Origin of the sequence: Hymenobacter monticola (assembly GCF_022811645.1) — a bacterium.
In the GTDB taxonomy this organism is placed as follows: Bacteria; Bacteroidota; Bacteroidia; order Cytophagales; family Hymenobacteraceae; genus Hymenobacter; species Hymenobacter monticola.
Genome location: NZ_CP094534.1, coordinates 112,086 through 169,756 on the forward strand (window position 1 = coordinate 112,086; position 57,671 = coordinate 169,756).

Here is a 57,671-nt window from a genome sequence, read left to right on the forward strand (position 1 = left end):
AAGTTGACCAATAGCCACTTCTGCCAGTTCAGCTTGTCGAAGCTGCTTGATTTGACCCCCAAGCGGAGCTTGATGAGCCGGGTGCGCAGGTTGTTGTGTAAGTCGACGATGTAGTCAAACCGTTCGGCTTTCAGGGCCTGCACCAGTTCGCTCAAGCTGCCGGTAAGGCAGTGCACTTTGTTGATGTAGGGGTTGGGTTCCAACAGGCCGCGGTAGGCGGGCTTGGTGGCAAAATGCACCTCCGCACCAGGCACCTGCTGGGCCAGGGCCCGCACCACCGGCGTAGTCAGCACGATGTCGCCGATGGAGGAAAAGCGGAGAACGAGAATTTTCATTTTTAGCTCGTCAAAACGTCATGCTGAGCTTGTCGAAGCATCTCTACCGCTGAAGTATTCATTTAATTTCTCGGTAGAGATGCTTCGACAAGCTCAGCATGACGTTCTAAAGTTATTCCCTACTCAAACAACGACTTTTTGTATTCCAGCGGGGGCGTGATGTTGGCTTTGCGCTGCTCGAAGTAGGCCGCTATTTCTTCCACCGTTTTGGCGTTGAGGGTCATTTCTTTGGTCAGCAGGCCTTTGCGGCCCATTAGCACGCCGTAGCGCATGTCTTCGTAGCCGTTGGTGTGGTGGGCGTCGGGGTTGATGCTGAGCATCACGCCCTGGTCGAGGGCGTAGCGCACCCAGCGCCAGTCTAGGTCGAGGCGCCAGGGGTTGGCGTTGATTTCGATGACGACCTGGTGCTGGGCGCAGGCGTCGATGACGGCTTCGTAGTCGATGGGGTACCCTTGGCGGCGCAGCAGCAGGCGGCCGGTGGGGTGGCCCAGCATGGTGGTGTAGGGGTTTTCGATGGCGCGCAGCAGGCGGTCGGTGGCCTTGCGCTCGTCCATTTTCAGGTTGGAGTGCACCGAGGCCACGATGAAGTCGAAGCTGGCCAGCACGTCGGCAGGATAGTCGAGCGAGCCGTCGCCGAGAATGTCGCTCTCGATGCCTTTGAAAATGCGAAACGGAGCAAGCTCGGTGTTCAGCTGGTCGATTTCCTGCTGCTGCTGGCGCACGCGCTCCACGCTGAGGCCATTGGCATAGTGGGCGGCCTGGCTGTGGTCGCAAAGGCCCAGGTACTGGTAGTTGTGGTCGCGCAGCCAGGTAGCCATCTCGCGGATGCTGTGGTTGCCGTCGGACCAGGTGCTATGGTTGTGCAGCGAGCCGCGCAAGTCGCCGTCTTCCAGTAGGCGGGGCAGCTTTTTGTCGGCGGCAAGGGCGATTTCACCCAGGCCTTCGCGCAGCTCGGGCACGATGAACTGCAGGCAGGCCGTCTCGTACAGCGCTTCTTCCTGCTCAAATCTTTCGCGCCGGGCCAACTGGCGCAGCGTGGCCGGTGCCCTGCCGCCGTGGCCCTGAACGCCGGGCAAGGCCTCGTCGAGATGCTCGCCGGCGGCGGAATTCAGAAATACCTCGGTGGCGAAAGCTTCGGGCGCCACCAGCAGCACCTCCACCTGCACGCCCGACTCCGTAGCCCGGCCGCGCCAGGCAAACGGACCCGAGCGGCGCGGGTCGGCCGTGAGGCCTTCCAGGCCGTTCAGCAGCGCGTGGGCGCCGGCGGGCTGCTCGGTAGCGGCCACGAGGCGCACGGTTTCCACAGTTTCGAGGCGGCGGCGGATTTCGCCGGCCACGGCCACCTGCGCGGTTTTCAGGGTTTCGCGCAGGCGTTGGGCCAGGTCGTCGGCCAGCTGCTCGGCCTGCGGGTAAAGCAATTTGCCCTGGCTTTGGCCGGCAAACTCCAGCGCTTCCAGAATGCCTTCCTGGGTTTTCTTGCCGAAGCCTTTGAGCTTGCTCACCTGGTCGGTTTCGGCGGCTTCGCGCAATTGCTCAATGGTTTCAATGCCCAGCTCGCGCCACAGGCTGCGAATTTTCTTGGGGCCAATGCCTTTGATTTTCAGCATTTCCACCACGCCGGGCGGCGTCACTTCCAACAGGCGCTGCAGGTCCGAAAACGTGCCGGTGTCGAGCAGCTCGGCTACTTTGGCGGCGGCGGTTTTGCTCAGCCCGGTGCGGTCGGGCAGGCCGGAGCGCTCCACCTCGGCCACGGGGAAGCCCAGGGCCTCCAGGGCGTTGGCCGTGCCTTCGATGGCGCGGATTTTAAACGGGTTTTCGTCGTGCAGCTCCATCAGCTGGGCAGCCAGCTTGAAGGCGCGGGTGAGGGCGCGGTTATCCACGGGAGAGTTGTTGTTGGAAAGGCGAAAGTAGCGTACCCAACTGCTTACGCGGAAAGCGGCCCGGGCGGCCAGCCGCGCCGTTTCCGCGTAGGTTGCTGAAACGCCCTCCTTTGGCTCGTTTGCCTTTGTTGAGCTGGCGAATAAAGACGCTAGTCTCCCCTACTTAAACTGACCTTCTTAGAGGCAACCGCCAAGCGGCTCATGAGTATTTAATCGAACCAGCCTGGCAAGCCCCGGAAGGCAGGTCTCTCAATGGTTTCCCAGCCTACCGGCCCTCGTTCAACTCCGTCATAATTTCGGCAAACAACTGCGCGGATTTTATCCGGTCTTCTGAAGCGTACATGGTAGAGGCCATGATGAGCTCATCGGCCTGGGTCTCGGCCAGAAACGCCTGCAGTTGCTGCTTCACGGTGGCTTTGCTGCCCACGAAGGAGTATTTCAGCATTTGCTGCACGGCGGGGTGGTGCCACATGTCGGCCAGTTCATCGGTCATGGGCGTGGGAGGCTGCAGGGGCTCCCGGGCGCCCCCGGTCAGCAGTGCGACAAACATGCGAATCAGGGAAGTGAATTGCTGCTGGGCTTCTGCGTCGGTGTCGGCCACGTAAGCGTTCAGGGCCACCAGGGTGTAAGGCTGCTGCAGCGTGGCCGATGGCTGAAACTCCTCGCGGTAGATGCGCAGTGCGTTGAGCAGGTGGATAGAGGCAAAGTGGCTGGCAAACGCGTACGGCAAGCCCAGCTTGGCCGCCAGATGCGCGCTATCGGTGCTGGAGCCCAGAATGTACAGGGGCACGTCGGTGCCCTCGGCCACCGGGGCCCGAACGGCGGCGTGCTTATTTTCCGGCGAAAAGTATTCTTGGATTTTGCTGATTTCGCGGGGGAAAGAGTGAGCTGCCTGCATGAAATCCGAGCGGATGGCCTGCGCGGTTTGCGAGTCGGTGCCGGCGGCTCGTCCCAGGCCCAAATCAATTCGGCCCGGGTACAAATGCGCCAGGGTGCCGAACTGCTCGGCCACAATCAAGGGCGAGTGATTGGGCAGCATGATGCCGCCCGAGCCCACGCGGATGGTGGCCGTGTTTTCTGCCACGTACCCGATAAGCAGCGAGGTGGCGCTGCTGCCAATGTTGTCGGAATTGTGGTGCTCGGCCAGCCAGTAGCGGGTGTAGCCGGCGGCTTCGGCGGCCTGGGCCAGCGCCAGCGAATTGCTCAGGGTCTGCTTGATGGTGTGGCCCTGCGACACGATGGCCAGGTCTAATATGGAGTAGGCGACCGGTGACTTTTCCGGGCGGCCGGACTCGTTAACAGGCGTAGGCATGGCTTCTTTAGATTAGCGGCCGTGGGTAGCACCAGGCCAGATGCTTGAATAGCAGGAAAGAGAAGGAAGGCGCGGATTAAATGGTTCGGAACGCGGGTTTTGGCAGGCCGAGATTTCCCCGCAGGGTTTCGGCCTCGTACTCCGTGTGAAAAAGGCCGCGTTCCTGCAGGATGGGCACCACCAGCTCGATAAAATCCCGTAGCCCGTGGGGGTGGTCTTGCCGAACCATGAACATGTCGATGGCCCCGGCTTCATACCAACGCTGTATTTCCGTGGCAACTCGTTCGGCCGAGCCCATAAACAAGGGAACGGGGGTGTGCGAGTACGGGCCCAGCGCGAGGATTTCCCGGTACTTCTGGTAGGCCTCGGCATCGGTGCGGCCCACGATGGGGTTTTGCGAAATGGCCCCCACAAAGTGTTCGGGCAGCCGGCCTTTCTCGAGCAGCTTCGTCTTCAGCGCATTCGCGAGCAATACCGTTTCCTCAAAGGTACTGCCTGCCATGAAGACCCCGTCGGTGTAGGACGTAGCCAAGTCCACGAAGGTGGGGGAGCTACCGGCCATGTACAAAACCGGCCGGCCCTGCACCGAGCGGCTAAGATTCAGCGGCCCATCCACGGAGAAGTACTGGCCCCGATAATTAACCGGGTGCATCTTACGCGGATTCAGAAACACACCGCTCGCTTTATCCCGGGGAAAGGCGTCGTCCTCGTACGTGTCCCACAAACCCAGCAGAATTTCCAGAAACTCCTCGTGCATGGGGTACTGGTCGGCCTTGCCGAGGTGGCCCCGGCTGAAGTTCACCATCCCGCCCGGATTGGAGGTGATGGCATTCAGCGACGCCCGGCCCTTGCTGAGTTTGTCCAACGACAAGACCTGTCGGGCTAGATTGTAGGGGTCGGTGTAGGAGGTCGAAGCCGTCATGGAGAGGCCGATGCGCTCCGTTTTCATGGCCAGGGCGGACATGAGCGCCCCCCCTTCGAACATGCTCAGGTAGTAGGGGATGTTGCCGGGGCCGACGTGGCTCACGTCGTACAAAAACAGGGTTTCGAATTTGGCCTGCTCCGCAAGCTGCGCCTGTTGAATGAAGAAATCAATGTTTTCGCCGGCGTCGGCGGGCATATCGGGGTGTCGCCAGGAGGAGAAATTCCACCCCGGCCCATCAATGACTGCGGCCAGTTTTAACGTTTTTCGGTTGGTCATTGCAAGAAGTATAAATGCGTGCTTTTGCCCCGGCAGAACCTGGCCGACTGGCGTAGACCTGGCCGATGATATCCAGCACCTGCCTGTTCTTTATATCGACCCAGCTGACGCCACAATCGCCGCTTTATGCTCTTCCAGAAATTCCCGGAGGGTCTTAGCAGGTCTGCCGAGAACGTACGGGATATCGTTTTGCACCATGGACATATAGGACATTCTGCCGTCGAGCATCTGCGTCACAAAGTCAAGGTTGGCCTTCGCGTACCAGCTCTCCGCTCCATTCGCCAGCAACGTTTCAATCAGCTCTTTAAAGCCTTCCAGCCCTTTGTTTTCGTGCTTGATTTCCAGGCCGGTAACTTCGCTCAACAGCGCCGCAATTTCCTGGCCGTTGAAGGTTTCCACGCTTAGCCAGTAATGCTGACCACCGTGCCGCTCGGGGCCGTCGACGAGGGCTTTGGCGGCTACTGCCGCAATATCACTAGAGGCAATGTAGCCGACTCGGCGGTCATCCCAGTAGCTGGTGTAGATTAGATTCTTGGGGATATACAGCCCGGTAAACACCTCCATAAACATGTTCGGATGGAGGTGGGTCCAGGCGATGCCGCTGGCCTCGATGTACTTTTCAATCAGCTGGTGCCAGGCAAAGTGCGCGTCGGTCGTATCCCACTCCGCGAACACGCCCACGTGCACGATATGGCGGACGCCAGCTTTCTTGGCCGCGTCCACCAGGGTTTTGCTTTGCGTGAGCATGGCCACCGTGTAGCCGGTTAGCAGAAACACCCGGTCCACCCCGGCCAGCGCCAGCGCGAAGGTTCTGGGGTCATCCAGGTCCAGGTAATGGCCGTCTTTTCCGTCGCGGCGAAGCTGTTCTACCGTCTCCTGGTTGCGCGACGTGATGCGTACGTTGACGGCTTGACCTTCCAGGTCTTTGACCACTTGACGGCCGATGGTGCCGCTGGCGCCCAAGACTAGGACGGTCGGGTGTTGCTGGTTTTCCATTTGCGTGTGCATTGAAGTTGTATTCGGTTGGTAGGGCCTGGACTGGCTACGCATTACCTAGCTGCCGGGCGCGGTTGCCGGCCACTACTTCTTCGCGGGTGGGCCAGGCTTCGCGTTGCAGCAGTTCCGAGATTATCTGGTCGCGTATCTGCGGGGCCTTGCCGGGCACGGCGTTGGCCAGGGCGTGGGTTAGCTCCGGGGCCGTGAGCTCGGTGCAGTAGGCCGGCGTGCCGGGCTGCTGCCGCCACGAGTCGGCCAGGCTACCCCCGTCCACCACGTCGAAGCCGAAGTCGTTGCAGAGGTCGGACAGAACTTGTTTGGCGCGCTCATCATCTCCCGCAATGGAGAGGGCAATGCGGCCGGGCGTGCCGGGCGCGGTGCCGCCGCTGGCAATCGTCTCGGCCAACAAGTTGTTGAAGGCTTTCAGCAAGGGGCGGCCCAGCTGCTCGGCCGCCAGCACGCTCTCCGGCTGGCCCTGCTCCAGCGCGTCGATTTTCTCGTCCCGGAAGGGGTAGTAGTTGCCGGTATCAACCACAATTACCTCGGGGGGCAACGACCGGAACAGGTCTTTGGGAAACTCGTCAAGTACCTTGAATGGCACGGCGATAAAAACGAGGTCCACGTCCTGCACCACCTCTTGCAGGGTGGCGGGGCTAGCCCCCAATTCCTGGGCTTTGCGGGCCAGTTCGGCCGGCTGGCGGGTGTTGGTCACTTTCACCTGATGGCCAAGGGCGGCCAGGTTTTTGGCGAGGGAGCCCCCGACGGGGCCGGTGCCAATGATTCCGATTTTCATGGGATGGGAGTTAAGTGGTTTATCGTTTCCACCAGGAGGCCCTCCTTAGGCCCTTTCTGGAAACACATTGTTACGCAGCGGCTTGCAGCAAAAGAGCTAGCTCATCTTCAGCAGCTGCAGGAAACTTTCCAGCTCCTGCAGCTTTTCCGTATTGATAGTCAAGTACATGTTGCGGCCCTCCTTGCACGAATTGACCAGCCCTGCATCGACTAAGGCCTTCACGTGCTGCGACATGGAGGGCTGGCTGATGGGTACAAACTCATACAGATTGGCGCATCCCAGCCGCTGCGCCCGCGCTATCTCCTGCAGCATGCGCAGGCGGGTGGGGTCGCTCAGCGACTTGGCTAGCTTGACGAGGGACTTGGTATCCATAGCAGTAGGGTGGGAATAGGAGGATATCGCCGGGCATTCGCTGGTCGAAGTAGGGAGGGTGAGAAGACGGGCGCTTCTTACTGCCAGCCGCCGCCCACGGCCCGATACAGTTCCACATTGGCTTCCAGCTGGCTGCGCTTCAGAGAAGCCAGCTCCAACTCGCTTTGCAGGGCGTTGCTTTGGGCTGTAATGACTTCCAGGTAGCTGGCCAGGCCGCTGCGGAAAAGCTGACCGGCGCTGTTGGTGGCCAGTCGCAGGGCCCGCACCCGGTCGGTGGCGATGGTTTGCTGGGTCTGAGTGCGCGCTACCTGCCCCAGGGCGTCGGAAACCTCGCCGACGGCCACCAGTACTTGCTGCCGGAACTGAATAACGGTGCGTTCCCGGTCTAGCTGGGCCAGCTCGTACTGCGTGCGCAGGGCGCGCCGCTGTAGCAGTGGCTGCGTGAGACCCCCGGTGGCTAGGCCAAACAACGAGGCGGGCACACTAAACCAGTTGCTGGCCTGGAAGGCATTGAGGCCGCCTTGGGCGGTGATGGAAAGCGTGGGGTAGAGCGCGGCTTTGGTGTAGCCCACCGCGGCGTTGGCCCGGTCGAGGGCCAGCTCGGCGGTGCGCACGTCGGGCCGCCGGGCCAGCAGGGCCGCTGGCACGCCGGCCGCGGCCACCACCGGCACCTGCAGCGCCAGTAAGTTGCCGCTGCGGCGGATGCCGCCCGGCAGGCGCCCGGCCAGGATGCTCAGGGCGTTTTCCTGCACCGTGATGCCTTGCTCGAACTGCGGGATGAGGCCGGCCGCCAGCAGGCGCTGCGCCTCCACCTGCTGCACGGCCAGCGCCGTGACCTGGCCGGCCGTGAACTGCAGGCGGGTAAAGCGCAAGGTGCTGTCGGTGAGCGCCACGTTGCGCCGGGCCACGGCCAGCTGGGTGTCCAGCAGCAAGAGGTTGTAGTAGCCCTGGGCTACCTGGGCCACCACCTGGGTTTGCACTGCCTTGCGGGCTTCCTGGCTTTGCAGGTAGGCGGCCCGGGCCTCGGCCGTGCGGTTGCGGATTTTGCCCCAGATGTCGGCCTCCCAGCTTACGGCCGCCGCCAGGTTGTAGTCTTCGATGTGCTTGGTGCCCAGGAACTGGCTAAGGGAAATGCCGTTCAGGCTGTTGCCCGAAGGCCGGTTGGTGGTCACGCCGGCCTGCAAGCTCACGGCCGGCACGTTGCCCCAGCGGGCCTGCTTGAGGGTGGCCTCGGCCGAGGCGATGTTGCGCAGCGCCAGCTGCAAGTCGTTGTTGCGCACGGTGGCGCTGTCGAGCAGCTGCTGCAAGGCCGGCTCGGCGAAGAAGCTGCGCCACGGCAGGCCCGCAATGGAAGCCGTATCGGCGGTGGGGGCCGTGCGGTAGGTGGCGGGCAGCGGCAGCGTGGGCAGCGGAATGTTCCTGGCCACGTTGCACGAGGCGGCGATAACCAGCAGAGTGGCTAGCCCCAGCGCCAGCAGGCGCCGGGGTGGATTTTGAAGAGTAGTCATGGAGGTTAGCTAACCGTGGCGTGGGCCGGCACCCGGGCCGGGACGGCGTGGGGCGTGCCACTGAGGCGCTCGTTGAGGCGTTGAAAAATTACGAACAGCAGCGGGATGAGGAACAGGCCCAGCACCACGCCCGAGAGCATGCCGCCCGCCGCCGCGATGCTGATGGAATGGTTGCCCAGGGCGGAGGGGCCCTGCGCCCCCATCATGGGCAACATGCCGGCCACAAAGGCCAGCGAGGTCATCAGGATGGGGCGCAGGCGCGAGGCCGAGGCGTTGAGGGCGGCCCGCACCAGCGGCTCGCCCGCGTGACGGCGCTGCAAGGCAAACTCCACGATGAGGATGGCGTTTTTGGCCAGCAGGCCGATGAGCATAATCAAAGCCACCTGCACGTAGATGTTGTTGGTAATACCCGCAAAACCGATGGCCGCGAATACCCCCACCATGCCCGCCGGCAGCGACAGCAGCACGGCGAAGGGCAGAATGTAGCTCTCGTACTGGGCCGCCAGCAGAAAATACACGAACACCAGGCACATCAGAAACACGACGGCCGACTGGCTGCCCGACGAAATTTCCTCCCGCGTCAGGCCCGAATACTCGTAGGTGTAGCCCGAAGGCAGGTGCTTCTCCGCCACCGCCTCTACGGCCTTAATGGCATCGCCGGAGCTGTAGCCCGGCTTGGGCGTGGCGTTGATGGTGAGCGAGTTGAAGAGGTTGAAGCGCGAGGCCGTCTCGGGCCCGAACACCCGCTTGAGGCGCACCAGCGTGCGCAGGGGCACCATCTCGCCCCGGTCGTTCTTCACGAAGGCCCCGTTGAGGGCCGTGGGGTCGGCGCGGTTGGCCTGGTCGGCCTGCACGATGACGCGGTAGTACTTGCCGAAGCGGTTGAAGTCCGAGGCCTGGGCGCTGCCGAAGTAGGCCTGCATGGTTTGGAGCACCGCTTTTACGCTCACGCCCAGCTGGGCGGCTTTCACCTCGTCTACTTCGGCTTCCAGCTGCGGGTAGTCGGCCCGGAACGAGGTGAAGGCCACCCCGATGGCGGGCTGCTTCATCAGCTCGCCGATAAACTCCTGGCCCACCTGCCCGAGCTTGGGCAGCGAGCCGCCGGTGCGGTCCTGCAACACCACTTCCAGCCCCTCCACGTTGCCGAAGCCCGGCACCGTGGGCGTAGTAAACACGAAGGTATCGGCCCCTTTGATGGTGGCCGCCTTCTCGCGCATGGTCGCCATGATGGCGTTGATGTCCTGCACCGCCCCCCGTTCCTTGGTGGGCTTCAGGATGACGAACAGGGTGAGGGCCGAGGAGGAGCTGGAGGAAGTCAGAATGTTGAAGCCGCTGAGCAAGTTGATTTTGTCAACGGCGGGCATGGCTTGCAGCTGCTGCTCAATCTCCTGAGCAATATGGTTGGAGCGGTCCAGCGACGAGCCCGCCGGCAGCGCCATGGAAATGGCGATAAAGCCCTGGTCTTCGGACGGGATAAAGCCCGTGGGCGTGCGCTTGGCCAGCCAGCCAGTGAGCATCACCACCAGCACCAGGCTGCTCAGCCCCACCCACTTGTGGCGCACCAAAAACCGGATGCTGCCCACGTAGCGGGAAGTCAGCCGCTCGAAGCTGCGGTTGAAGCCCGCAAAAAAGCGGGTCTTAAACGTGCTGGGCGCGGGGTGCTCGGCGTCGTGGTCGTGCGGGGTGTGCTTGAGGAATAGCGCCGCCAGGGCGGGGCTCAGGGTCAGCGCGTTCACGGCCGAGATGACGATGGCAATGGCCATGGTGAAGGCAAACTGCCGGTAGAATACGCCGGTCGAGCCTTCCAGAAAGCCCACCGGCAGAAACACGGCGGCCATGACCAGGGTAATCGAAATAATGGCTCCCGTAATCTCGCTCATGGCACTGGTGGTGGCTTCTTTCACCGAGTGGGTGCCCTCTTCCAGCTTGCTGTGCACGGCCTCGACGACCACGATGGCGTCGTCGACTACAATGCCAATGGCCAGCACCAAGGCAAAGAGCGTGAGCAGGTTGATGGTAAAGCCCATCACCTGCATGAAGAAGAACGTGCCCACGATGGCCACCGGCACGGCTATGGCCGGAATCAGCGTGGAGCGGAAGTCCTGCAGGAAGATGAACACCACCAGGAACACCAGGATAAACGCCTCAACCAGCGTGTGCTCGACCTGCTCGATGGACAAGTCCAGCGCCACTTTGGTGCTGTACATCGTTTGCTGCTTCACGCCGGCGGGCAGGTTTTTCTCCAGCTTTTTCATCACCTGGCCCACGGCAATCTGCAGCTCGTTGGCGTTGGAGCCGGCCGCCTGAAACACGCCGATGTTGATGCCCGGCTTGCCCGAAATGCGCACGTTGCTGTTGTAGGAGGCCGAGCCCAGCTCGACCCGCGCCACGTCCTTCAGGCGCAGCATCGAACCGTCGGGGTTGGCCCGAATAATCATGTTTTCGTAGTCCAGGGGCTGGCTGCGCTTGCCCTTGTATTTGATGACGTACTCAAAGGCTTCCTGGCTGCTTTCGCCCAGGCGGCCGGGGGCGGCCTCCAGGTTCTTGTCCTGAATGGCGGCCATCACCTCGGCGGGCGTCAGGTTGTAGCTGGCCAGCTGGGCTGGCTTCAACCAGATGCGCATGGAGTAGGCGCGGTTGCCCCCAAACAGCACCGTCGACCCCACGCCCGAGATGCGCTTGATTTCGGGCACCAGGTTGATTTGGGCGTAGTTGTCCAGAAACGTCTGGTCGTATTGCTTCGGGTCGTCCGAGTAGAGGTTGAGCAGCATCACGAAGCTGTTTTGCTGCTTGGCCACGGTCACGCCCTGCTGCACCACCTCGGCCGGCAGCTGGCTGGTGGCCTGGGCCACGCGGTTTTGCACGTTCACGGCCGCCTGGTCGGGGTCGGTACCCAGCTGGAAGTTGACGCTGATAACCAGCGAGCCGTCGTTGCTGGCCGTCGAGCTCATGTACACCATGTGCTCCACGCCGTTGATGGCCTCCTCCAGCGAGGGCGCCACCGAGCGCAGCAGCGTTTCGGCGTTGGCCCCGGGGTAGAGCGCCGTGACCTGCACGGCCGGAGGCGCAATGTCGGGAAACTGCTGAATGGGCAGCTTCCACAAGGCCAGCGCCCCCACTATCACCAGCAAAATGGAGATGACGGTTGAGAGGACGGGCCGCTCAATAAATACCTTAAACATGAGACGAGTAGCTTATTACAAAGTAGAGGCAGCCGCGGCTTTGCCCGTGGTGAGGCTGACGCTGGCCGGAGCCGGCGCGGTGGGCTGAATAATCTGGCCTTCCTGCAAGTGGTCGACGCCTTGCAGCACAATCCGCTCGCCGTTTTTCACGCCCTCGCTCACCAGATAATTCGCGCCATTCTTGCCCTGAATGGTAATGGCCCGGCGGCGGACGCGGTTGCTGTCGCCGACGGCGTACACGAATACTTTGTCCTGCAACTCGACCGTTGCGGCCGCTGGCACCAGTAGCACGTTGGGGTGCGGCAGGGCCAGCCGGATGGTGCCCGTGTTGCCCGAGCGCAGCAGGCCGTCGGCGTTGGGGAAAGTGGCCCGCAGCGTGACCGAGCCCGTGGTGCGGTCAAATTGCCCGGCTACCACGTCCACCTTGCCCCGCGTGGGGTAGGTGCTTTGGTCGGAAAGCACCAGGGCCACCGGTGGTAGGTGTGTGAGCTTTTCCTGCAGTGTGCGGCCCGCGTACTGGTTGCGGAAGGTGATGAAGTCGTCCTCGCCCAGCGCGAAGTAGGTGTGCACCTCGTGCACGTCGGAGAGCTGCGTCAGGGCCTGGGCATCGGTGGGGCCGACCAGGCTACCTTGCTTGGTTTGCAGCCGCCCCAAGTAGCCGCTCACGGGCGCCGTAATGGTGGTGTAGCCCAGGTTGATGCGGGCGCTGTTGACAGCTGCCTTGGCCCGCTGCAGGTTGGCCTGGGCCACGGTGAGGGCCGCCTGCGCCGTTTTCAGCTGCACCTCCGATACGACCTTGTTTTGCACCAGCGGCGCGTACCGGTCCACTTCTACCTGGGCGCTGGTGACGGCCCCGGCCGCCGCCTGTTGGGCAGCCACGGTATTGTTGAGTTGCTCGCGGAAGGGCGCGTCGTTGATTTTAAACAGCGGCTGGCCTTTGCGCACCGCCGCGCCCTCATCCACCAGGATGCGGTCGAGCACCCCCGCTACCTGCGGGCGAATCTCCACGTTGACGACGCCTTCAATGGAGGCCGGGTAGTCCTGGTAGGTGGTTTCGGTGCCGGTATGCAGGGCTTGTACCGGCAGGGCCGGCGGAGCCAGTGCCTGTTGCGGGGCTTGTTGCTCCGCGCAGCCCGCCAGCAGCACGCTGCCAGCTAAAAGAGAAGATAGTTTCATGGAAAAAAGCGGCCCAGACAAGGGTACTGAGTGAAATGCGAGGTGCGTTGGAGGGATACTAATCGACCCTAATACATTATCTAATGAGCATGAGCTTATGTAATAAGGCAAAAAAAAGCTTGGACAAATGCATATGCTGGCAGCGAGTGCCCTTCTTGCAATGTTTCAGCAAAGGTACTACCCATAAATGCATAAGCAATCAATAATGTTTTTAAAGATGTAAAAACCGCCGACGATAACGCCTGCGGTCCAGAGGATTCATCAAGCTTTAATAGCTGCCGGTTTAAGCAGTTGCAGGAAGTCTTCCAACTCCTTAAGCTTTTCCGCGTTGATGGACATGCACATGTTCCGGCCTTCTTTGTGCGACTCAATCAAGCCCGCCTCGGAGAGGGCTTTGAGGTGCTGGGACATGGAAGGCTGGCTGATGGGCACGTATTGAAACAAGTCGGCACACACGGCGATATCCCCTTTGGCAATTTCCTGCAAGAGGCGCTGCCGGGTGGGGTCGCTCAGGGCTTTGGCTAATTTGACGAGGGAATTGGTGTTCACGGAGGCGTTTTTTGTATTCATGCGCATGCGCTGATGTTTGCAACGGCACGAGCTGGCGTAAAGTTTCTGCGCGGGCTGCCTTTGGCCGGCTGGCTGCACAAGGCAACGAGTTGTTCAAAGCTACGAAGGGGCCAGCTTTGCGTGGGATATGCGTCGCCTCCCCTGCTTCGTATATAGCCGCTCATTCGCTGGGCGTGTTTCATGTCTTTGCTGTAACGAGAACCTGTTTCCCTATGTCATTCCGTCCTTTTGCCCGGTTGCTGCCGGTGGCCTTGCTCCTGCTGCTTACCACAGCTTGTGAACGTCGCAAGTCGGTCGTAATCTATTCCCCGGCCTCCATGAAACGGCTTGAAGGCACCTGGCTCAACTCGCGGGAGGAAGACTCTGGCGACACCCTGGTGTATCGGCCCAACACCTATCATTTCCCCTCCGCCCGGGGCCGCACGGGCTTCGCCTTCAAGCCCTACGGGCGCTTCGAGCAGTTCGACATTGCCCCCACCGACGGCCTGACCGGCCACCCCGGCACCTGGGTTATCGACGGCAGCAAGCTCAACAAGATTCGCATTCACCTCGACGAAGGCCCGGAGCCCGACTACGACCTGGAAGTTGTGTCGCTGGAAAACAAAGTGCTTAAGCTGCGTAAGCTGCCGGCCGGAAAGCCCTGAGCGTGCCGCCAATGGCCAACCACTGCCCGGCGTTGGGCGACGCGCACGGGGTTCGTTCACCGTCTTTTCATGCGTCGGCAGCAGCTTTGCGAAACCGAAGACACAGCCTTCGCAATGGCCGCCAACCACGGTTTCGGCGCCGCGTAAGAACTTCCCGCCGGCTGACGATGGTTGTGCAAGCCTTCTCCCTCACGTTCTTCATTCCCATGTTTCTCCGCATTGCTTGCAGCCCCGCGCGGGCACTTATCCTAGTCCTGGCCCTGAGCGCCGGCCCCGCGTTGGCCCAGAAAACCACCATTAAAGCCAAGGACGACAAAGTCAAAACCAAAACTACGGCGGCCGATGGCAGCACCAGCAAAACCAAAACGGTAGCTCCGGCCGCACCGCAACCCGTTTCGCCCGTGGCTTCGGCTCCGCAAACGGTGCTGCCGGCCGCGGCGGCGCCAGCCCAGGGGTTGGCCGGCGCCGATGGCTGGGTATCGGACCTGGGCGCGGCGCAGGCGCAGGCCAAAGCCACCAACCGGCCCATTCTGGCCGTTTTCTCGGGCTCCGACTGGTGCAAGCCCTGCATTATATACGAGCAGGAAGTGTTTGCCAAGCCGGAGTTTGCCGCTTACGCCAAGGACAAGCTGGTGCTGGCCCACTTCGACTTTCCGCGCCTGAAGAAGAACCAGCCCACGGCCGCCCAGCTCAAGCTGAACGAAGCCGCTGCTGCCCAGCTCAACCGCGAAGGTGATTTTCCGCTGGCCGTGGTGCTTTCGCCCGAGGGCAAAGTTTTGGCCAAAACCGGCTACATCGCCGGCGGCCCGGCGGCCTTTGAGGCGTATTTGAAAACCGTAGTGCCCACGCTGTAGAGACGCAATACTTTGCGTTTCGGTGTTAAACGAAATCGCTGAAACGGCGCGGACGCCGAGACGCAACGTATTGTGTCTCGGCGTCCGCGAATAATTACCTGTGACTAAAAAACCGCTGCTGATTCTGTTGCTGCTGCAGCTGCTGAGCGCCGGGCCCAGCCGCGCCCAAACCGCGCCTTCCGCGCAGCGCCACACGTTCACGCGCAGTGCCCACCTTATGGGTTCGCACTTCACCTTCACGGTGGTGTCCGCCGACGACTCGGCCGGGCAGCGGGCCCTGCGCGCGGGCCTGCTCGAAGTGCGCCGCATCGACCGGCTGATGTCGTTCTGGGACTCGACTTCCGAAGTAGTGCGCATCAACCGCCTGGCGGGCGTGCGGCCGGTGGCCGTGTCGCCCGAAACGTTTGACTTGATAAGCCGCACGCTGCGCCTCTCGCAGCTCAGCGACGGCGCGTTTGACATCACCTTTGCCAGCGCCGACAAGCTGTATAAGTTTGACCGGCAAGCCCACGCCGGCCTGCCCGACTCGGCTACGGTGCGGGCCTCGGTGCGGCGCATCGGCTGGCAGAAAATCAAGCTCGATGCCGCGCAGCATACCGTTTTTCTGCCCGAGAAAGGCATGCGCATCAACCTGGCGGGCATCCTGCAGGGCTACGGCCTGCGCCGGGCCAAGCAGGTGCTTGATGGGTTGGGCATCCGGGGCGGGTTGCTGAATGGCTCGGGCGACATTTACTGCTGGGGCCGGCAGGCCGACGGCTCGCTCTGGCGCGTGGCCATTGGCGACCCCGACCACCCGCGCAGCGTGGCCGCCTGGATTGACGTGACCGACATGGCCGTGGTGACGGCCGGCAACTACGAACAGTACTTCACGGTGGCCGGGCAGGTGTACGGGCACATCATCAACCCGCACACCGGCTACCCGTCGGTGGGTTTGCGCTCGGTCACCATCCTGTGCCCCGACGTGGAGCTAGCCGATGGCCTGGACGAAGTCGTCTTTGTGAAAGGGCCAACGGCCGGGTTGGCGTTCATCAACGGCCTGAAAAGCGTGGATTGTACGTTGATAACCGACGACAACAAAACCCTTGTATCGAAGGGCATGAAGCTGAATTACTACCACGGCGCCACCGCCAACCAGCCTTGAATTCTCGTTATGGTTACCGTGAAAAAATCCTTGCTCCTCTCCTACCCGCGCCTGGCCCTGGCGCTGCTGTTGCTGCCGGCGGGCGCGGCGCTGCCCAGTTGCGTGTCGGTGGCCGCCTACCAGAAAGTTTACCTTAACGACGAGGACATGAAGCTGGCCACCAAAACCGTGGAAACGCCCGAAACCAACTTCGAGAGCTACCGCGAAGGTGCCGGCGGCGCCAACGGCGGCAAGGTGGGCGGCGGCTGCGGGTGCAATTAAGGGTTAGTAGTTAATAAAAAGAGCGTCATGCCGAGCGCAGCCGGGGCATCTCGCTTGCGGCAAGTAACTCAATTGTTGCACGAAGCGAGCGAGATGCCCCGGCTACGCTCGGCATGACGTTCCAACATCATCATTCTTGAAAACTCTACTCCTCCCTATTCTTGCCCTCGCGGCCCTGGCAACTCCGGCACGGGCCCAGACCGGCACCACCCAAAACCCCAACCGCATCGACGGCTACGGGGCGCCGGTGAGCCCTTCGGTGCCGGTGAGCCGGGCGGCCGAGGAAACGACCATCGACATCATCGGCGGCTACTACCAGCAGGACGGCAGCCACGGCGCCGTGGAAGGCGGCCGGGGCACCCAGAAGCTGACCGACGTTCCCCCCGCCATCATCGTGAACGTGCCGCTCGACACCGTGAGTCGCCTCACGGCCAATGTGGGGGCCGATTTCTACGCTTCGGCTTCGACCGACCGGATTGACTTTGCGCTGAGCACGCCTTCGAGCTACGACGTGCGCTTCCATGGCGACTTCGGCTACAGCCGCGAGCACAAGTATAAAGGCACGATTTGGGGCGTGGGAGCGGGTGTGTCGAAGGAGTACGACTACTCTTCCTTCAACGTGGCCGGCTCGTTTGCCAAAACCTCCCGCGACGGCAACCGCCAGCTCAGCCTGGCCGGGCAGGTTTTCTTCGACCAGATTACCCTTATTCAGCCGCTGGAATTGCGGCCGGGCTATGCCGGCTCCCTCACCGGCAAGGGCGACTACGGCTCCGACAAGCGCCAGACCTACAACTTATCGGCGACCTACTCGCAGGTGCTCACCAAGCGTCTGCAGGCGGCCGTGAGTACCGAGCTGGTGTCGCAAAACGGGCTGCTGAGCACACCGTTTCACCGGGTGTATTTCCGCGACAACCCTGACCTGAACCCCGAGCCTACGCCGAGTGGCGACTTTGCGGCCCGCTTTCCCACGGCGGCCCGCATCGAAAGCCTACCCCGGGCCCGCTTCAAATACCCCGTGAGCTTGCGCCTGAACTACTACGCCACCGACCTGGTGCAGGTGCGCGGCTTCTACCGGTTCTACAACGATGATTTCGGTATTCGGGCCCACACGTTTGAAGTGGAGCTGCCGGTGAAGGTGACGCAATTTTTCGCGCTTTATCCCTTCTACCGCTACCATACGCAGACGGCGGCTACCTACTTCGCGCCCTTTGCGCAGCATTCCGTCAACGACACGTACTACACGTCGGACTACGACCTGTCGGCCTTCTCGGCCAACAAGGTGGGCCTGGGGCTGCGCTATTCGCCGGTATACGGCATCACGCGCTTCCGCGTGCCGGGCCAAGACGGGCAAGGCCGCCCGCGCGTGATGCGCCTCAAGTCGCTGGATTTGCGCTACGCCAACTACTGGCAAACGGGCGCCAGCACTTACAGCGCCGCCAACCGCGCCGACCTGAAGGCCAACATCGTCAGCTTCGATTTAGGCTTCGCGCTGTGAGTTAGTGGATTGGCGGATTGTTGGGGTGGTGGATTGGTGAGTTTGCTGGTTGGTCTATGCAAATTGCGCCGTTAAGGCATCAATCCACCACCTCACTCATCCACCACTCCACCACTTGAAACACTGGCTCGTTAAATCCGAACCCGACAAATATTCCTGGGACACCTTCGTGGCCGAAGACGGCACGGCCTGGACCGGCGTGCGCAACTACCAGGCCCGCAACAACCTTAACCTGATGCAGCCCGGCGACCTGGTGCTCTACTACCACAGCGTGAGCGAGAAGGCCGTGGTGGGCATTGCCGAAGTAGCGGCCCTGGCCGCTCCCGATGCCACGGCCGAGGCCGGCTCGCCCTGGGTGGCCGTGCAGCTGCGGCCCGTGCAGCCCCTGCTGCGGCCCGTGGCCCTGGCCCAGATTAAAGCCGATGCCCGCTTGAGCGAGCTGGCCTTGCTGCGGCAGTCGCGCCTATCGGTGCTGCCGGTGCGGCCCGAGGAGTACGATGCCATCTTGGCACTGGGAGCAAAATAAAAAGCCGCCGCCGGGCACAAAACCGCCGTCATTGCGTTTAACTTTAGCGAAGCAGCCGCTCGTTGGAGTCAGGTATTTCCAGCTGCTTTTTTAGGGCACTCGGGCATGAAATTCCGCTACTTTCTTTTGCTACTTTGGGCCGGTTCCCTCGCGGGGATATCCGATGTGAGGGCCCAGAAACGGGGCCAGCTGTCGGCCATCCCGACCCCCGGGGCGCCCGTGCAAACGGCCCGCACCGAGCTGCCCCTGGAGCCGTCCGACAGCGAGGTGCACGTGCAGGCCCTGCCCGCCGACAGCACCGTGGTGCTGCTGGTGGGCCGCAACAAGCCGCTTTCCAGCAAGACCATCTTTAGCTTTCAGCAGTACGACCATGCCTTGCGCCTGCGCCAGGAAACCCCGCTGGAAGTGCCCGATGAGTTCGATTTCACCCGTATGTGCGCCGAGGGCAGCACGGTATACGCCTTGTTTGCCTCGCGCAGCAACCCCGGCCGGCTGTGGGCCGCCGCCTACAACGGTCACCTGGGCCAGGTGCGCACCCAGCAGTTCGACACCAAGCTCAGCCGCGACGTGGTGGAGCTGAAGGCGCTCGATGGCCGCCTGTTTGCCACGGTGCTGCTGAACGACCAACTGCACGTGACGGCCCTGCTGCTCGACGTGGCCACCGGCCAGATGCAGTACCTGCCCTCGGTGTATGAGCCGCTGCCCACGCAGCTCACCTTCGTGGCCGATGCCGCCACCCGCCGTGCCGAGTACGTGCTGAGCCAAACCAACGGCCGCAAAAGCCGCCTGCTGCTCAAGCAGCTCACCGACCGCGGCCAGCTCGTCAAGTCGGAGTTTGTGCAAGCCGAGAGCGAGCGCAGCCTCATCACGGCCCAGGTGACGCCCCCGCAGGACACCACCGCCCGCCTGCTCATGGGCACCTATTCGCTGCGCGGCCCCGATTACGCGCAGGGCCTCTTCGCCACCGACCTGGGCACCCAGGCCAGCACCGGCACCCGGCAGCCGCTGCGTTTCTACGATTTCCTGCACCTGAAGCATTTCTTCGACTACCTCAAGCCCTCGCGCCAGGCCCGGCTGCGGGCGCGCACGGCGCGCCGGCTGGCCCGCTCCAACGCCCCCGTGCGCTGGCACTACCGCCTGCTGCTGCACGAGCTGCTGCCCCAGCCCGACGGCGGCTACGTGCTGGTGGCCGAGGCCTACGTGCCCCACTACCGCTACAACAGCTACGGCAGCTACACCGGCCCGTTTAACAATCTCGGCAACCAGTTTAGCCCCTCGCCCTACGCCAACTCGCGCGTGTTCGACGGCTACCAGACCACCCACGCCGTGGTGTGCGGCTTCGACCGCAGCGGCGCCCTGATTTGGGACAACACCTTCGTAGTAGAAAACCTGCGCCGCCTCGAACTTGAAGAAGCCGTGCGCCTGCAGCGCCTGCCCGATGGCCGCCTCGTGCTGGCCTACCTCGACGAGGACAAGCTGCGCTACAAGCTGATAAACCGCGCCGAAGACTCGCCCAACGACCAGCACGTCGTCATCCGCACCGACGCGGGCCCCGCCGAAACCAGCCCCGAGCGCACCAGCGACACCTCCCAAGCCGACTTGCTGCCCTGGTTCGGCAGCCGCTTCGTAGCCACCGGCTACCAGCGCGTAAAAGTGGAGCACGGCCCCGACCGGCAGGTGTTTTTTCTGAACTCGGTGGTGTTTTAGGCCAAAGCAATAAGGAAGCAGAACGTCATACCTGGACTGCGCCCGGCATGACGGTATTTATTTACCCCATTTAGCGTCGGTTTCCGTACTAAGCGAAATTATTTTCTCTTACCCCAACGCTCCTGTATGCTTGCCAAACTCCGCCTCCCCGTCCTTTTTCTCATCCTGCTGCTGGCCGGCTGCCGCGCCGGTGGCCCCGGCACGCCCGCCAAAACCGTGGCGTCGTTCTTCTCGAAGTACGAAAACCGCGACGGCTTCAAAGCCACTGAATGGTCGGCCGACCTGCTGCAGCGCCTGGCTCTGGTGAAAGCTGCCAAACTTCTCGGCGGCTCCGACCTCACCAACGGCATCACCGGCATTCGCTCGGCCCGCGTCATCAGCTTCACGCCCACGTCGTCATCGGCCAAAGAGTTGGCCGCGCAAGGCCTGCGAGCCGAAGCCGCTGGCATCCTCCAAAACAACAAGTACGACCCGTTGTCCACGGCCGGCTTCGGCGGCAGCAACTACGCCATTTCCACCCGCGGCTCCGGCAACAGCGTGTCGGAATTTGCCGCCCTCGGCACCCTCCCCGACGTGGCCGATTCCTTCGTGCTGGTGTCGGTACAAGGCAATTTCACCAAGTCGCAAGTGGAGGCGCTAGGCAAGTACCTGCCGCAGATTGTGCAGGCTACAAGCAAGTAGTCGTGGTTGCCGATAACAAAGAAAGCCCGCCCAGCTGCGTAGCTGGGCGGGCTTTCTTTGTTATCGGCAACCAGATTTTAGCGGCCTGCAGCCATCAAATCCTCGATGGTATCGGCTTGCAGCGGGATGTCAGCCATCAAATCCTCGTTGCCGCCGGGCGTGATGAGGATGTCATTTTCCAGACGAATGCCCAGGCCTTCCTCGGGAATGTAGATGCCCGGCTCGATGGTGTACACCATGCCCGGTTCAAACACACGGTACTTGTAGCCCACGTCGTGCACGTCGAGGCCCAGGTAGTGGCTGGTGCCGTGCATGAAATATTTTTTGTAAAGCGGCGCGGCCGGGTCCTGATTTTTAACGTCCGACGCATTCAGCAGGTCGAGCTTGATGAGCTCCTGCTCCATGCACTCGCCCACTAGGCGGTGGTATTCTTCAATTTCGGCGCCGGCCACGAGGCGCGTTTTGGCGAAAGCCATTACAGCCAGCACCGACTCGTAGACCTGCCGCTGGCGAGGGGTGAACTTGCCGTTGACCGGGATGGAGCGCGAAAGGTCGGCCGCATAGTTGGCATACTCGGCGCCGAAGTCCAGCAGAATCACGTCGCCGTCCTGGCACTGGTTGTCGTTGGTGGTGTAATGCAGCACGTTGGCGTTTTTGCCGCTGGCCACAATGCTGCCGTAGGCCGGCCCGCGGCTGCGGTTGCGCATGAACTCGTGCACGATTTCGGCCTCAATCTCGAACTCCCACACGCCCGGCTTCACGAAACCCAGCAGCCGCCGAAACGCCTTGCCCGTGATGTCGCAGGCTTGGCGCATCACCCGGATTTCCTCGGGGCTCTTGATGGCGCGCAGCTGGTGCAGCAGGCGCGCGGCGCGGCGGTAGTTGTGCAGCGGGTACTGGCTTTGCAGCATCTTGATGAAGCGGGCGTCGCGCGTTTCCACCTCCACCACGGCCCGAATGTGCTCGTTCGAGTTCAGGTACACATTTTCGGCCTCGTTCATCAGCGCAGGCAGCACCGACTTGAAGCTGTCGAGCCACATAATGGTGCGGATGCCGGAGTTCTGCCGGGCCTCGTCCTTGGTCAGCTTGTAGCCTTCCCAAATGAGAATGTGCTCGGAAGTCTCCTTCAGAAACAGAATTTCGCGGTGTTGCGGCAGGCGCGCATCCGGAAAAATGACCAGAATGCTTTCCTCCTGGTCTACCCCGCTCAGGTAGAAAAGGTCGTTGTTTTGCCGGAAGGCCATCGTGCCGTCGGCGTTGGTGGGCATGATGTCGTTGCTCTGGAAAAGGGCCAGCGAGGCCGGCGGCAGCAGCTCGCGGAAGCGGCGGCGATTTTCCACAAAAAGCTCGGGGGCGAGGGGGGCGTAGCGCATGGGCAAGAAGTCGGTTAGGAATGCGGGCGCAAGTTAGGCCGGCTGCCCTTGCAACGCCCCGCGCACCACCGCAGATACCGCAAAAAAGCCCCTGCCGATGTGGCAGAGGCTTTTTGAAAACGGCATTGCAACGACCTTACATTTTGGTTTGGGTCGTTTTCACCGTCGTTTTGTTGGCTTTGTAGCGCATGTCGGGCGTGCCGTCAGCTTTCACGGGGCCGGTGGTTTTGGTCATTTTGTTTTCCTTGTAGCGCATGTCGGCGCTGCCGTCGGCCTTCACGCGGGTGCTGCTCGAGGTGGAAGACTTCGTCATGCCCGAAGGCGTGGTCATGGTGCTCGACTTGGTCATCGAACCCGAGTTCTTGGTCATGGTGCTCGACTTCGACATACCCGCCGGGTTCTGCATCGTGCTCGACTTCGTCGTCACTTTCGTGCCGGGTTGGGTCGTCTTGGTGGTCGTCATTTTCGTCGAGCTGCTGCTCGACGTAGCGGCCGGTGCGCTCTGCGCGGGTACGGTTGTTTGAGCCACGGCGGCCGTGCCACCTAACAAGCTCAGGGAAACGAGGAAACCGAGGATGCGTTTCATGTTGAAATTGTAAAAAAGGGTGAGAAATGAGCCTGCTACGCGGCGTCGCCCGGCATGGTTGAGGTAAAGCAGTCCTATTTCAGCAAATCACATTTGCCCGCTACTCACACCCATCGCGACGAACAATTCCATCCATTTGGAAGGCGCTGTCATTGCACATATTAAGGAAAAGCCTTACCCCCATTGCATTTTTTTAACATATTTAGATTTTGTATTACTTTATTTTGGATAGATATTATCTGCTACTACTTTAGTGCACATTCTAAGAGCTCACTTTCACGCTTCATACGCCCTCATCCATGAAAAAATACCTCTACTCCTTCGTCCTCGGGGCAACGTTGATTTTTGCACACGGCGCCGCGCAGGCCGCCGGCTTCCCGGCCACGCCCGACAACCCCACCGAAATGCAGCGCAAGGCCGCCGCAGCCGAACGCAAAGCCGCCGCCCGCGAAAAAGTAGCCGCTGCCAAGCAGGTTTCTAAACTGAAGAAACTTTCGGTAAAATCGAACCGATTCGCCGCCAAAGTGGAGCACGTGATGCTCGTGGTGCTGGGCCTGGAAGAAAGCAAAAGCGTGACCTCGCCCCGGCAGCTCCGCCGCCAGCTGCACGGCCACCAAAAGCAACTGAAGCTGCACGCCAAAATGCAGTCGCGCGCCCGCCGCGGCCGCGCCCACAACTAATCGCCCTTCCCAAAACACCTGAACAGAAAAAGCCCCTTGCCGCACTGGCAAGGGGCTTTTTATATGAACAAGGCTGCGGGGGCTTAGGCCGTCACCTGGGCTTCAAGTTTCTGGGCGAGCACGTGCTTGGGCACAGCACCCACTTGCTTATCCACGATTTGGCCGTTTTTGAACACCAGCAGCGTGGGAATGCTGCGGATGCCGAACTTCATCGAGGTCTGGGGGTTGGCGTCCACGTCAACTTTGCCCACCACGACTTTGCCTTCGTATTCGCCGGCCAGTTCTTCTACCACGGGGCCTACCATGCGGCAGGGGCCGCACCATTCGGCCCAGAAGTCTACCAATACCGGTTTGTCGCCGCCGATGATTTCTTCGAAGTTGGCGTCGGTGATTTCAATTGCTTTGTGTCCCATTTCGATTGGGGTTGGGGGTTAAATAAAGGTCTGGCGTATACGGCCAATGGGGTCGCAAGGTAGCAGATTGGAGGTAAAACAGCGTAGGCAGGGGAAAGTTCAGAAGCGTAGGCTTCGTCTGTAGCGTCGGCGGCGGACGGCGTGTTTTCCTATCTGAAAGGCCAAAACGGCATGCCGAAGGTCGTAGCACGAGTACCCCGAAGCTCCTGCTTCGGCTTGCGTCTGCATCGTTCAACGCAAGTCGAAGCAGGAGCTTCGGGGTACTCGTGCTACAACGTTAAACAACCGTTAAATCAGCGTGCACACCTCCATTTCTAGTTCTTTCATCTTCTCAATGAAGGCTTTGGGCTCAATCTGGAAGCGGCGCGAGAACATGTCGACGGCCAGGTGCTCGTGCGGCTCCACAAACTGGATTTCGAGGCGCTTGCCGCCGGGGGCGTGCTCAATGGCTTCTTCCAGCCGGTCGAGCATGGGGCCGGTTACGGTGCGCAGGTCGAGACGCACACGCACGCCTTTGCTACGCTTCTCGGCCACGTCGGCCAGCGGCTCCATCGTGAGGATGCGCAGGTCCCACTGGTCCTGGGTGTGGCGGCGCAGCTCCTGCTTGAGGCGCACGTACATGGGCGGCACCTGCTCGTTGGGGTAGTTGCGCGGGTTGATGAGGGGCGCAAACTTGGTGTAGTCGTCGCGGAACAGCGCCGGGCTGATGCTCGATTCGTAATCTTCGAGGGTGAAGGTACAGAAGGGCTGGCCGGTTTTGGTGGTCTTGAACAGCACGTTGGTGATGAGGCCAGCCACCGCCATTTCCTTGTTCTTTATTTCTTCCACCTTTTCCAGGCCGCAGGTGCAGTAGGCGTCAAGCTCCAGCTTGTAGCTATCCAGCGGGTGGCCCGATAGGTAGAAGCCCACCACTTCCTTTTCGCGGCGCAACTGCTCGGTCTTGCTCCAGGGCTCCATCTCGTGCATTTTGGGCATGGGCGCGGCCACCGCCCCAAAGGCGCCCGCCCCAAACAAGCTGTGCTGGGCCGATTCCTTGGCTGCGGCGTGCTGCTGGCCCACCCGCATGGCCTTTTCAATGAGGTTCTGGTCGCCGGCGGGCGCGTCGAGGTAGAGGCGACGGTGCTTGCCAAAGCCATCGAAGGCGCCGGCCTGGGCCAGGCTTTCGAAGGTTTTCTTGTTCACGGTGCGCAGGTTCACGCGCTTGGCGAAGTCGAAAATGTCGGAGTATTCTCCCGATTTCTCGCGCTCCTGCACCATGCTTTCCACCGCGAGTTCACCCGCGCCCTTCACCGCGCCCATGCCGAAGCGGATAGCGCCCTCCTGGTTCACGTTGAATTTCAGCAGGGATTCGTTCACGTCGGGCCCGAGCACGGGCACGCCCTGCTTGCGGGCCTCCTCAATGAAGAAGGTCACCTTCTTGATGTCGCCCATGTTGTTGGTGAGCACGGCGGCCATGTACTCGGCCGGGTAGTTGGCCTTCAGGTAACCCGTCTGATACGCCACCACCGAGTAGGCCGCCGAGTGCGAACGGTTGAAGCCGTACTCGGCAAATTTCTCCATCACGTCGAAGACTTCGTTGGCCTTCTTAACGGGGATGTTGTGCAGCTCCAGCGCGCCCTTGGTGAATTTCTCACGCTCCAGGGCCATCTTTTTCATGTCCTTCTTACCCATGGCGCGGCGCAGCAAGTCGGCGCCCCCGAGCGAGTAGCCGGCCAGAATCTGGGCCGTCTGCATAATCTGCTCCTGGTACACCATGATGCCCTGGCTGTACTCCAGGATGGGCTTGAGCAGGTCGTGCGGGTACTCCACCTCCTCGCGGCCGTGCTTGCGGTTGATGAAGTTCGGGATGAACTGCATCGGGCCCGGGCGGTACAAGGCGTTCATGGCAATCAGGTCCTCGATGTTGGTCGGCTTCAAGTCCTTGAGGTACTGCCGCATCCCTTCGGATTCGAACTGGAACGTGCCGATGGTATCGCCGCGCTGGTAGAGCGCATACGTCTTCTCGTCGTCGAGCGGAATCTCGTCGATGTCGATTTTGACGCCGTGGTTTTTCTCAATCAGCGTCAGCGCATCTACGATGATGGTCAGGGTTTTGAGGCCCAGAAAGTCCATCTTCAGCATGCCGGCCGATTCAATCACCTTGCCGTCGAACTGCGTCACGAGCAGGTCCGAGTCCTTCGAGGTCGAAACCGGGATGTATTTGGTGATGTCGTCGGGCGCGATGATGACACCCGCGGCGTGGATGCCGGTGTTGCGCACCGAGCCTTCGAGCTGCGTGGCTAGGCGCAGAATCTGGCCCTTGAGGTTTTCGGGGCTTTCGTCGCGCCGAATCATATCGAGCTCCTGGTTTTCTGCGAAGGCGCCGGCCAGAGTGGTGCCGGGCTTGTCGGGCACCATCTTGGTGAGGTCGTTGGTGTGCGGCAGGGGCAGCTCCATGGCGCGGGCCACGTCCTTGATGCTGGACTTGGCGGCCATGGTGCCGAAGGTGATAATCTGGGCCACCTGCGTTTTGCCGTACTTACCCACCACGTAGTCAATAACTTTCTGACGGTTCACGTCGTCGAAGTCGATATCGATATCGGGCATCGACACGCGCTCAGGGTTCAGGAAGCGTTCGAACAGCAGCGAATACTTGATGGGGTCGATGTTGGTGATGCCCACGCAGTAGGCCACCGCCGAGCCGGCGGCCGAGCCCCGGCCGGGCCCCACGGCCACGCCAATGTTGCGGCCGTGGTTGATAAAGTCCTGGGTGATGAGGAAGTAGCCGGCAAAACCCATCGTCTGGATGATGCGCAGCTCATAATCAAGCCGTTCCTCAATCTCGGGCGTGCGCTCGGAATAGCGCGGCGGCTTGGTCATCGTCACCACGCCCTGGCCGGCGCTGGGGCCGAAGGCGCCCACGTAGGTCAGCTCGCGCAGAAATTCGTCGGCATTGGCAAAGGGCGCCGGAATGGGAAAGTTGGGCAACAGAATGTCGCGCGCCAGCTTCGGGGGCGTGATTTTGTCAACGATTTCGTTGGTGTTGTCCACGCTCTCGGGCACGTCAGCGAACAAGTCGTTCATCTGCGCCTGCGTTTTGAAGAAGAACTGGTCGTTGGCGAACCCGAAGCGGGTGTGCGGCTTGGGCTTCTGCAGCTCCTCGTCGATGCGGCGCAGCTGGCGCTGGGCGGCCTCGTCGCGGCTGTGGTCGCGGCGCAGGTTGTCGAGCAGGTCGTACTTCACCTCGCCCTTGCCCGTCATCAGGGTGTAATAGTTGGTCCGAATGTCGCCCACCGGGATGCTGTGCTCCTCGCCGGTGTTCACGCACAGCAGCAGGTCGTGGGCGGCGTAGTCGGTCTGGTCAACGTAGTGCGAGTCGTTGGTGCAGATAACCTTGACGTTGTACTTCTTCGCAAAGCCCAGCAGAATCTGGTTCACGTCTTCCTGGCTTTTGCCGGTGCCGTCGAAATTCATCAGGCCGTGGCGCTGGATTTCGATGTAATAGTCCTCGCCAAACAAATCAAGCCACCACTTCAGCTTTTCCTCGGCCTCAGCTTCAGTGCCGAAGAGGATGGTTTGCGGAATCTCGGCGCCTATGCAGCAGCTCGTGGCAATGAGGCCTTCGTGGTACTTCACCAGCAGCTCCTTGTCGATGCGCGGAAACTTGGAGTATACGCCTTCAATAAAGCTCAGCGAGCACAGCTTGGCCAAATTGTGGTAGCCGGCCTGGTCCTTGGCCAGCAGCAGCTGGTGGTGGCGGGTGTCGCGCTCGCCTTTTTCCCGGCTGAAAGCCTTCTTGTGCCGGTCCTCCACCAGGTAAAACTCGCAGCCCACGATGGGCTTCACATTGTACTTGTTGGCCTCGGCCACGAAGTTGAACGCGCCAAACATGTTGCCGTGGTCGGTGAGGGCCACGGCGGGCATCTCGTCCTTCTGGGCCTTCTTCATCAGGGCCGAAATGCTGGCCTGGCCGTCGAGCAGCGAGTATTGGGTATGCGAGTGAAGGTGCGAGAACGTGGGCATGGCGGAAGGGCTGAGTTTTGAGGGTTGAGTTTTGAGTTTTCCGCTGATTTAATTCAACCCTCAAAATTCATCCCTTATGGTAAAGATACCCCCGCCCGGCGGGGTTCCCCAAACCCTATTTTCCTCCGGCTTGATTCCCTGAGCGCTGCGTTTTTACTTACTTGGCCGGGGCCGACACGCGCAGCACCTCCCCGATTTTCACGGCGCCGTCGGGCTTGTTGTTCCAGGTTTGCAGGTCAGCGGCTTTCACATTGTAGAGGCGACCTATGCTAAACAAGGTTTCGCCTTTGACGACGGTGTGCAGCATAGCCGGGGCCGGCGCAGTTGTCGGCGCGGCCGGCGTAGCGGCCCCTTTTTTAGGCGCGTAAAGCGCAGACGGGTTGATTTTCCCACTGTTTTGGCTGGTGGGCACCGGTAGTTGAGCGGGTGCCAAAGCAGTCGACTGAGCCGCTTTCGTGGCGGGCGCAGCTTTTGCAACTTGGGCGGCCGGGGCCACTCGCGCAACGGCGGCCGGTGCGGCTTCCGAAGGTTTTAACGTCAGTACCTGCCCCGTGGTCAGCCCATACGGGGCTTCTAGGTGGTTGATAGCAATGAGCGTAGCAGGCGGAATGCCATAGAGCCGGCTAACGGAATACACTGTTTCCTTTGCTTCGACGCGGTGCGTAGCATCGGCGGTAATGGACTTGGGAGTGACTGTCGCTGCCTTGGGCGCCCCCGTAATGGCGGGGGCAAGTGTGGGCGCAGGAGAAGCTACCGGCTTAGCTGCCACCACGGCCGGGTTCGCGGGTGCCGACTCGGGCGCTTTGGAAGAAGCAGGCCGTGGCATGGGCGCGGGCTTATACACCGCAGCCGGGCGCGCCGGCGCGGGCACGACGGCAGCCGAATCGACTTCGCCGGGCTCGTCGGCCAAGGGCGCGGAAGCCGGGGCAGCGGCGGGCGGCGGCAGGTAAGTAGCTTTGGCCGCCGAGGGCCGGGCCGGGGCTGGCATCGGGCGCACGGGCGCCGGCTGGGCAGGCGCAGGCGCGACGGTTACCGGCGCCGTAGCAGAAGCCGGAACCGAAGCCGGCGCAGTGGCCGCGGTGGCCGCTGCCGTGGCCAGGGTTTCGCCCCAGCCGTCGGCGTCGTCTGTCATCACGCGCTTGGACTTGGTTTTGCCGTCCTCGCTTTTCACTTTGACTTTCACCTTCACCTGGCCGCCTTCGGTGGCTGCGCGGCGGGGCAGGTTGATGGCTTCGTTGGCGGTGCTCACCAAAGCATCGGTTTCCCGCTCGGCAGCAGTTGGGGCTGCGGTGGGACGCTCCAGCGCCACGGCTTCGGTCAGGCTGCGGTACTCGATGGCGGTTTCGCGCGGGCGGGTGTGTTGCAGCCAGAGCACGCGGCCGGGGCGCAGCTCCTCGTTGCGGGCCATGCGGTTTTTGTTGTACACGGCTTTCTGGCGCACGCCGTATTTCTGAGCCACGTCAAAAATGCTTTCGCCGGGCTGCAGCACGTGGTATTCCACGGCGGCCGCGTCGCGCTTGCTTTGCAGGTAGTAGGGCCGGCCGGCCACCACCTTGTCGAAGCCGGTCATCTCGTTGTGGCGCAAGAACTCGCCCAGACGCTTGTGGGCCCGGCGCGCCAGGTCCACCATGGTTTCGCCAGGCAGGGCGATTAGGGCGCGCAGGCGGTTGATGCGCACCTCGGCCGTATTGCCGGCCACGGCGGGCGCGTTCAGCAATTCGCCGCGGCTTTGCAGGCGCTGGTTGGCCAGGATGCCGGCGGCCTGCGTCACGTCGCCCACAGGCACGATGAGCGTATAGGGCCGGTCGGTGGGCACGGCAGTGGCCAGCAGCCAGCGGTTGTGCAGGGCCAGGGCGGCGGGGTCTACGTGCAGGGCGGTGGCTTGCGCGGCCAGGGGCTGCCCGGCCACGGCCGGGAATTCCTGCAGCAGCAGCGCAGGCCGGGGGTTGAGGCCACAGGCGGGCTCGAAGGCCACCTTGTGGGCCAGAAACATCAGCACGTAAGGCGAAGTAGCCTCCGTGACGGCCATTTCGGTGGCGTCGAAATCGGAAGGCAGCGTGTAGGGCTGCACGCCGCCGGGACCGGTGTAGTAGCTCAGCAGGGCGTTCAGCCAGTTGTGCAGCGGCTTATTGTTGCGGCTGAGGTAGCGGGCCGCGGCGCGGGTGCTGGCCGTGAGGTGCTGGCGCTCGTCCACGGCACCGTTTACAATGAGGCCCAGGCCGGTGGCAGTTTCCTGCTTGAGCTGCCAGTAGCCCACGGCGTCGTGGTTGCTGCGGGCGTCGCCAATCAGGGCGCTTTCCTGCAAGGCCAGGTAGCGGAAGTCGAGGGGCACACCTTCCTCGCGCAGCACGCGGTCAATGATGGGAAACGAGGCATCAGCCAAATCGACGCGGGCCTGGAACGAGGGCTGGTGGCGGCTCAGGCCATCCACTTTTTGCTGCACCAGGCGCTGGGCTTCGGCATTTAGCACCAGGTGCAGGCCGGCCACATCCATAGCCGAAGGAACGGTGGGCCGCAGGGGCGCGGTGGTTTGGGCCACAACGGCTTGTATCAACAGGAGGCTCAGGCCAAGAAAAAGAGCAACGGAATTTCGCATAAGCAAGACGGGCGAGAGGCGGCCACCGCGGCCCCCTCCCGCCCGGAAGTTGCAAAGAACCTGAATTTTGAGCAAAAAGCCCGTCATGGCCAACGCCGCCTGTCATCCTGAGCGCAGCGAAGGACCTTCGCCCGCCAGAACGACTTGCAGAAGTTCAGCCGATGCAAGTCCTTCGCTGCGCTCAGGATGACAGGCGGTTATGTTAGTTAGTTGAGCACGCGAGATGCTTCGCTGCGCGCCGCCTGACGTTCTTACTGCGGCCCGCCGCCACCGCCGCCACCGCTGGGCGGCGGGCCGCCCTGGCTGCCTCCGCCACCTTGGCCACCGCCATCGGGCCGGCCGAAGCCGCCGCGGCCCTCGCCCCGGCCTTCGCGGCCACCACCGCCTTCGGAGGTGGGTGCTATCACGTTGCCGCTGCGGATGTTGTAGGTGAACATCAGCATGAAGTAGCGCTGCAGGATGTTGGTTTGCACGTCTTCGTAGTAGGCCTCCGTCACATTGCGCGAGATGCTGCGGTTCTGGCCCAACAGGTCGAAGGCGTATACTTTGATTTCGCCGCGCTGGCCCGGAAACAGCTTCTTGCCGATGCTGGCGTTCCAGAGCGCATACTGCTGGTTGTAGCCGGCCGAGAGGCCGGCGTAGGCCTGGTGCACGAGGTCGGTGGCAATGTTGATGCCGGGACCCACAATCCAGTTCAGCCGCGCCCGCGTCACCTGCGAGAAGTAGTTGGTATTGAGCCGCGTTTGCAGGGTGTTGATGACGTAGTTCTTATTTGACGTCGTCGAAGCCGTGAAGTCGAGATTGGGGCTGATGTTGGAGCTCAGCGTGAGGCCGGCTCCGAACGAGGGCACGCGGGCGTAGTTCAGGCCGCCGTTCACGAGGCCCGGGTTTTGGGAGAAACCGGCGTTGGCGCTCAGGTTCACGTTGGTTTTGAGGGCCTTGATGGGGCGGCCGTAGCTGGCCAGCGAGCGCACGTTGTACTGCTGGCTCAGGTTGGTGGGCTGGGTGAGCTGGCCCCCGGCCGGAATGGTGACGGGCGGCGCGCCCTCGGGCGTCACGGTGGTTTCGCGGGCCGCCACAATGGTGCGGTTCGAAATCGGGTTCTGCGTGTAGGAGCCCGAGAGCAGCGCGAAGAAGTTGCTCGACACCTCCGGGTTCGAAACCGAGTAGCGGATGTTCACCGAGTGCTGGAATTCCTGGCGCAACGTGGGGTTGCCGATGGTGAGCTGCAGCGGGTTGGAGTTGTTCACCACGGCCTGCAGCTGGCCCACGCTGGGCGGGTTGGTGTTGGTGCGGTAGAACAGGCGCAGGTTTTTCTGGCGCGTGAAGCGGTAGTTCACGTTGGCGTTGGGCAGCACGTTCACGAAGGTGTAGCGCCCGATGCTGGGCCGCGGGTAGCGCGCGTCACTGTACAGTTCGGCGTATTGGCCCGATAGCCCCACGCCCGCCTGCAGCTTCTGGGTGACGTGCCGGAACGTGACGCCGCCGGCCTGCGTGAGGTAGTAGTTGTCGAACACGTTGCTCAGCCCCTCGTTTAGCTGGCGGGTGTCGCCGCTCAGCCGGTCGTAGGTGTACTTCTCGCTGTTGTTGGGCGCGTAGTTGATGGTGTAGTTGCCCTGCAGCATGTATTGCTTCGAGAGGGCCTCCGTCAGGGCCAGGTTGGCGCTGATGTTGCCGCCGTGCTGGTCGAGGTTGCTCAGCTGGTTGAGGTTGTTCCGGGCCGAGCCCGTGTCCTCGGTCAGGAGCGTGGTGGTGGACGTGCGCTGGTTGTAAGCGCCCCCAACGCTGAGGCTGGCCGTGCGGCCCGGCTTGGCAAAGCGGTGGCGGAACAGCACGTCACCACCGGTGTTCATTCCCTGGTTTTCGCCGGTGTATTGGCTGTTGATGCGGCTCTGCTCGCTGCCGCGGCGGCTGGTGACGCCATTGAGCACGCTGTTCGAGTTGTTCATTTGCGAGCTGAACCGCGGCCGGAACAGAATGGAGTTGGCCGAGTCAATTTTATGCTCCAGCCGCAGGTTCAAGCGGTGGTTGGTGTTCTGGCTGCGGGCGTTGGCGGCCTGGTTGAAGCGCGTGCTGGCCGTGTCCACGTAATAGCGCTGCGTGGTGCTGCCCAGGGCGTTGTTGGCGTGGTTGAAGAAGTAACTGGACGAGAGGTCCGTCTTCTTATTCCAGGAGTTCGAGTAGTTCAGGCCCGCCGCGTTGGTGGTCGTGATGCCGCCGCTCTGGTTCACCAGGAAGTCGCCGGCGTTGCCGCCGTTGCCGCCCCCGCCGCGGTTGCCTCCGCCCCCGCGGCCGCCGCCGCCGGTATTGGAGTTGCCCACCACCCCCAGCAGGTCTTCGGTGCCGAAGTTCTGCTCGTTCACGTTGTTGCTCTGGGCCAGCACCGCCACGCGCTGGTTGCCGTTGAACTTGTTGATGTTGCCGCTGGCCCGGTAGTGGTCGGGCCCGGCGCCGCCCACCACGCGCCCAAAGGTGCCGTTGCGAAATTCAATCTTCGTCACGATGTTGATGGTCTTGGTCGTGTTGCCATCGTCGAAGCCCGAAAAGCGGCTCTGCTCGCTGCGCTGGTCAAATACCTCCACTTTGTCCACCATTTCGGCGGGCAGGTTTTTCAGCACCGCGTCGGGGTCGGTGCCGAAGAAGGGCTTGCCGTCCACCAGCACCTGGGCCACGTTTTCGCCCTGGGCCTGAATCTTGCCGTCGGCCCCGCGGGCCACGCCGGGCATCTTTTCGATGAGGTCGCCGGTGTTGGCGTCGGGGTTGGTTTTGAAGGCGCGGGCGTTGTACTGCGTGGTGTCGCCCTTCTGCACGCTCTGCGCCGCCTGGCCCGTCACCACCACGCCTTTCAGCTGAATGCCACCGGTTTGCAGCGCCAGCGTGCCCAGCGTCACGGGCGTCCCGCTCACCGTCACGGACTGGCTCAGCTTGGCGTACCCCACAAAAGAAGCGTCGAGCACGTAGCGCCCGGCCGTCACGTTGTCGAACTGAAACTTGCCTTCGGTGTCCACGGCCGTGCCGCGCTTCACCGAGTCGGGCAGGTGAATGAGCAGCACGTTGGCCCCGATGAGCGGCGACTGGTCTTTGCCGTCGGTCACGCGGCCGCTCACCGTGGTGGGCGCAGGCGCCTGCGCCCGGGCCGCGCCCACGCCAATCAACAAAAAGAAAAGCAGGGTAAAATGCCGCATGCGAAGGAATTAAGCGCTGGAAGTTTGTCTTGACGGGATTAGCCCGGCTAAGGTTGGGAAACCAAAAACAATCGATTGTGTGGCTACTGCTTTTTGCGGAGCAGTAGCAGCCCATCACGCAGGGGCAGAAACACCGGCTCCACGCGCGCGTCCTGGGCTACTTTGTCGTTGAAGGCACGCACCAGGGGTGTGTCCTTATCGCCCGTTTTCAGCGTGTGTTCGGGCAGCACCTTGCCGCTCCACAGCACGTTGTCGACGATGAGCAAGCCGCCCGGCCGCACCTGTTCAATGACGGCTTCAAAGTACGCGTCGTTGTTTCGCTTGTCGGCGTCAATAAAGACCAAGTCCCACACTTCATCGACCAGGCCCGGCAAAACATCGAGCGCCGCGCCGATGTGCAATTGCACCCGCTCCGTGAGCCCAGCCGCCGCCACGTAGCGCCGGATGCGGCTTTCCTTTTCCGGGTCGATTTCGATGGTATGCAGTTGTCCATCTGCCGCCAACCCTTCGCTTAAACACAGCGTGGCATACCCGCAAAACGTGCCGATTTCGAGCACGCGCCGCGGCTGCATCAGGTGGCTGAGCATACTCAGGAAGCGGCCCTGCACGTGGCCGCTGCTCATGCGCGGCATCAGGGTTTGCAGGTGGGTTTCGCGGGTAAGCTGGGCCAGCAATGGCGGCTCGGGCGCGGTGTGCAGGGCGGCGTAGAGGTCGAGCGGGTCGGTCATGATTGTTCTGCCGGATTTTACCGCAGAAGGCGCAGAAGTTTGCGCAGAAGAACGCAGAGGATGTTCTTCTGCGACATCAGCATAAGCTTAGGCGCCTTGTGCGGTGAAGAAATTAAATGAAATGCCGCAGCCGAAAAACGTACACGAGAAAGCCCGATTTCCCCGGCCCATAGGTGGAACCCACCACCCGGTACAGTCCTTCGTAGCGGTACACTTCTAGCTCGTCGTCCTCGGCCGGCACCTTGCGCAGCACGCGCACCGGCAGGCCGGTTTCAATGCTGCGCAGCAGGGCCAGGATGCCGGTGGTGGCCACCTGGTCCATGATTTGGCGGCCGGTTTTGGGGTCGCGCCCTCCGTTGCCCGAGTACAGGATTTCCTCTTCCTCAAAATTATCTTCCTCGTACTGCCCGGCCAGCACGATGCTTTCGGCACCAAGCTGCCGGGTGCCGCACACGCCGGTCCGGCGCGGCCGGTGCACCCCGCTCAACGATAAGTCGATGCGGTTGCGGAAAGTATCGCCGGGCCGGTAGCTGCCCACGTGGCCGAATACCGGCTGGCTCATTTCCCTTCCGGCACGTACTGCAGCACGCTCAGGTGGTCCTCGGTCAGCACCTCGTTGGCCATGTCCTGCAGTTGAGCGGCCGACACGCGCTCGATTTTCTCAAAAATCTCGCTCAATGGCTCCACGCGGCCCAGGTCGAGGGTGCTTTTGCCCAGCAGCTGCATCAGGCCGCTGTTGCTTTCCTCGCTCATCGCCAGCTGGCCCATGAGCTGGTGCTTGGCAATGTGCAGCTGATTGGTGGTGAGCGACTTTTCGCGCAGCAGCTTCAACTCCTTCTGCACCAGGCCCAGCGTGCGGTTCAACTGCTTGCCTTCGGTGCCGAAGTAGATGCCGAACAGGCCGGTGTCGGTGTAGGGCGAGTAGGTGCTGTCGATGGTGTACACTAAGCCGTACTTCTCGCGCACCGCCAGGTTGAGGCGCGAGTTCATGCCCGGCCCGCCCAGGATGTTATTCAGCATGAAAAACGGGATGCGGCGAGCGTCGGTCAGCGCGTAGGCCGGGCCGCCCACCAGGCAGTGCGCCTGCGAGATGGGCCGCTTTTCGACCTGCGTTTTGCGCGTGTAATCCCCTACCGGCCGGCGCACGCGCGGCCCCCGCTTGGCCGGCAGCGGCGCCAAGAACTTGTCGGCCAGCTTCTTCACCGATTCAAACGGCAGGTTGCTCACCGAGCTGAACACCAGCCGGTCGGTGCGCATCTGCTCCTGCAGAAAGGCATAAAAATCAGACGTCTGGAAACGGCTCACGCTTTCGCGCGTGCCCAGGATGTTGACGCCCAGCGGGTGGTCGCCAAAAATCACCGTATCGAAGTCGTCCACAATGGCGTCTTCGGGCGCATCCTGGTACATGCTCATTTCCTCCAGAATCACGCCCCGCTCCTTCTCCACCTCGCGGCCCGGAAACACGGAATTGAACGTGAGGTCAGTCAGCAACTCAAACGCCCGCTCGAAGTGCGTGCTCAGCAGCGCGGCGTAGAAGCAGATTTTCTCCTTGGTGGTGTAGGCGTTCAGCTCACCGCCCACGGTTTCGAGGCGGTTAAGAATGTGGAAGCTCTTGCGCTTCTCGGTGCCCTTGAAGGCCATGTGCTCCCAAAAGTGGGCCAGCCCTTGCTGGTGCGGGGCCTCATCGCGCGAGCCAATGTCGAGCAGAAATCCGCAATGCGCTATTTTAGTGTGCGGTACCTGCTTGTGCAAGAGGCGGATACCGTTGGGATATTTGTGAATGTGATAATCGAGCATAAGAAAACAAAGGTACGGCCGCCTCGCCTGTCGTCCTGAGCGCAGCGAAGGACCTGATTACGGACGAACCGCAGTTGTTCAGCGGTAATCAGGTCCTTCGCTATGCTCGGGACGAGAGGCGATTTTTGACAATTACATAACCGGCAGCGTGGCCAGTAGTTGCCCTGTTTCAATAGTATATGCGCAGCGAAAGTGCCCCAACGGGCAGGCACCGTGCCCGTGCAACCCGCAGGGCTTGCAGGCCAGTGGCTCCCGGGTTTCCACTACAAACGAAGTAGGGCTCAGCGGCCCAAACCCAAACGCCGGCACCGTGCTGCAGAAAATGGCCGTGACCGGCGCCCCTACCGCCGAGCACAGGTGCATGGGCGCCGAGTCGTTCACGTAGTTCATCACGGCCCCACGCATGAGGGCCGCCGACGCCAGCAGGCCAATTTTGCCGGCAATGCTCACCACGTTTTCGCGCCCGCTGGCCGCCGCCAGCCGCTCGCAGGCAGCCACGTCGGGCGGGCCGCCTAGCAGATACACGTGCATACCGGCGGGCAGGGCCGCCAGCAACTCCAGCCACTTGGTTTCCGGGTACTGCTTGGTAAACCACACCGAAGTGGGTGCAAGGCAGAGGTAGGGACCGGCCGCGGCGTAAGGCGCCACCGCCGCTTCATCCGCCGCCGAAGGATAGAGCCGCGGCGGCACCAGCGGCGTGGGCACGGCATCCGTCAGCAAGCGCAGATTGCGCGTTACTTCGTGGGTACCGTCGCCGATGTGGTGCGGCACACGCCGCGTGAAAAACCGGCTGAGCGGGTTTTTAGCAAAGCCGATGCGCTCTTTCGCTTTCGAGAAAGCAGTGAGGAAACCCGTGCTGGCAAAGCGCTGCAGCGTGACCACCCGGCCATAGTGCGCCACTCGAATCTGGCCCAGCAGGTCCCACAGGGCGGCGTATTTGTGGTGCTTCTTGTCCCAGATGAGCACCTGGCGCACGTGGGGGTGGCCGGCCAGCAGGCCCTCGTTGCCGCGGCGCACCAGCACGTCCACGGGCGTGCCGGGCTTGGTGTGGTGCAGGTATTCCAGCAGCGCCGTCATCAGAATAACGTCGCCAATGAAAGCGGTTTGGATGAGCAGCGTGGCGGGCGAAGCAGAAGGTGTAAGCACAAACCAAAATTACGCTTCGGCGTGCGCCCAACTATTCGGTATTGGCGGGGGCCATGGGCGTGGGATGCAAAACGAGGCCTTGGGGGCGTACCGTAATACGCCGCCAAGGCCTCGTTCAAGTGCGTAATTTGCTCTAGGTGAGCTGCGTGGGTCGGTTCACTACTTCCTCCAGCGAAATCAGCGTTTCGGTGCGCTCGATACCGTCGATGGGTTGAATCCGGTCGTGGAGCACGTCGCGCAGGTGCTGAGTGTCGCGGCACACAAGGCGGGCAAACACGCCGTAGGCGCCGGTGGTGAAGTGAATGCTTACGACTTCCGGAATCTCCCGCAGCTGCGTCACCACGCTGGTGTACACCGAGCTTTTGAGCAGGTAAATGCCCAGGAAGGCGCTCACGCCGTAGCCCAGCTTCTGGTAATCGATGCGCAGGGTAGCGCCCTGCACAATGCCAATTTCTTCGAGCCGGGCCATGCGCACGTGCACCGTGCCGCCCGAAACGTTGACTTTGCGGGCGATTTCAGTGTACGGCATTTTAGCATCCTGAATCAGCAGGTTCAGAATGTTGCGGTCGGTGTCATCAAGTTCGTAATTTCTAGCCATTTTTGCAGGAGTGTTTGAAGTGCTTTACAAAATTAAGGCGACAATATTATTTTTATTGTAAATTTTTGCGGAAACAACAAAAATATTTGCATCACCTTAGTTCGCCTCTTACATTTGTCACAATCCAAGGCAGAAGGCCACGGCGCTAACGTTGCAAAAGAAGAGCACGCAAAGAAACGGAGGATATCCGGCCTAATTGCAAGCTTCCCCCCTCTTAGAGGGTCGGTTATTTTCGCAACAGCCGTGGTTGGATACGGAGGAGAAGAGGGGAAAACGAGGCAGCGCATCTGGGTGGGTGCGCGCCTCACACAATAAGAGGCGACCTCTGGGTGGGGGTCGCCTCTTCGTGTATTAAAACGATTGCGGAACCGGGGCGATGCTTACCAAAGCAGGCATTCCTACCTATACAGGCGTCATGCAGCGCTGCGCGCTGCATGACGCCTGGTTTTCCCATATTCCACGCCTAGCGGGCCGCCACGGGGCTGCGCTGGCTCTGGTATTGCTTCAGGCCGGCTTCCAAATAGGCGCTGAACTTGGCTACATCGGGCTCGTAGGCGATGGGGGTCAGCAACGGCTTGTTGGTGGCGTCGTCGGGGTTGAGCAGCACGTAGTAAGGCTGGGCGTTGGCGTTGAACTTGCTGATTTGGAAGTCCAGGTTTTGCTCGCCGATGCTGGTTTTCTGGCGGTTGTCGCGCGGTGAGGTGTACCATTCGGAAGCCGGCAGCGTGGTTTTGTCGTCGGCGTAGAGGGCCACCACCACGTACTTCTCGCGCAGCTGGCGCAGCACTTCTTCGTGCGACCACACATCGGCTTCCATGCGGCGGCAGTTGCCGCAGTTGTGGCCCGTGAAATCGACAAAAATGGGCTTGCCCTGCTCCTTGGCGCATTTAATGGCTTCCTGCAAGGTGAAATAGCCATTCAGGCCCAGGGGCAATTCCAGCACATCGGAGTAACGAGCCGGGGCGCAGTTGCTGCTGGTGGCCACGGCGGGCGTAGCGGGTGCACCGGCCGTAGCCAGGTTGAAATCGTGGCGCGTGGCCGGTGGCACGATGGCCGAGAGCGTGGGCAGCGGCGCGCCAAACAGGCCCGGCACCAGGTACACGGCAAACATGAAGGCAATCATCGATAAGACGAGGCGCGGCACACTCACGTGCACCGTTTCGCTGTCGTGCGGCAGCTTGATTTTGCCCAGCAGGTAAAAGCCCAGCACGGCGGCCAGCACTATCCAGATGGTGAGGAACAGCGGGCGCGGCACCAGGCCCCAGTGGTACGACAAGTCGGCCGAGCTCAGGAACTTGAACGCCATGCCCAGCTCCACGAAGCCCAGCACTACCTTCAGCACATTCAGCCAGCCGCCCGAGCGGGGCAGGGATTTGAGCCAGGTGGGAAACAGGGCGAAGACGATGAACGGCAGGGCAAAGGCCAGCGAAAATGCCAGCATGCCCAGCGTGGGCCGCAGCAGCTCGCCCTTGGAAGCCGCAATGGCCACGGCGCCCACAATGGGCACGGTGCACGAAAACGACACCAGCACCAGGGTAGCCGCCATGAAGAACAGCCCGGTCCAGCCGCCCTTATCGGCCTGAGCGTCCACTTTATTCACTAAGCTGGTCGGGGCCTGAATCTCAAACAAGCCTAGAAACGACAAGCCGAACAAAATGAAAATCACAAAAGAAAGCAGGTTGGGCAGCCAATGCGAGCTGATAACATTGGCCGCATCAGCCCCAAAAAGCAGGCTGAGCAGCACTCCTACGGAGGTGTAAATGGCAATAATGGACAGCCCGTAGACGCAGGCCATCAGGATGCTGCGCCCGCGGGTGCCGCCCATGTTGGTGAAGTACGACACCGTCATGGGCAGCATGGGGTACACGCAAGGCATAATCACGGCCAGCAGGCCGGCGCCAAAAGCCAGCAGCAGGTACTGCCACAGCCCCAGACCAGCGCCGCCCGCCTGGTCGGCCGGGCTGGCCGTAGCCGCTACGGCTGCGGGCGCGGCAGCATCGGGGGCTACGGTTTCGGCCGGGGCAGCGGTGGCCACGGGCTGCTCAGTCGCGGACGCAGCCGCTGGGGCTTGGGCTACGGCCGGGGTATCAATTGATGTCGGAACAGCTGCCGTAGCAGGAGTAGCCGCCGATGCAGGGGCAGTAGTTGGCGCAGCGGCCATGCCCTTGGTCGGGTCGGTTGCGGGCGGCACGGCACCGGTGCTCTTAACCGGGGCCGCTCCGGCCGCAGCGCCCGTCACGGTGAGGGGGCCGAAGCTGAGGGGGTCGTTGCCGGGCACGCAGCGGCCGTCCACGGTGGTGCAGGACTGGTAGTCGGCGGTGCCGGTGATGGTGATGGCGCCGGGCTGCAGCAGCTTGATGCGCTGGCGCAGCTGCCCGGTTTTTTCCCAGAAGGCCACTTCGCCTTTGAACACCTCATCCTGCTCGTGGTGCGACTTGATGGATTGCAGCTTGCCCACCAGCGCGTAGGCCGGGCTGGGCTTAAAGGCCATGGTGAACACCACGGGCCCCACTTCGTCGCTGAAGTCGGAGGCGTAGAGGTGCCACTTGTCGTCGATGCGGGCGTTGATGATGAGCTCCACCTCGTCGCCCACTTTGGCGGTGGGCTGGCTCAGGGCCGTGCTTAGGTGGGTGGGCGTGAGAATCTGGGCAGCGGCCGACGTGGCCAGCCCCACCCAGAGCAATAAGAATTTTAGTATCCCGGAGGTATTCATTCGCTGGCATAGCCCCCGGAAGGCGGGGGCAAATTGGGGTAATAACCAAGAAAGGCCGGCTGTCGTTGCAGCAGAAGCCTGTGAAGGAGACAGCGGGTAGCGAAAAAGCACAACCGCTAGCTTGTCTCCGGCCTCACAAAATAAGGTTGGGCAGATGACAAATGGACGGCTTAAAAGTTCATCGGGCCAACTACCTGCGCCAAACTCCGTACTTTTGAGGGATAAAGGCCCTCAGACCGACCGCGTCGCGGGGGCCGCCAACATGGGTTTAAAAATACTTTTCACCGCGTTACTGGTTCTGGTAAACGGTTTTTTTGTGGCCGCCGAATTCGCGCTGGTCAAGGTTCGGATGTCGCAGATTGAGCTGCGGGCCCAGGAGGGCAACCGCTTGGCGCGGCTTACCCAAACCATGCTGCACAACCTGGAGGCCTACCTCTCGGCCACCCAACTCGGCATCACGCTGGCCTCACTGGGCCTGGGCTGGATTGGCGAAAGCGTGGTGGCCGAGGTCATCTTGGCCGTCATCCACAAGTTTGGGCTGGTGATTTCGCCCGAGAGCGTACACAGCATCGCCTTGGTGGTGTCGTTTGCCACCATCACGGTGCTGCACATCGTTATTGGCGAGCAGGCGCCCAAGGTGCTGGCCATTCAGAAACCCGAGGCCGTAACGCTGGCCATCGCGGCACCGCTGCGCATTTTCTACGTCGTCACCTTCCCCGCCATCTGGCTGCTGAATGTGTTGTCCAACGGCTTACTTGGCATGTTTGGGGTGAAAGCCACGCACGGCGGCGAAGTGCACACGGCCGAGGAGTTGCGCATGCTCATTGACCAAGGCAAGGAGAGCGGCGAGATTCAGGATTCGGAGCACGAGCTGATTGAGAATGTGTTCGAGTTCAACGACCGCATGGTGAAGCAGATTATGGTGCCCCGCACCAAGCTCTCGGCCCTCGACGTGAACGCGCCCGCCGAAACCATCCTCGACACGGTGTTCAGCGAAGGCTTTTCGCGCATGCCGGTGTACGAGGGCAACATCGACAACATCGTGGGCGTGCTCAACGTGAAGGACCTGCTGCCCATCATCCGCCGCGGCGAGCCCGTGGAGCTGGCCCGCATCATGCGCCCGCCCTACTTCGTGCCCGAAACCAAGAAAATCAACCGCCTGCTGCGCCAGTTCCAGCGCAAGCACATAGTGATGGCCATTGTGAGCGACGAATTCGGCGGCGTGTCGGGCATCGTCACCATCGAGGACATCATGGAAGAGCTGGTGGGCGAAATCCAGGACGAGTACGACAACGAGGTGCCCGTGGTGGAGAAAGTGGCCGAGGACGAGTACCGCGTGAACCCCGCCACGCCCATTTCCGACGCCAACGAGTACCTACCCTTCCCCCTGCCCGAAGGTGAAGACTACGAAACCGTGGGCGGCCTGCTCAACGTCATCTACGGCAGCATCCCCGAGGTGGGCGATGTGGCCGTGCTCGACCCCTACGAATTCCGGGTGCTCCAACGCTCGCGCCGCGCTGTGGAGCTGGTGCAGCTGCGCGTGACCACCCCCGCCGAGCGCGAAGCCCCGCGCGGCGAGCTCAACGACGAGCTGTAAGGCATCGGTCAGGGCGCGAGGGAACCGGTCAGAATTCGGATGGCATCGAGCAGCGCTTGCGCGTAGATGGCGGCGATAACTCCGAGCCCGCCTGCCAAGAGAAACAGGGCGACCACCACGCCGCCAAACCCTGAGCTGAAGGCGCTGGATTTCGCTATGGGCACGGCAACTGCCATCAAGAGCAGGCCAGCCAGGGTGTACAGCAGGTATCGAAATCCATCGCGGTTATGCCCCAGGTAGAAATGGTGCGCGCCAAAGAAGCCCAATACCACTGCCAAGGCAAACGCTATTCCTTTGTGGTAAGGCCGTTGGCCGGCCGGCAACGGCTGCCGGCTGGGCCGTTCCGCTCCTGGCAACAACCTGGCCGAGTGCGACTGATTGGCCCGTAACGGTGTAGCTGCTGCCGCGGGCAATGCTGCCGGGCGCACCCAACGATGTCGCCCAATACGATGCCGCAAACGCGTGACGGGCCTGCTGTCCGGCAAAACGGCAGTTGCCTCCGCTTCGGGCGCCTCCGCTAGGGGCTTTGCGGGTCCAACAGAATCGGCAACGCCTGCGATAAGCTCTGAACGTGTGGAGGAAGGCCGAAAAGAATACGCAGTCCGTTGGCATCCCGGGAGCAGCACAGCGACCAGCGCGACCAGCCCGGCTAGGCATGAAATACGAGGGCGTTGACGCATGCGAAAGATGTGTAGCGGTGAGGGAAAGCGAATGACTTCACGTTCCGCTACTCGTCCAAATCAATATTTCATTTTAAAGGACTTTTGTTTCGATGAGCTATCAGTAGCGCACCGACCGCAAATACTTATTGAGCAAAGACAACTACCAGAAATCCACTTATAATTCAAGGACTTTACATGGCTTTATCGGCGGTCCCAAACCAACTGGCATAAGTCTGGTAATTAGCGGCCGTGCGCTTCAACCCCTCGCGCTGAGCTTCCGTCACAGGCTTGATTTTGCGGGCCGGCACGCCAGCGTAGAGGAATCCGGGCTCGCACACGAAATTTTCCAGCACCACGGCGCCGGCCGCGATGATGCAGCCCGTGCCCACCACGGCGTGGTCCATCACGATGGCGCCCATGCCGATGAGCACATCGTCCTCGACGGTGCAGCCGTGCACCAGCGCCCGGTGCCCGATGCTGACGCGGCTGCCGATGCTGAGCGGCGCTTTTTGGTAGGTGCAGTGCAGCACGGCGCCGTCCTGAATGTTGGTTTCGTCGCCAATGCGGATGCTGTGCACGTCGCCACGAACAACGGCCGTGAACCAGACGGTGCATTTCGAGCCCAGCACCACGTCGCCCACAATGGTGGCGTTGTCGGCCACGAAGCAGTCGGCAGGAATTTGCGGAAAAATGCCGTGAACAGGTAATATGAGAGCGGGCATGGCGATATAGGAGTTGGTTTGGTCGTAAATATGCGGCCGTTTGTGGTTCAACCTCCTTTTTTCCTGCCCCATGCTTTTTCTTGAACGTCAGGTATTCATCCGCCGGTGGTGGCCGCTGCTGCTGGCGCCGGCCATTGTGGTAGCAACGCTGTGGTGGCTGGTACCGGCCAAGCCAAACCAGGCCGAGTGGTCGGCGGCGGTTGCGAGCGTGGTAGTAGTGCTTAGCATCGGCCTGCTGCTCACGCTACGCCTCGAAACGCGGCTGGATGCCGCCGGGGTGCACTACCGCTTGTTTCCGCTGCAATGGGCCTGGCGCTCCCGGCCCTGGACTGAAATTGCGCAAGCTTACGTGCGCAGCTACGACCCGCTGGGCGAATACGGCGGCTGGGGCCTGAAAGGCACTTCCACCAACCGCGCCCTGAACATCTCGGGCGACCAGGGCCTGCAGCTGGAGCTACGCGACGGCAGCCGCTTGCTGTTGGGCACCCAGCGCCCCGCCGAAATCACCCAGGCACTAAACCGGTTAAACGTATCAGGCCCGAGCACCGTCGGCACAGTGTAGGGGGGTGCCCCTGCCCGGACGCCTGCACCACAGCAATGGATTCGTTCAACGGCAGGCGGGGGCAGGCCCCAACCCTACACGCCAATGAGCCGCTTCCAGGTGCCTTTTTCCCAGTTATACTTCAACGTGCTGGGCAGCGCCTGCCAGAAGTACTTACTGGTTTCAACCGCGAAGCTCGGCTGCATGTAGCAGTTGATGGTACAGCCCTCACAGGCGGGCAGGCGGCCCTCCAGCGCGGCCAGGCGCTGGGTTTCGGGGGCATTGTAGAGGTCGAACAGCTGGCCGTTGATGGGAAATTTCTGCTCGCCCAGGTGGTAGCAGGGCAGCACCAGCTCGTTGCTGGGCGAGATGACCAGCGTGGTGCTGGCGGCCCGGCACACCGGCGCGGCCACGTGGTTGCCCCCGTCGCGCCGCAGCTGGATGAAGGCCTCGTTCAGGTACACGCCCTTGCGTTTGCCAAAGGCCGAGAGGTAGTCCAGCTCCTCGGGGGTGAGCTGCTCGCCGGTTTCCACGTCGCCGTACTCAAAGGCGGGGTTAAGGATGAGCACGAGGCCGTTGGGCTGAGTGATTTCCCGGTAAACGGCTTCCAAATCCTTCAGATTTTTGCGAAAGACAGTGAAGAGAATATCTGGCCGCTCGCCCAGCTCTTTGGCCACGCGAATGCTTTCGAGCACGAAATCGTAGCACGCCACGCCCCGGCCACGGTCGTGCGTCTCCCGGTCAATGCTGTCGAGCGAGAAGTGCAGCATGTCGACCTTGCCGCGCAGCTTTTCTGCGTTTTTGGGGTAGAGCAGGCCGTTGGTCGTCACGGTGGTGATGAAGCCCATCTCCCGCGCCAGCCCCAGAAACTCGGGTAGCTGCCGGTGCAGCAGCGGCTCGCCGCCCGTGAAGTCAATCACCGACACGCCCAGCCGCTTGAGGTCGCGCAGGTTCTGCGTCACGTCTTCGAGCGTGATGTAGGGCGAGGGCTTCTCCCAGATGTCGCAAAACGCGCACTTCGCATTGCAGCGGTACGTGACGTAGTAATTGCAGAGGACGGGGTGCTTGACAAGGCGCATAAGGGGGCTAAAGGTACGGCGCGCCGGGCCGCGCTGGCTCGTTTGGCGGAGCCGTGCAACTTTGTGCGGGGTCGGCCGGTCAGGGTCGTATCGCTACATAATTCACACCCCCACGCGTATGTTCAGATATCTTACTCCCCTGGCCACGGCCCTGCTCAGCCTATCTGCGCTCACGGCCTGCCACAAGGAAAACACCGCGCCTGAAGACGGTAATGTGCTGATTTTTGGCAGCTTTTACGGAGAATGCCGCGGCTCAAACTGCATCCAGATTTTCCGCCTCAACCCAACGCGCCAAACCCTGGAAGAAGATGTCGCGGACCAATACCCCTCCTCCTCTGCCCCTTACCAAGGCCAATACGTGCCCCGGAGTGCAGCCAGTTTCCAGCGGGTTCAGGGCTTACTGCAGCAGGTACCGGCGCAGCTGTTGAACGAGCCCGCCCACGTCATCGGGCAGCCCGATGCGGGTGATTGGGGCGGCTACTATGTGGAAGTACAGCACGCCGGAACGAGCCGCTTCTGGCTGATTGACACCCAAAAAAGACACATTCCCACCTACCTCCACGCACTCACCGACAGCCTGCAGGCAAATATTCGGGCGCTGCGTTAGCACTGGCCCTCAGTGCGGCAGCTTGCCCCACGCCGCCGCATCCCAGCTATGGGGCGTGGCCGCCAGCGCCTCGGCCGTGGCCGGCCCGAAATGCTCCTCATAATAATTGCAGAAGCCTTTCAACGGGCAGCGGGCGCAGTTAGGCTTCAGGAAGAAGCAAATCTGCTGGCCGTGCCAGTAGTTGTGCTTGTGGAAGTTGAACAGCGTTTCGCCGTCGGCCGGTAACAGGGCCAGCAGCACGGCGTGGGCCTTCTCCACCGACACCTTTGGGCCCAGGAAGCCCACCCGCTGCGCCACCCGGTGCACGTGCGTATCGACGGGCAGCACCGGCTTGTGGTAGTTGAAGAGCAGCAGCAGCGAAGCCGTTTTCAGGCCGATGCCGGGCATCTCCGTCAGCCAGGCCATGCCTTTCTCCGTGGGCCATTCGGCCAAGAAATCCAGCTCAAACGGCCCGCCCGTTTCGGCCCGGATGCGCCGCAGAATCTCCTGGATGCGCGGCGCCTGCGTATCGGGCCAGCGCGTGGTCCGGATAGCGTGAGCCAACTCCGGCGTGGGGGCCGCCTCCACCCCGGCCCAGTCGCCGAAGGCTTCCAGCATGCGGTCGTAGGCCAGCTCCTCGTCGGCGTGGGTGGTGCGGTGCGAGAGCACCGTCGAAATCAGCTCGCGCATGGGCGTGCGGCGCGGCTCGGGCGGCAGATGCCCGTAGAAATGGTCGAGAATCTGGTGGTCGGCCCAGGCTTTTTCGGCAGTCGATGAGGTATAGGTAGCGTCGGGAGAAGGCATTTTGGGTGTACCTACGGCCGAGCCACAAGGTTGCCACAAGCCTTCAAACCCCTTAAGAAAGCATAAAAAAAGGCGACCAAATTGGCCGCCTTTTTTAGTTGAATACCGGCTGCGCTTACCGCAACCGGCTTTGTCTTACAGCTGGCCTTTTTTAGCGGCCTTCTGCATTTTCTCATTGGCGTAGATGGCTACTTCCACGCGGCGGTTGGCAGCTTTGCCGGCGGCGGTGCTGTTGTCGCCCACGGGCTGGCTCGAGCCATAGCCTTTGGACTCAATGCGGCCAGAGTCAACACCCTGAGCCTGAATCTCATTCGACACGGCCTGGGCGCGGCGCTCCGACAAAGGCTGATTGATGGCATCCGAACCCGAAGCATCGGTGTGGCCTTCAATCAGCACGTTGGTGTCGGCATACTTCTTCAGGGTAGCGGCCAGCTGGTCGATGTTGCCGGCAGCTTCCGGGGTCAGGTTCGACGAGTTGGTGGCGAACAGGATGCCCGAAGCAAAGGTGATTTTGATGCCCTCGCCCACGCGCTCCACCGTGGCGCCTTCTAGGTCGCGGCGCAGCTCAGCGGCGGCTTTGTCCATTTTGCGGCCGATGAGGGCACCGGCAGTACCGCCCACCACGGCGCCGATGATGGCACCTTTGGCCGTGCCCGACTTGCCACCGATGAGGCGGCCGGCCACGCCACCAGCCACGGCACCACCCAGGCCGCCGATGAGGCCACCTTTCAGGGTTTTGCTCATGCCTTTCGGCTTTTGGGTAGAAACGGTCGAAGTCTGAGCCTGCGCAAAGTTGTTTACCAACAGCAGCAGGGCCAGCAGAAACGTGAGGGATGAACGAAGAAATTTCATGTTTAAAAAAGGGTTTGGATAAAATAGGCCAGCAACAAACGCGACTGGTGCAATGAGCCGGCAAGTAAGCCATTTGCAACCACCTTGCCAAACTCACCGGACGAACCGGACAAATGGCCTGACGAACGGATTTGGGGCTTCGTTGAGCCAAAAAAAGACCCGGCCGCAAGGCCGGGTCTTTTGTGAAGAAGCATGTGGCGGCGGGCCGAGACTACTGCTTACTTCTTGTTTTTATAATTGTAGTAGCGGGCGGGGTCCTTCTTCTTGTCCTTGTTGCGGCCAATGAGGCCACCGCCCACCACGCCGGCCGCGCCGCCGATGAGGGCGCCCTTGCCACCGCCTATCACGGCCCCGGTTACGGCACCCGCGCCGCCGCCAATGGCCGCGCCTTTGGCTTTGTTGCTCCAGCCCTTCTTGGGCGTTTGGGCCTGCGCGGCCGAGCCGGCCAGCATCAAAAAGGCCATTACCAGCAGGAAATATATTTTGAAAGTCTTCATGACGAAAGTTGAATTTGAGTGGAAAACAGAAACAACGGGATTTTAACGGCAGCTCCCGCGGGGAGGTTGTGTTTCGTTTAGCTCAACCGTCGGCAATCACAAAAAACACAAAAAAGGCCGCCCAATCGGGCGGCCTTTTTTGTGTTTCTACCCGCACCACATGGTGGTCCAGGTGTCAGCGAGCAGCTTACAGACGGCCTTCTTCGGCGGCCTTTTTCATCTTCTCGTTGGCGTAGATGGCTACTTCCACGCGGCGGTTGGCTTGGCGGCCTTCGGCAGTGGTGTTGTCGCCCACGGGCTGGGTCGAGCCGTAGCCATTGGTGGTGATGCGGCTCGAAGCCACGCCTTTAGCCATGGTCGAGGTAGCCACGGCTTGGGCCCGGCGCTCGCTCAGGGGCTGGTTGATGGCGTCGGTGCCCGTGTTGTCGGTGTGGCCTTCAATCAGCACGTTGGTGTCGGGGTACTTCTGGAGCACGGCAGCCATTTTGCTGATGTCGCTTTCCGAAGCCGGACGCAGGGTCGACGAGTTGGTGTCGAACAGGATGCCCGAGTCGAAGGTGATTTTGATGCCTTCGCCCACGCGCTCTACCCGGGCGCCTTTCATGTCGTTTTGCAGCTCGGCAGCGGCTTTGTCCATTTTGCGGCCGATGATGGCCCCGGTGGCACCGCCCGCCGTGGCGCCCACAATGGCGCCGATGGCCGTGCCCTTGCCGCCGCCCAGCAGGCCGCCTACTACGCCGCCAATAACGGCGCCGCCGCCAGCGCCGAGCAGGCCGCCTTTGGCGGTTTTGCTCATGCCGGTTTTGCGGGCGCCCGTGCCGTTGTTGGTCGAAAGGTCGGGCTGGGTGCTGGCTTGCTGCGAAGTGGCGCAGGAGCTAAACAGCAGCACGAAGGCCATCAGGACAGAAAGGAGGGATTTGGAGGTGTTCATGTAATGAAGAATTGGTGAGTATTGGGCCGTATACGGGAAAAGCCCGTTCCGGTGACAGAACGGGCTTTTCAAGAAGTGTGCCGAAAGCGAAAAACGCGCCTCAGGTGGTGCTATTGGGCTTTTGTGGTGGCGCGACGCGCCTCAGAAAGGTCGGCCGCCACGGGCGTGGGCCGCAGCATGCCCAGCAGGTCGGCCAGGCGCTGCTTCATTTCGCGGCGGTCCACAATGAAGTCGAGGAAGCCGTGCTCAAGCACAAACTCGGCGCTCTGAAAGCCCTTGGGCAGGTCCTTGCCGATGGTTTCTTTGATGACGCGCGGGCCGGCAAAGCCGATGAGGGCGCCCGGCTCGGCGATGTTAAAATCGCCCAGCATGGCAAACGAGGCCGTGACGCCGCCCGTGGTGGGGTCGGTGAGCAAGCTCACGTAGGGCACGCCGGCTTCGGAAAGCAGGGCGAGCTTGGCCGAGGTTTTGGCCATTTGCATCAAGGAGTAGCCGGCTTCCATCATGCGGGCGCCGCCCGAGCGCGAAATCATGAGGAAGGGCGTGCGGGTTTGGCGGGCGTAGTCGATGGCGCGGGCAATTTTTTCGCCCACCACCGAGCCCATCGAGCCGCCGATGAACTTGAAGTCCATGGCTGCCACCACCAAGGGCTGGCCCGCCGAAATGCCGTGGGCGGTGCGCACGGCGTCTTTCAGGCCGGTGTTGCGCTCGGTGGCGGCCACGCGCTTGGGGTATTCCTTGGTGTCGACGAAGTGCAAGGGGTCGGCCGAGGTCAGGTTGGCGTCCAGCTCGGTGTATTCGCCGCGGTCGAAGAGAAATTCGAAGTAATCGGCGGCGTCGATGCGGTCGTGGTAGTTGCAGTTGCCGCACACGTAGAGGTGGCGCTTGTGCTCGGCCATGGTCACCACGGTTTTGCACTCGGGGCACTTGTACCACAGGCCGTCGGGGGTTTCCTTTTTCTGCTCGGTGGGGGTCACAATGCCCTTTTCTACGCGCTTGAACCAGGCCATATATTGTTCGCTTTGAGCTGTTAGCGGATGGCTATCAGCTTTTAGGTTTGGAGGAAGAGCCGCTGGCGGCGGGCCGGCGGGTACGGATGAAACGGGGCGTCAAAGATAAGCCACGCGCGGCGCTGATTGGGCAGCGGCCAGCAGCTCGGCCGTAGTTTACGCAGAGCTGTTTTTTTGGTCGAAGCACGAGCGTAGGGCAACTGAACGGCGGGTGAGGCGAGAAAATTTTAGATGGACACTGGCCCCCACATTCAAGCAAATATAGGCCGAAGCATCGGGCAAAACCGCCTTTTCGCGGGCCTGGCTGCGCATTAGGCGCTACCTTGCTACGCCAACGCGGCCGGGCAGTCCGGCCACCGACGGCCCGGCCCTGCGCCTTTTTCTGCCCGTGAAAAGCTTCTCCCCTGCCCTGCTGGGCCTTTCGCTGCTCGCCGCTTCGGCCCTCAACGGCTGCGTGACGGCCCGCAAATACGACGACCTCAGCGCCCGCCAAAAGGCCGACGCCCAAGGCAAAGACGCCGCCGAGCGCCAGCTCCGCAGCACCACCGCCGAGTTGCAAAAAGCCTCCGACGAGCTGGCCCAGCTGCGCCTCACCCAGAAGCGCTTGGTGACCGACTCGGCCGAAACCGGCGCTGCCTACCGCAAAACCCGCTCCCTCTACAACGAGCTGAACAACAGCTACGACAAGCTCCTTAAAAACAGCGACCGGGAACTGGCCAACAAGTCGTCGGACTACAACAAGGTGGCCAAAGACCTGGCCCGCCGCGAAGCCGAGCTGGGCGAGCTGGAAACCACCCTGCAAAAAAGCAAGGCCAACAACGACCGCCTCGCCGCCGACCTACAAGCCCGCGAAACCCGCCTCACCGAGCTCACCAAAGCCCTGGCCGACAAAGACAAAGCCGTGGACGACCTGAAAGCCCGCGTGAGCAAGGCCTTGCTCAGCTTCAACAGCAGCGACCTGCAGGTGAAGCTGAAAGACGGGAAAGTGTACGTGTCGCTCTCGGAGCAGTTGCTGTTCAAATCGGGCTCGACCAAAGTAGACCCCAAAGGCCAGGAAGCCCTGAAAAAGCTGGCTGCCGTGCTGCAGGAGCAAAAAGACGTGAACGTGGTGGTGGAAGGTCACACCGACAACGTGCCCATCCTGCGCGGTACTGCCGGCATGACCGACAACTGGGACCTGAGCGCCCTGCGCGCCACCGAAATCGCGCGCCTGCTCACCACGGCTGGCGTGGCGCCGGAGCGGGTCACGGCCTCGGGCCGGGGCCAGTACGTGCCCGTGGCCGCCAACGACTCGCCCCAGAACAAGGCCCTGAACCGCCGCACCGAAATCATCCTCACGCCCAAGCTCAACGAGTTGTTTCAGATTCTGGACAGCAACTCGGCCACGCCAACGGCCCCGGCTGGAAAATAAGGCGTTAGCTTAGTAAAAGGGCTTAATTTTTGCTACCTTGTCTGCGCGGCAGCCGAGGTTGGGGGCTGTTGGCTTCCACTTCCTTTCCCTTTTTCTATGCTTACAGCTTTTCGCTTTCGCAGCCTGCTTGGTGCGCTTTTTTTGTGGCTCAGCAGCAGTTCTGCGGCCTGGGCTTCGCACGCCCTGGGCGCCGACATCACCTATGAATACGCGGGCACTACGGCTAGCCCCAACCAGTACCATGTTACGGTACGGCTGTTTCGAGACCTGGGCTCGCTGGTTGATGACCCGTATGTGACGCTGAACGGCGGCCTCAACGGGTGCAGCGCCACCACGCTGGGCGGTTTCACGATGATGGTGCCGCGCAGCAGCCGCACAAGGGTTTCGGCGAGTTGCAACAGCACGCCAATCAATTACGAGCTTAGCACCTACGACGCCCTCGTGCAGCTGGCGCCGGCTAGCTGGACGCTCAGCGTTGAAATGCCAAACCGTGCCGCCGGCGTCGTCAATATTGTTAATTCGCAGAACCAGAGCATTTTCGTTAAAACGGAGCTAAATAATAGCAGCGGTCTAGTCAATTCTTCGCCCCGTTTTCTCGTCGACCGCCTCATTCAGCTGACCACCTCGCTGGCCCCGCAGCACTACAGCATTGGTGCTTTCGACAGCGAAGGCGATTCGCTGGTGTACCGGCTGGTGCAGCCCCTGGCTAACCCAACCCCCGCGGCTCCGTGCGGCATGCTCACCAGTGGGGCCATTGCGCCGCACTTCCAGCTTGATGCCGCTACCGGCGAGTTGGTGACCGTGGGCGGCCCCACGCAACAGGGCTACTACGCGCTGGCCGCTCGGGTTGACGAATACCGGCGTGTGAACGGTACCTGGCAGCAAATCGGGAGCATCACCCGCGATGCGGCTTATTTCGTGCTTGCCGGCACCAATCAGGCGCCGGTTTTCACCCGTGTGGCGCTGGACGGTGCGCCCGGCGGCCAGCTCCTGGGCCGAACCATTCCCGCCAATCCGGGCACAACGCTCTCGCTCCGGCTCACGGCCACCGACCCCGACGCCGGCCAAACCCTAGCTCTGTCGAGCAGCTTCCCCGGAGTGGTGCAGGGCGCCACGTTCCAGGATTTGGGTGGCGGGCAGGCGCAGCTTAACTGGCAAATACCTGCCACGCTCGCTCCCGGCAGGTACCTGCTGGCGGTTACGGCCCTCGACAATTATTGCGCATCACCGGCCTTTGCCGTGGTCACGGTTCCGGTGCTGGTAACGCAACGGGTACTGGCTGCACGCACGCGGCAGGAACTGGCGCAACCACCCTTCCCGGTGCCATTCGCTGAGGTGGTGCAATTTCAGTTTGCCGGAAAAGGCGTGCAGCCCGTCACCATTTCCGATGCGCTGGGCCGCCAGGTGGCCCGCTTGGAAACGGCCGCCGATGGCCGCGTGGTGTGGCAGCCAACCGGCGCACTTTCTGCCGGCCTCTACTTTGCCCGGAATGGGGACGGCACCCAGGTAGCCCGGCTGCAATACAGTGGCCATTAAGGGCGGCTTGGATGATGGGGGCCTAGAGCTAGCAGGAGCCCCAAACCGCCGCACCGAAAGTATCCTGAAGCTCAGACTGTACAAGCAGCTTCAGGTTTCGGGCAGCCGTTTGGGTACACGGCAAACAACTGCTTGCTTCCAACCAGTACATCATTCGCTTTCAGTCATTGGTAAATAGCTTTGAGGGCTACCGGACTATCCGGTGGTGCCCGCTGCATTTGCCTTTCCTTTCTCAATGATGCTTCGCTTTACCGTTTTTCGCGCCATCCTGCTTCTCGTTTGCTGCTGGGCAAACGCCTTGGTGGCCCAGGCTTCCCACGTGCTGGGTGGCGACCTTGCCTACGAGTACACAGGCACTGTGGCTTCTCCAAACCTCTACCGCGTGACGGCGCGCATTTATAGTGACGGCAGTGGAGCGGCGGGCATAGCTGGGCCACCCACCGCGATTACGCTCACGTGCAGCCCGAGCGGGTGCGGACAGCCCGCCATCACCACCACGCTGGCGCGGTCGGCGGGCCAAACGGTTGCCACCTCGTGCACCAGCACCGGTGAGTCGTTCATCATCACCACCCTGCAAGGGCTGGTGACGCTTCCTCCAGGCCAGTGGCAATTGAGCGTCGGTATGGCATCGCGGGCTGCCGGCATCGTTAATGTATCGCAATCCAGTGCTGTTGGCATTTCCCTTAACGCTGAGTTGGACAATACAACGGGCCTGGTGAACTCCTCGCCTCAATTCACTGCATCGCGGCCCGTACACCTCGTGAGCGGCCAGGCGCAACGGTACAGCCTCAGCGCCTTCGATAGCGAAGGCGACTCGCTGGTGTACGAAACCGTGCAGCCTCTGACGGGCATGGCCAATGCTTCGTCGGTTTGCCCCGCTGCTACCATTGGCGCCGCGGCCCCGCATCTACAGGTAAACGCCGCCACTGGCGAACTGCTAAACGTGCCCAGCGCCGCCGGACAGCTGGGCATTTATGCGCTGGCCGCTCGCGTGAACGAGTACCGGCGCGTGAACGGCACCTGGCGAAAAATTGGCAGCGTGATGAGGGAGCTGGATTATTATGCTTCAATCGGCGCCAACCAAGTGCCAACCTTCACCCGCGTGGCCTTGGCGGCCAATCCTACCGGCCAGTTGCTGGGCCAGGAAATTCGTATTGCCGCGGGCCAAACGGCTACGCTCATCCTAACCGCCGTCGATACTGATGCTGGGCAAACGGTGACGCTGAGCAGCGAAGTGGCCGGATTAGTGCCCGGGACCACCTTTCAGCCCTTGGCTAACGGCCAGGGCCAGCTCACCTGGCAGGTGCCGGCCACCCTGCCACAGGGCCGCTACCGGCTGACGGTTTCGGCGCTGGACAATGCTTGCCCGTTGCTGGGCCACAGCGTGCTCACCTTGTCGTTCTTGGTCACGCGCACGGGGCTGGCTACGGCGGAGCGGCAGGCATTGGCCCAGCCTCCGTTCCCGATGCCGTTCAGCGAAACGGTGCGGTTTCAGTTTGCCGGCCAGGGCGTGCAGCCCGTTATTATCACCGACGCTTTGGGACGGCTAGTCACTCGGGTTGCCACGGCTGCCGATGGAACCGTGGTGTGGCAGCCGGGCGCGGCCCTGCCCGCCGGGCTTTACTTTGCCCGCAACGCACAGGGCACTCAAGTGGCTCGGTTACAGTACAGCGGCAAGTAATGCTTGTTTCAGCCAAAAGAAAAAGGCCGCTCAGTATCTGAGGGGCCTTTTTCTTTTGGCTGAGAGCGCCGTGCTTACAGCGTGAAATTCAGGCGGCCGAAGTAGAAGGCGCCGTTGAAGCCGAACTGGTTGGAGTTGTACAGGAAGCGGCCGCGGTTGGTGGCGTCCAGGGTCGAGTAGAACAGGCTTTGCTCGTTGTTGTTGGGGTCCTGGTAGAGGCGGTCGGGGTACACGTTGAACAGGTTGTTCACGCCTACGCTCAGGCCGATGTTTTTGATGAGTTGGGCGCTGAGGGTCAGGTCGGTCACCCACTTAGCCGAGAAGGTCTGGTCGATGAACGAGCGGGTGGGGTCGGCGTCCTTGGTTTGCACCTCGCCAAAGCGCACCGTGCGCAGGTTCACGCCAAAAATTTTGTAGCCATAATCGGCGCTCAAGTTGATTTTGCTGCGGGGCTGCCCGTTTTCGAGGCGGGCGCGCTGGGCGCGGTCAAAGAGCGTGTTTTGCAGGCTGGCGTTGTTGTCGATGAAGGCCGAGCTGTTGAAGCTGCGCACCACCGTCTCGTTAAAGTTGGCGGCGGCCGTCAGAGTCAGGCGGCTGTCGGGGCCCAGGGTCAGGCGCTCGTTGGCCACGATGTCGATGCCCTGCGTGCGGGTATTCACGGCATTGGCGAAGAACTGCACGCCCTGCACCGGGTTCTGACCGGGGCGCTGGTTGGCGGTGAGAATGCCGGCCACCACGGTATTGTTGCGGCTGAACTGCGACGAGAGCACAATCCGGTCACGGATGTCAATCTGGTAGGCGTCCACCGTCAGGGTGATGGTTTTCAGGATGCGCGCCGTGAGGCCCACGCTGTAGTTGTTCGACTTTTCCTGCTTGAGGTTGCCAATGCCGAAGGCCTTGGTGATGGGGTCGTCGTTGTTGGTGGTCAGCACCTCGCGCAGCTCGCCGCTGGTGAACTGCGTGCTGGAATTGGTGAAGTAGCGCTGCTGCAGCGAGGGCGCCCGGAAACCGTTGCTGATGGCCCCGCGCAGGGCCAGCCCGTTCAGGATGCTGTAGCGGGCGGCCACCTTGCCGCTCACGTTCGAGCCAAAGTCGGAGTACCGCTCGGCGCGGCCGGCCACGTCCACCAGCAGCTTATCGGTCAGGTCGCTTTCCAGGTCGATGTAGCCCGACACGTTGTTGCGGCTCTGGTTGAGCGCGTCGGAAGGCCGGTAGCCGGCAAATCCCTGCGAGCCCGCCGCGGCCGGCGTGCCATTCACGAAGCGCGGCCCGAGGACGTAGGAACCCGATTCGCCGGCATTAATCTGGAAATTATCAACCCGAAACTCGCCGCCAAAGGCCACGTTCAGCGTCGCCAACGGCCCTACTTCGGTGAATTTGCGGGAGAAACCCAGGTTGGTGGTGTTCTGCTGGAAGGCCAGCTGGCCGGCGTAAAATGAGGTGGGACTGGTGCCCACCGGCAGCGAGGCGTTTAGGGTGTTGGTGATGTCGTAGTCGAGGGCATTGCGGCCGTAGGTGTTGCTCAAATCGGCGGCGAAGCCCAGCACCTGGCCGCGCAGGCCCACAATGGCCGAAGCGTCGTTCACGGTGCTGTTGATGAAGGGCAGGAAGCCGTTGGGGTAGATGCTGGCGTCGGTTTGCGTCACGGCCGTGGGCAGCCGGTAAAGGGCACCCGAGCGTCCCATGCGGCGCGTGAGGCCGCTCGCAAAGTATGCTTCGAGCCCGATGCTGGGCGCCAGCGTGTAGGCCGCGTTCACGAAGCTGCCGTAGGTGCGGGTGTCGGCGCTGCCCACCCGAATGTCGCGGCGGTTGAAGCCATTCTGCGCCACCAGCGCATTATCGCGGGCTTTCAGGTCAAGTTTTTGCGCATCGGTGAGACCGCCGGGGTAGGCGCCGCCGCTGGTGCCGAGGTAAATGAGCGGGGCCGTGTCGGCCCCGCTGCGGTCCACGAAGCTGCGGTTTGAGAACTGCCCGCTCACGTTGAGGAAGCCGCGGCGGCCCAGGCCAAAGCCCAGGTTGGCATCGGCCTGGAAAAGCTGCCCGTCGCTCTTGGCGGTTTGGCCGGCGGTGCTGCTCACGCTCACGCCGGTGGTGTCGTCTATTAGCTGAATGTTGATGACGCCCGCAATGGCGTCGGAGCCGTACTGAGCGGCCGCGCCTTCGCGCAGCACCTCAATCCGCTTAATAGCGGCGGGCGGAATCACGTTCATATCCGTACCCACCGAGCCGCGGCCGGGCGTGCCGTTGATGTTGACCAGGGCCGAGGTGTGGCGGCGCTTGCCGTTCACGAGCACCAGCACCTGGTCAGGGCCGAGGCCGCGCAGGGTGGCCGGGTCCACGAAGTCGGTGCCGTCGGTCACGGTCTGGCGCGTGCTTTGGAAGGAGGGGGCGATGTAGGTGAGAATCTGCGTAACGTCGGTCTGGGCGTAGGCCTTGATTTCGCGGGCCGAAATCACGTCCACCGGTGAGGTGGTGAGGATGTTGGAACGGCCTTCGGTGGCACGCGAGCCGGTCACCACCACCTCATTCAGCTCCGTCTGGTTGGCAGCGAGGCGAATTTCGAGGCTGGTGCGGCCGTTCAGCGGCACCGTCTGCGTCACGGAGCCCACAGCGGAAAACACCAAGGTGGCCGAGGCCGGCACATTGCTTAAAGAGAAGCGGCCGTCGCCGTCGGTGCTGGTGCCGTTGGTGGTGCCTTGCTCCAGCACGGTCACGCCGGGCTGGCTTTGGCCGGCAGTGTCGAGCACGCGGCCGGTAACGGTGAGGTTCTGGGCCCAGGCGGCGGCCGTGGTGAGCCACAAAAGCAACGCCAGCAGCCCTATTCGGGTAGTTGTGGGGTGTATCATCGTCAAAAAATGAGGGAAGAAAAAAAGCGCGTTTTCCTGGCCGCGGAAGCAGCTGTTTAAGAGTTAAAACGCCAAAAAAGAAAGAGGGTCAGCATGCACTGAAACCAACGCACATTACGGTAGCGATTTATCAATTAAGCGTCTACACCACCCAAAAAGAAAATCTGAAGCCTGCGCAACGGCCCGTCATGAGCAACGCCAGCCCGACGCGGCAATGCCGCTGCAGCCAACTCCTTCACCCACAAAAAGCAATTGCGCCAAGCGCTTGCGCTACACCCCGGGCAGAAGGGCCCACAGGGCCCGGCCGGCGGCTAACGCCCTTCTACCAACAACAGCAACAGCACCCCATGCCGGCAGCGCACACGGGCGCCGACAGGCTGGCAAGGGTCAGAGGAAAGCGGGTTGGTACCAACCGGCTTCCCTGCAAAGAGGGGGCGGCTGCGAGTAATTGTATCACGGGGCAAA

The 57,671-nt window shown here is 61.9% G+C and carries 46 protein-coding genes and 1 pseudogene (1 of these 47 only partly in view); 15 read left to right on the forward strand and 32 right to left on the reverse strand.

What is annotated here, in order from left to right; genetic code table 11:
- The 11 genes and pseudogenes from MTP16_RS00550 to MTP16_RS00600 form a co-directional block, all read right to left on the reverse strand.
- Positions 1 to 335, reverse strand: the 5' end (the start) of a protein-coding gene (locus MTP16_RS00550; RefSeq protein WP_243514935.1) for a glycosyltransferase family 9 protein. 727 nt of this gene lie to the left of the window's left edge; 335 of the gene's 1,062 nt are visible here — the first part of the coding sequence; the start codon lies at positions 333 to 335; its stop codon lies beyond the left edge, outside the window.
- Positions 336 to 454: 119 nt separating this feature from the next.
- Positions 455 to 2,215 carry a helix-hairpin-helix domain-containing protein gene (locus tag MTP16_RS00555; protein ID WP_243514938.1) on the reverse strand — a complete coding sequence of 587 codons (1,761 nt, stop codon included), beginning with the start codon at positions 2,213 to 2,215 and terminating at the stop codon, positions 455 to 457.
- Between the two features lie 265 nt (positions 2,216 to 2,480).
- Entirely contained in the window at positions 2,481 to 3,527 is a 1,047-nt protein-coding gene (locus MTP16_RS00560) for an LLM class flavin-dependent oxidoreductase (protein ID WP_243514941.1), read from the reverse strand.
- A 76-nt stretch (positions 3,528 to 3,603) separates the two neighbouring features.
- A complete protein-coding gene (locus tag MTP16_RS00565; protein WP_262922652.1) occupies positions 3,604 to 4,728 on the reverse strand; it encodes an LLM class flavin-dependent oxidoreductase in 1,125 nt (374 codons plus the stop codon).
- 90 nt (positions 4,729 to 4,818) lie between these two features.
- On the reverse strand, positions 4,819 to 5,724 hold the full coding sequence (locus MTP16_RS00570) for an NmrA family NAD(P)-binding protein (protein ID WP_243514947.1): 906 nt from the start codon (positions 5,722 to 5,724) through the stop codon (positions 4,819 to 4,821).
- Between the two features lie 46 nt (positions 5,725 to 5,770).
- Positions 5,771 to 6,520, reverse strand: a pseudogene (locus tag MTP16_RS00575) (NADPH-dependent F420 reductase); the annotation flags it as partial.
- Positions 6,521 to 6,613: 93 nt separating this feature from the next.
- The gene (locus MTP16_RS00580; protein ID WP_243514952.1) at positions 6,614 to 6,889 is read right to left on the reverse strand and encodes an ArsR/SmtB family transcription factor; all 276 of its coding nucleotides are present in this window, start codon (positions 6,887 to 6,889) and stop codon (positions 6,614 to 6,616) included.
- Between the two features lie 77 nt (positions 6,890 to 6,966).
- Entirely contained in the window at positions 6,967 to 8,397 is a 1,431-nt protein-coding gene (locus tag MTP16_RS00585) for a TolC family protein (protein ID WP_243514953.1), read from the reverse strand.
- 5 nt (positions 8,398 to 8,402) lie between these two features.
- Positions 8,403 to 11,579 carry an efflux RND transporter permease subunit gene (locus tag MTP16_RS00590; protein WP_243514956.1) on the reverse strand — a complete coding sequence of 1,059 codons (3,177 nt, stop codon included), beginning with the start codon at positions 11,577 to 11,579 and terminating at the stop codon, positions 8,403 to 8,405.
- Between the two features lie 15 nt (positions 11,580 to 11,594).
- On the reverse strand, positions 11,595 to 12,755 hold the full coding sequence (locus tag MTP16_RS00595) for an efflux RND transporter periplasmic adaptor subunit (RefSeq protein ID WP_243514959.1): 1,161 nt from the start codon (positions 12,753 to 12,755) through the stop codon (positions 11,595 to 11,597).
- Between the two features lie 261 nt (positions 12,756 to 13,016).
- Positions 13,017 to 13,325, reverse strand: a complete 309-nt coding sequence (locus MTP16_RS00600) for an ArsR/SmtB family transcription factor (RefSeq protein ID WP_243514962.1) — start codon at positions 13,323 to 13,325, stop codon at positions 13,017 to 13,019.
- Between the two features lie 317 nt (positions 13,326 to 13,642).
- On the opposite strand from MTP16_RS00600, the gene MTP16_RS00605 reads away from it, so the two are divergent.
- The 8 genes from MTP16_RS00605 (at position 13,643) to MTP16_RS00640 (ending at position 20,634) form a co-directional block, all read left to right on the forward strand.
- The gene (locus MTP16_RS00605; protein ID WP_243514964.1) at positions 13,643 to 13,969 is read left to right on the forward strand and encodes a hypothetical protein; all 327 of its coding nucleotides are present in this window, start codon (positions 13,643 to 13,645) and stop codon (positions 13,967 to 13,969) included.
- Positions 13,970 to 14,175: 206 nt separating this feature from the next.
- Positions 14,176 to 14,823: a thioredoxin family protein gene (locus tag MTP16_RS00610; protein ID WP_243514967.1), complete on the forward strand. Its 648-nt coding sequence runs from the start codon at positions 14,176 to 14,178 to the stop codon at positions 14,821 to 14,823.
- Between the two features lie 100 nt (positions 14,824 to 14,923).
- Complete coding sequence (locus MTP16_RS00615) at positions 14,924 to 15,964, forward strand: FAD:protein FMN transferase (RefSeq protein WP_243514970.1); 1,041 nt, start codon at positions 14,924 to 14,926, stop codon at positions 15,962 to 15,964.
- 63 nt (positions 15,965 to 16,027) lie between these two features.
- Positions 16,028 to 16,225 carry a DUF4266 domain-containing protein gene (locus MTP16_RS00620; protein WP_317244111.1) on the forward strand — a complete coding sequence of 66 codons (198 nt, stop codon included), beginning with the start codon at positions 16,028 to 16,030 and terminating at the stop codon, positions 16,223 to 16,225.
- 136 nt (positions 16,226 to 16,361) lie between these two features.
- Positions 16,362 to 17,720, forward strand: coding sequence for a DUF3570 domain-containing protein (locus MTP16_RS00625; RefSeq protein WP_243514976.1), 1,359 nt, complete (start codon positions 16,362 to 16,364; stop codon positions 17,718 to 17,720).
- Positions 17,721 to 17,835: 115 nt separating this feature from the next.
- Positions 17,836 to 18,246, forward strand: coding sequence for an EVE domain-containing protein (locus tag MTP16_RS00630; RefSeq protein WP_243514978.1), 411 nt, complete (start codon positions 17,836 to 17,838; stop codon positions 18,244 to 18,246).
- Between the two features lie 165 nt (positions 18,247 to 18,411).
- Entirely contained in the window at positions 18,412 to 19,953 is a 1,542-nt protein-coding gene (locus tag MTP16_RS00635) for a hypothetical protein (RefSeq protein WP_243514980.1), read from the forward strand.
- Between the two features lie 126 nt (positions 19,954 to 20,079).
- On the forward strand, positions 20,080 to 20,634 hold the full coding sequence (locus MTP16_RS00640) for a DUF4252 domain-containing protein (protein WP_243514983.1): 555 nt from the start codon (positions 20,080 to 20,082) through the stop codon (positions 20,632 to 20,634).
- 77 nt (positions 20,635 to 20,711) lie between these two features.
- Here the strand turns inward: MTP16_RS00640 and MTP16_RS00645 are convergent, their stop codons facing one another.
- Both MTP16_RS00645 and MTP16_RS00650 read right to left on the reverse strand, forming a co-directional pair.
- Positions 20,712 to 22,007 carry an aminopeptidase P N-terminal domain-containing protein gene (locus tag MTP16_RS00645; RefSeq protein ID WP_243514986.1) on the reverse strand — a complete coding sequence of 432 codons (1,296 nt, stop codon included), beginning with the start codon at positions 22,005 to 22,007 and terminating at the stop codon, positions 20,712 to 20,714.
- Positions 22,008 to 22,143: 136 nt separating this feature from the next.
- The gene (locus MTP16_RS00650; protein ID WP_243514989.1) at positions 22,144 to 22,593 is read right to left on the reverse strand and encodes a hypothetical protein; all 450 of its coding nucleotides are present in this window, start codon (positions 22,591 to 22,593) and stop codon (positions 22,144 to 22,146) included.
- A gap of 299 nt (positions 22,594 to 22,892) precedes the next feature.
- On the opposite strand from MTP16_RS00650, the gene MTP16_RS00655 reads away from it, so the two are divergent.
- Positions 22,893 to 23,273, forward strand: coding sequence for a hypothetical protein (locus MTP16_RS00655; RefSeq protein ID WP_243514991.1), 381 nt, complete (start codon positions 22,893 to 22,895; stop codon positions 23,271 to 23,273).
- Between the two features lie 83 nt (positions 23,274 to 23,356).
- Here the strand turns inward: MTP16_RS00655 and trxA are convergent, their stop codons facing one another.
- The 10 genes from trxA to MTP16_RS00705 all read right to left on the reverse strand — a co-directional run bounded on the left by trxA (position 23,357) and on the right by MTP16_RS00705 (position 40,451).
- On the reverse strand, positions 23,357 to 23,686 hold the full coding sequence (gene trxA / locus MTP16_RS00660) for a thioredoxin (RefSeq protein ID WP_196286315.1): 330 nt from the start codon (positions 23,684 to 23,686) through the stop codon (positions 23,357 to 23,359).
- A gap of 288 nt (positions 23,687 to 23,974) precedes the next feature.
- Positions 23,975 to 27,688 (reverse strand): DNA polymerase III subunit alpha, encoded by a 3,714-nt coding sequence (gene dnaE, locus MTP16_RS00665; protein WP_243514993.1) that lies wholly within the window; start codon positions 27,686 to 27,688, stop codon positions 23,975 to 23,977.
- 157 nt (positions 27,689 to 27,845) lie between these two features.
- Positions 27,846 to 30,284: a LysM peptidoglycan-binding domain-containing protein gene (locus tag MTP16_RS00670; RefSeq protein ID WP_243514995.1), complete on the reverse strand. Its 2,439-nt coding sequence runs from the start codon at positions 30,282 to 30,284 to the stop codon at positions 27,846 to 27,848.
- Positions 30,285 to 30,535: 251 nt separating this feature from the next.
- Positions 30,536 to 33,469, reverse strand: a complete 2,934-nt coding sequence (locus MTP16_RS00675; RefSeq protein WP_243514996.1) for a TonB-dependent receptor — start codon at positions 33,467 to 33,469, stop codon at positions 30,536 to 30,538.
- A gap of 83 nt (positions 33,470 to 33,552) precedes the next feature.
- Complete coding sequence (locus MTP16_RS00680; RefSeq protein WP_243514997.1) at positions 33,553 to 34,197, reverse strand: O-methyltransferase; 645 nt, start codon at positions 34,195 to 34,197, stop codon at positions 33,553 to 33,555.
- A gap of 112 nt (positions 34,198 to 34,309) precedes the next feature.
- Positions 34,310 to 34,759, reverse strand: coding sequence for a YDG/SRA domain-containing protein (locus MTP16_RS00685; RefSeq protein ID WP_243514998.1), 450 nt, complete (start codon positions 34,757 to 34,759; stop codon positions 34,310 to 34,312).
- Positions 34,756 to 35,994 carry a M16 family metallopeptidase gene (locus MTP16_RS00690; RefSeq protein WP_243514999.1) on the reverse strand — a complete coding sequence of 413 codons (1,239 nt, stop codon included), beginning with the start codon at positions 35,992 to 35,994 and terminating at the stop codon, positions 34,756 to 34,758. Before MTP16_RS00690 ends, MTP16_RS00685 begins: the two co-directional genes overlap by 4 nt.
- Positions 35,995 to 36,126: 132 nt before the next feature.
- Positions 36,127 to 37,140, reverse strand: coding sequence for a glycosyltransferase family 9 protein (locus tag MTP16_RS00695; RefSeq protein WP_243515000.1), 1,014 nt, complete (start codon positions 37,138 to 37,140; stop codon positions 36,127 to 36,129).
- A gap of 133 nt (positions 37,141 to 37,273) precedes the next feature.
- Positions 37,274 to 37,738, reverse strand: a complete 465-nt coding sequence (locus MTP16_RS00700) for an Lrp/AsnC ligand binding domain-containing protein (protein WP_243515002.1) — start codon at positions 37,736 to 37,738, stop codon at positions 37,274 to 37,276.
- A 463-nt stretch (positions 37,739 to 38,201) separates the two neighbouring features.
- Positions 38,202 to 40,451: a protein-disulfide reductase DsbD family protein gene (locus MTP16_RS00705; RefSeq protein ID WP_243515003.1), complete on the reverse strand. Its 2,250-nt coding sequence runs from the start codon at positions 40,449 to 40,451 to the stop codon at positions 38,202 to 38,204.
- 262 nt (positions 40,452 to 40,713) lie between these two features.
- Here MTP16_RS00705 and MTP16_RS00710 point away from each other — a divergent pair, with 262 nt between their 5' ends.
- A complete protein-coding gene (locus MTP16_RS00710) occupies positions 40,714 to 42,048 on the forward strand; it encodes a hemolysin family protein (protein WP_243515004.1) in 1,335 nt (444 codons plus the stop codon).
- A gap of 8 nt (positions 42,049 to 42,056) precedes the next feature.
- Here MTP16_RS00710 and MTP16_RS25835 read toward each other — a convergent pair whose 3' ends face one another.
- Positions 42,057 to 42,728: a TM2 domain-containing protein gene (locus MTP16_RS25835; protein WP_262922653.1), complete on the reverse strand. Its 672-nt coding sequence runs from the start codon at positions 42,726 to 42,728 to the stop codon at positions 42,057 to 42,059.
- A 173-nt stretch (positions 42,729 to 42,901) separates the two neighbouring features.
- Entirely contained in the window at positions 42,902 to 43,432 is a 531-nt protein-coding gene (locus MTP16_RS00720) for a gamma carbonic anhydrase family protein (RefSeq protein WP_243515007.1), read from the reverse strand.
- A gap of 70 nt (positions 43,433 to 43,502) precedes the next feature.
- Here MTP16_RS00720 and MTP16_RS00725 point away from each other — a divergent pair, with 70 nt between their 5' ends.
- Positions 43,503 to 43,994, forward strand: coding sequence for a hypothetical protein (locus MTP16_RS00725; RefSeq protein WP_243515010.1), 492 nt, complete (start codon positions 43,503 to 43,505; stop codon positions 43,992 to 43,994).
- A 74-nt stretch (positions 43,995 to 44,068) separates the two neighbouring features.
- On the opposite strand, the gene MTP16_RS00730 is transcribed toward MTP16_RS00725, so the two are convergent.
- Positions 44,069 to 45,052 carry a radical SAM protein gene (locus MTP16_RS00730; RefSeq protein ID WP_243515013.1) on the reverse strand — a complete coding sequence of 328 codons (984 nt, stop codon included), beginning with the start codon at positions 45,050 to 45,052 and terminating at the stop codon, positions 44,069 to 44,071.
- A gap of 118 nt (positions 45,053 to 45,170) precedes the next feature.
- Here MTP16_RS00730 and MTP16_RS00735 point away from each other — a divergent pair, with 118 nt between their 5' ends.
- On the forward strand, positions 45,171 to 45,659 hold the full coding sequence (locus tag MTP16_RS00735; protein ID WP_243515017.1) for a hypothetical protein: 489 nt from the start codon (positions 45,171 to 45,173) through the stop codon (positions 45,657 to 45,659).
- A 9-nt stretch (positions 45,660 to 45,668) separates the two neighbouring features.
- Here the strand turns inward: MTP16_RS00735 and MTP16_RS00740 are convergent, their stop codons facing one another.
- From MTP16_RS00740 to accD, 5 genes are all read right to left on the reverse strand, one after another.
- On the reverse strand, positions 45,669 to 46,442 hold the full coding sequence (locus MTP16_RS00740) for an endonuclease III domain-containing protein (RefSeq protein ID WP_243515020.1): 774 nt from the start codon (positions 46,440 to 46,442) through the stop codon (positions 45,669 to 45,671).
- A gap of 135 nt (positions 46,443 to 46,577) precedes the next feature.
- On the reverse strand, positions 46,578 to 47,294 hold the full coding sequence (locus tag MTP16_RS00745) for an OmpA family protein (RefSeq protein WP_243515024.1): 717 nt from the start codon (positions 47,292 to 47,294) through the stop codon (positions 46,578 to 46,580).
- A gap of 218 nt (positions 47,295 to 47,512) precedes the next feature.
- Positions 47,513 to 47,791 carry a YMGG-like glycine zipper-containing protein gene (locus MTP16_RS00750; RefSeq protein ID WP_243515026.1) on the reverse strand — a complete coding sequence of 93 codons (279 nt, stop codon included), beginning with the start codon at positions 47,789 to 47,791 and terminating at the stop codon, positions 47,513 to 47,515.
- A 187-nt stretch (positions 47,792 to 47,978) separates the two neighbouring features.
- Positions 47,979 to 48,722: an OmpA family protein gene (locus tag MTP16_RS00755; RefSeq protein ID WP_243515027.1), complete on the reverse strand. Its 744-nt coding sequence runs from the start codon at positions 48,720 to 48,722 to the stop codon at positions 47,979 to 47,981.
- Positions 48,723 to 48,832: 110 nt separating this feature from the next.
- Positions 48,833 to 49,732, reverse strand: a complete 900-nt coding sequence (gene accD / locus MTP16_RS00760) for an acetyl-CoA carboxylase, carboxyltransferase subunit beta (protein WP_243515028.1) — start codon at positions 49,730 to 49,732, stop codon at positions 48,833 to 48,835.
- 388 nt (positions 49,733 to 50,120) lie between these two features.
- On the opposite strand from accD, the gene MTP16_RS00765 reads away from it, so the two are divergent.
- The 3 genes from MTP16_RS00765 to MTP16_RS00775 all read left to right on the forward strand — a co-directional run bounded on the left by MTP16_RS00765 (position 50,121) and on the right by MTP16_RS00775 (position 54,360).
- Positions 50,121 to 51,143, forward strand: a complete 1,023-nt coding sequence (locus tag MTP16_RS00765; RefSeq protein ID WP_243515029.1) for an OmpA family protein — start codon at positions 50,121 to 50,123, stop codon at positions 51,141 to 51,143.
- A gap of 96 nt (positions 51,144 to 51,239) precedes the next feature.
- Entirely contained in the window at positions 51,240 to 52,679 is a 1,440-nt protein-coding gene (locus MTP16_RS00770) for a T9SS type A sorting domain-containing protein (RefSeq protein WP_243515030.1), read from the forward strand.
- Between the two features lie 235 nt (positions 52,680 to 52,914).
- The gene (locus MTP16_RS00775; RefSeq protein WP_243515032.1) at positions 52,915 to 54,360 is read left to right on the forward strand and encodes a hypothetical protein; all 1,446 of its coding nucleotides are present in this window, start codon (positions 52,915 to 52,917) and stop codon (positions 54,358 to 54,360) included.
- A 74-nt stretch (positions 54,361 to 54,434) separates the two neighbouring features.
- Here MTP16_RS00775 and MTP16_RS00780 read toward each other — a convergent pair whose 3' ends face one another.
- Positions 54,435 to 57,206, reverse strand: coding sequence for a TonB-dependent receptor (locus MTP16_RS00780; RefSeq protein ID WP_243515034.1), 2,772 nt, complete (start codon positions 57,204 to 57,206; stop codon positions 54,435 to 54,437).
- Between the last annotated feature and the right edge of the window lie 465 nt (positions 57,207 to 57,671).

Excerpts from the sequence above, each read along its gene's own strand:
- MTP16_RS00560 (WP_243514941.1), bottom strand. The coding sequence starts at position 3,527 with ATGCCTACGCCTGTTAACGAGTCCGGCCGCCCGGAAAAGTCACCGGTC.
- MTP16_RS00565 (WP_262922652.1), bottom strand. The coding sequence starts at position 4,728 with ATGACCAACCGAAAAACGTTAAAACTGGCCGCAGTCATTGATGGGCCG.
- MTP16_RS00570 (WP_243514947.1), bottom strand. The coding sequence starts at position 5,724 with ATGGAAAACCAGCAACACCCGACCGTCCTAGTCTTGGGCGCCAGCGGC.
- MTP16_RS00580 (WP_243514952.1), bottom strand. The coding sequence starts at position 6,889 with ATGGATACCAAGTCCCTCGTCAAGCTAGCCAAGTCGCTGAGCGACCCC.
- MTP16_RS00585 (WP_243514953.1), bottom strand. The coding sequence starts at position 8,397 with ATGACTACTCTTCAAAATCCACCCCGGCGCCTGCTGGCGCTGGGGCTA.
- MTP16_RS00590 (WP_243514956.1), bottom strand. The coding sequence starts at position 11,579 with ATGTTTAAGGTATTTATTGAGCGGCCCGTCCTCTCAACCGTCATCTCC.
- MTP16_RS00595 (WP_243514959.1), bottom strand. The coding sequence starts at position 12,755 with ATGAAACTATCTTCTCTTTTAGCTGGCAGCGTGCTGCTGGCGGGCTGC.
- MTP16_RS00600 (WP_243514962.1), bottom strand. The coding sequence starts at position 13,325 with ATGAATACAAAAAACGCCTCCGTGAACACCAATTCCCTCGTCAAATTA.
- MTP16_RS00605 (WP_243514964.1), top strand. The coding sequence starts at position 13,643 with ATGAAACGGCTTGAAGGCACCTGGCTCAACTCGCGGGAGGAAGACTCT.
- MTP16_RS00610 (WP_243514967.1), top strand. The coding sequence starts at position 14,176 with ATGTTTCTCCGCATTGCTTGCAGCCCCGCGCGGGCACTTATCCTAGTC.
- MTP16_RS00640 (WP_243514983.1), top strand. The coding sequence starts at position 20,080 with ATGCTTGCCAAACTCCGCCTCCCCGTCCTTTTTCTCATCCTGCTGCTG.
- MTP16_RS00645 (WP_243514986.1), bottom strand. The coding sequence starts at position 22,007 with ATGCGCTACGCCCCCCTCGCCCCCGAGCTTTTTGTGGAAAATCGCCGC.
- MTP16_RS00650 (WP_243514989.1), bottom strand. The coding sequence starts at position 22,593 with ATGAAACGCATCCTCGGTTTCCTCGTTTCCCTGAGCTTGTTAGGTGGC.
- MTP16_RS00655 (WP_243514991.1), top strand. The coding sequence starts at position 22,893 with ATGAAAAAATACCTCTACTCCTTCGTCCTCGGGGCAACGTTGATTTTT.
- trxA (WP_196286315.1), bottom strand. The coding sequence starts at position 23,686 with ATGGGACACAAAGCAATTGAAATCACCGACGCCAACTTCGAAGAAATC.
- dnaE (WP_243514993.1), bottom strand. The coding sequence starts at position 27,688 with ATGCCCACGTTCTCGCACCTTCACTCGCATACCCAATACTCGCTGCTC.
- MTP16_RS00670 (WP_243514995.1), bottom strand. The coding sequence starts at position 30,284 with ATGCGAAATTCCGTTGCTCTTTTTCTTGGCCTGAGCCTCCTGTTGATA.
- MTP16_RS00675 (WP_243514996.1), bottom strand. The coding sequence starts at position 33,469 with ATGCGGCATTTTACCCTGCTTTTCTTTTTGTTGATTGGCGTGGGCGCG.
- MTP16_RS00680 (WP_243514997.1), bottom strand. The coding sequence starts at position 34,197 with ATGACCGACCCGCTCGACCTCTACGCCGCCCTGCACACCGCGCCCGAG.
- MTP16_RS00685 (WP_243514998.1), bottom strand. The coding sequence starts at position 34,759 with ATGAGCCAGCCGGTATTCGGCCACGTGGGCAGCTACCGGCCCGGCGAT.
- MTP16_RS00690 (WP_243514999.1), bottom strand. The coding sequence starts at position 35,994 with ATGCTCGATTATCACATTCACAAATATCCCAACGGTATCCGCCTCTTG.
- MTP16_RS00700 (WP_243515002.1), bottom strand. The coding sequence starts at position 37,738 with ATGGCTAGAAATTACGAACTTGATGACACCGACCGCAACATTCTGAAC.
- MTP16_RS00705 (WP_243515003.1), bottom strand. The coding sequence starts at position 40,451 with ATGAATACCTCCGGGATACTAAAATTCTTATTGCTCTGGGTGGGGCTG.
- MTP16_RS00710 (WP_243515004.1), top strand. The coding sequence starts at position 40,714 with ATGGGTTTAAAAATACTTTTCACCGCGTTACTGGTTCTGGTAAACGGT.
- MTP16_RS25835 (WP_262922653.1), bottom strand. The coding sequence starts at position 42,728 with ATGCGTCAACGCCCTCGTATTTCATGCCTAGCCGGGCTGGTCGCGCTG.
- MTP16_RS00720 (WP_243515007.1), bottom strand. The coding sequence starts at position 43,432 with ATGCCCGCTCTCATATTACCTGTTCACGGCATTTTTCCGCAAATTCCT.
- MTP16_RS00725 (WP_243515010.1), top strand. The coding sequence starts at position 43,503 with ATGCTTTTTCTTGAACGTCAGGTATTCATCCGCCGGTGGTGGCCGCTG.
- MTP16_RS00730 (WP_243515013.1), bottom strand. The coding sequence starts at position 45,052 with ATGCGCCTTGTCAAGCACCCCGTCCTCTGCAATTACTACGTCACGTAC.
- MTP16_RS00735 (WP_243515017.1), top strand. The coding sequence starts at position 45,171 with ATGTTCAGATATCTTACTCCCCTGGCCACGGCCCTGCTCAGCCTATCT.
- MTP16_RS00740 (WP_243515020.1), bottom strand. The coding sequence starts at position 46,442 with ATGCCTTCTCCCGACGCTACCTATACCTCATCGACTGCCGAAAAAGCC.
- MTP16_RS00745 (WP_243515024.1), bottom strand. The coding sequence starts at position 47,294 with ATGAAATTTCTTCGTTCATCCCTCACGTTTCTGCTGGCCCTGCTGCTG.
- MTP16_RS00750 (WP_243515026.1), bottom strand. The coding sequence starts at position 47,791 with ATGAAGACTTTCAAAATATATTTCCTGCTGGTAATGGCCTTTTTGATG.
- MTP16_RS00755 (WP_243515027.1), bottom strand. The coding sequence starts at position 48,722 with ATGAACACCTCCAAATCCCTCCTTTCTGTCCTGATGGCCTTCGTGCTG.
- accD (WP_243515028.1), bottom strand. The coding sequence starts at position 49,732 with ATGGCCTGGTTCAAGCGCGTAGAAAAGGGCATTGTGACCCCCACCGAG.
- MTP16_RS00770 (WP_243515030.1), top strand. The coding sequence starts at position 51,240 with ATGCTTACAGCTTTTCGCTTTCGCAGCCTGCTTGGTGCGCTTTTTTTG.
- MTP16_RS00775 (WP_243515032.1), top strand. The coding sequence starts at position 52,915 with ATGATGCTTCGCTTTACCGTTTTTCGCGCCATCCTGCTTCTCGTTTGC.
- MTP16_RS00780 (WP_243515034.1), bottom strand. The coding sequence starts at position 57,206 with ATGATACACCCCACAACTACCCGAATAGGGCTGCTGGCGTTGCTTTTG.